The organism is Proteus sp. G2669 (genome assembly GCF_009915245.1).
GTDB lineage: Bacteria > Pseudomonadota > Gammaproteobacteria > Enterobacterales > Enterobacteriaceae > Proteus.
Genome location: NZ_JAABLX010000051.1, coordinates 1 through 57,671, shown reverse-complemented (window position 1 = coordinate 57,671; position 57,671 = coordinate 1). Strand labels below are relative to the sequence as shown.

The 57,671-nt window shown below is 38.6% G+C and carries 52 protein-coding genes and 2 rRNA genes (1 of these 54 running past the window's edge); 43 read left to right on the top strand and 11 right to left on the bottom strand.

Annotation, left to right across the window (positions count from 1 at the left end; translation table 11 throughout):
• The 5 genes from GWI68_RS16260 to GWI68_RS16240 all read left to right on the top strand — a co-directional run.
• A protein-coding gene (locus tag GWI68_RS16260) for a PhoH family protein (RefSeq protein ID WP_036912056.1) crosses the window boundary here: on the top strand, window positions 1-571 show its 3' portion. 491 nt of this gene lie to the left of the window's left edge; only the last 571 of its 1,062 coding nucleotides appear in the window; its start codon lies beyond the left edge, outside the window; its stop codon occupies window positions 569-571.
• Complete coding sequence (gene ybeY / locus GWI68_RS16255; RefSeq protein ID WP_075671597.1) at window positions 564-1,031, top strand: rRNA maturation RNase YbeY; 468 nt, start codon at window positions 564-566, stop codon at window positions 1,029-1,031. Before GWI68_RS16260 ends, ybeY begins: the two co-directional genes overlap by 8 nt.
• 71 nt (window positions 1,032-1,102) lie before the next feature.
• Entirely contained in the window at window positions 1,103-1,984 is an 882-nt protein-coding gene (gene corC, locus GWI68_RS16250) for a CNNM family magnesium/cobalt transport protein CorC (RefSeq protein WP_023581153.1), read from the top strand.
• A 7-nt stretch (window positions 1,985-1,991) separates the two neighbouring features.
• Window positions 1,992-3,515 carry an apolipoprotein N-acyltransferase gene (gene lnt, locus GWI68_RS16245; RefSeq protein WP_166540952.1) on the top strand — a complete coding sequence of 508 codons (1,524 nt, stop codon included), beginning with the start codon at window positions 1,992-1,994 and terminating at the stop codon, window positions 3,513-3,515.
• Between the two features lie 71 nt (window positions 3,516-3,586).
• Window positions 3,587-4,273, top strand: coding sequence for a hypothetical protein (locus GWI68_RS16240; RefSeq protein ID WP_166540951.1), 687 nt, complete (start codon window positions 3,587-3,589; stop codon window positions 4,271-4,273).
• Between the two features lie 8 nt (window positions 4,274-4,281).
• Here the strand turns inward: GWI68_RS16240 and GWI68_RS16235 are convergent, their stop codons facing one another.
• The 4 genes from GWI68_RS16235 to GWI68_RS16220 all read right to left on the bottom strand — a co-directional run bounded on the left by GWI68_RS16235 (window position 4,282) and on the right by GWI68_RS16220 (window position 8,030).
• On the bottom strand, window positions 4,282-4,785 hold the full coding sequence (locus GWI68_RS16235; RefSeq protein WP_166540950.1) for a protein disulfide oxidoreductase: 504 nt from the start codon (window positions 4,783-4,785) through the stop codon (window positions 4,282-4,284).
• Entirely contained in the window at window positions 4,785-5,516 is a 732-nt protein-coding gene (locus GWI68_RS16230; protein WP_109409522.1) for a DsbA family protein, read from the bottom strand. The genes GWI68_RS16235 and GWI68_RS16230 overlap by 1 nt, the downstream gene beginning before the upstream one ends.
• Window positions 5,516-7,555, bottom strand: coding sequence for a protein-disulfide reductase DsbD domain-containing protein (locus GWI68_RS16225; RefSeq protein ID WP_166540949.1), 2,040 nt, complete (start codon window positions 7,553-7,555; stop codon window positions 5,516-5,518). Before GWI68_RS16225 ends, GWI68_RS16230 begins: the two co-directional genes overlap by 1 nt.
• Window positions 7,556-7,640: 85 nt before the next feature.
• Complete coding sequence (locus tag GWI68_RS16220) at window positions 7,641-8,030, bottom strand: metal resistance protein (RefSeq protein ID WP_109409520.1); 390 nt, start codon at window positions 8,028-8,030, stop codon at window positions 7,641-7,643.
• 365 nt (window positions 8,031-8,395) lie between these two features.
• Between GWI68_RS16220 and GWI68_RS16215 the strand changes: the two genes are divergently transcribed.
• The 8 genes from GWI68_RS16215 (at window position 8,396) to nadD (ending at window position 16,710) form a co-directional block, all read left to right on the top strand.
• The gene (locus GWI68_RS16215; RefSeq protein ID WP_109409519.1) at window positions 8,396-9,289 is read left to right on the top strand and encodes an amino acid ABC transporter substrate-binding protein; all 894 of its coding nucleotides are present in this window, start codon (window positions 8,396-8,398) and stop codon (window positions 9,287-9,289) included.
• Between the two features lie 114 nt (window positions 9,290-9,403).
• Window positions 9,404-10,144, top strand: a complete 741-nt coding sequence (locus tag GWI68_RS16210) for an amino acid ABC transporter permease (RefSeq protein WP_109409518.1) — start codon at window positions 9,404-9,406, stop codon at window positions 10,142-10,144.
• Window positions 10,144-10,818, top strand: a complete 675-nt coding sequence (gltK, locus tag GWI68_RS16205; RefSeq protein WP_072070241.1) for a glutamate/aspartate ABC transporter permease GltK — start codon at window positions 10,144-10,146, stop codon at window positions 10,816-10,818. The genes GWI68_RS16210 and gltK overlap by 1 nt, the downstream gene beginning before the upstream one ends.
• Window positions 10,819-11,544 carry an amino acid ABC transporter ATP-binding protein gene (locus GWI68_RS16200; protein WP_166540948.1) on the top strand — a complete coding sequence of 242 codons (726 nt, stop codon included), beginning with the start codon at window positions 10,819-10,821 and terminating at the stop codon, window positions 11,542-11,544.
• Between the two features lie 327 nt (window positions 11,545-11,871).
• Window positions 11,872-14,454 (top strand): leucine--tRNA ligase, encoded by a 2,583-nt coding sequence (gene leuS, locus GWI68_RS16195; RefSeq protein WP_166540947.1) that lies wholly within the window; start codon window positions 11,872-11,874, stop codon window positions 14,452-14,454.
• A 12-nt stretch (window positions 14,455-14,466) separates the two neighbouring features.
• Entirely contained in the window at window positions 14,467-15,015 is a 549-nt protein-coding gene (gene lptE, locus GWI68_RS16190) for an LPS assembly lipoprotein LptE (RefSeq protein ID WP_109409515.1), read from the top strand.
• A complete protein-coding gene (gene holA, locus GWI68_RS16185; RefSeq protein WP_166540946.1) occupies window positions 15,012-16,046 on the top strand; it encodes a DNA polymerase III subunit delta in 1,035 nt (344 codons plus the stop codon). The genes lptE and holA overlap by 4 nt, the downstream gene beginning before the upstream one ends.
• Complete coding sequence (nadD, locus tag GWI68_RS16180) at window positions 16,039-16,710, top strand: nicotinate-nucleotide adenylyltransferase (RefSeq protein ID WP_166540945.1); 672 nt, start codon at window positions 16,039-16,041, stop codon at window positions 16,708-16,710. Before holA ends, nadD begins: the two co-directional genes overlap by 8 nt.
• Before the next feature lie 10 nt (window positions 16,711-16,720).
• Here nadD and GWI68_RS16175 read toward each other — a convergent pair whose 3' ends face one another.
• Complete coding sequence (locus GWI68_RS16175) at window positions 16,721-17,425, bottom strand: DUF1722 domain-containing protein (protein ID WP_243733442.1); 705 nt, start codon at window positions 17,423-17,425, stop codon at window positions 16,721-16,723.
• Between the two features lie 556 nt (window positions 17,426-17,981).
• On the opposite strand from GWI68_RS16175, the gene rsfS reads away from it, so the two are divergent.
• The 10 genes from rsfS to crcB all read left to right on the top strand — a co-directional run bounded on the left by rsfS (window position 17,982) and on the right by crcB (window position 26,917).
• On the top strand, window positions 17,982-18,308 hold the full coding sequence (gene rsfS / locus GWI68_RS16170) for a ribosome silencing factor (RefSeq protein ID WP_006537732.1): 327 nt from the start codon (window positions 17,982-17,984) through the stop codon (window positions 18,306-18,308).
• Between the two features lie 2 nt (window positions 18,309-18,310).
• Window positions 18,311-18,781 carry a 23S rRNA (pseudouridine(1915)-N(3))-methyltransferase RlmH gene (rlmH, locus tag GWI68_RS16165; protein ID WP_004246050.1) on the top strand — a complete coding sequence of 157 codons (471 nt, stop codon included), beginning with the start codon at window positions 18,311-18,313 and terminating at the stop codon, window positions 18,779-18,781.
• Between the two features lie 39 nt (window positions 18,782-18,820).
• Entirely contained in the window at window positions 18,821-20,716 is a 1,896-nt protein-coding gene (mrdA, locus tag GWI68_RS16160) for a peptidoglycan DD-transpeptidase MrdA (protein WP_166540943.1), read from the top strand.
• Between the two features lie 5 nt (window positions 20,717-20,721).
• The gene (gene mrdB, locus GWI68_RS16155) at window positions 20,722-21,834 is read left to right on the top strand and encodes a peptidoglycan glycosyltransferase MrdB (protein ID WP_072070249.1); all 1,113 of its coding nucleotides are present in this window, start codon (window positions 20,722-20,724) and stop codon (window positions 21,832-21,834) included.
• Window positions 21,835-21,844: 10 nt separating this feature from the next.
• The gene (gene rlpA, locus GWI68_RS16150; protein WP_166540942.1) at window positions 21,845-22,858 is read left to right on the top strand and encodes an endolytic peptidoglycan transglycosylase RlpA; all 1,014 of its coding nucleotides are present in this window, start codon (window positions 21,845-21,847) and stop codon (window positions 22,856-22,858) included.
• Window positions 22,859-22,979: 121 nt separating this feature from the next.
• Window positions 22,980-24,191, top strand: coding sequence for a D-alanyl-D-alanine carboxypeptidase DacA (dacA, locus tag GWI68_RS16145; protein ID WP_166540941.1), 1,212 nt, complete (start codon window positions 22,980-22,982; stop codon window positions 24,189-24,191).
• Window positions 24,192-24,391: 200 nt separating this feature from the next.
• Window positions 24,392-24,655 carry a DUF493 family protein YbeD gene (ybeD, locus tag GWI68_RS16140; RefSeq protein ID WP_036912266.1) on the top strand — a complete coding sequence of 88 codons (264 nt, stop codon included), beginning with the start codon at window positions 24,392-24,394 and terminating at the stop codon, window positions 24,653-24,655.
• A 162-nt stretch (window positions 24,656-24,817) separates the two neighbouring features.
• Entirely contained in the window at window positions 24,818-25,459 is a 642-nt protein-coding gene (gene lipB, locus GWI68_RS16135; protein ID WP_109409508.1) for a lipoyl(octanoyl) transferase LipB, read from the top strand.
• 104 nt (window positions 25,460-25,563) lie between these two features.
• On the top strand, window positions 25,564-26,529 hold the full coding sequence (gene lipA, locus GWI68_RS16130) for a lipoyl synthase (RefSeq protein WP_166540940.1): 966 nt from the start codon (window positions 25,564-25,566) through the stop codon (window positions 26,527-26,529).
• Window positions 26,530-26,542: 13 nt separating this feature from the next.
• Complete coding sequence (gene crcB / locus GWI68_RS16125; protein WP_109409507.1) at window positions 26,543-26,917, top strand: fluoride efflux transporter CrcB; 375 nt, start codon at window positions 26,543-26,545, stop codon at window positions 26,915-26,917.
• A gap of 133 nt (window positions 26,918-27,050) precedes the next feature.
• On the opposite strand, the gene cspE is transcribed toward crcB, so the two are convergent.
• Window positions 27,051-27,260 (bottom strand): transcription antiterminator/RNA stability regulator CspE, encoded by a 210-nt coding sequence (cspE, locus tag GWI68_RS16120; RefSeq protein ID WP_023581133.1) that lies wholly within the window; start codon window positions 27,258-27,260, stop codon window positions 27,051-27,053.
• A gap of 197 nt (window positions 27,261-27,457) precedes the next feature.
• Complete coding sequence (locus tag GWI68_RS16115) at window positions 27,458-27,931, bottom strand: methylated-DNA--[protein]-cysteine S-methyltransferase (protein WP_109409506.1); 474 nt, start codon at window positions 27,929-27,931, stop codon at window positions 27,458-27,460.
• Between the two features lie 283 nt (window positions 27,932-28,214).
• On the opposite strand from GWI68_RS16115, the gene GWI68_RS16110 reads away from it, so the two are divergent.
• From GWI68_RS16110 to GWI68_RS16075, 8 genes are all read left to right on the top strand, one after another.
• On the top strand, window positions 28,215-28,439 hold the full coding sequence (locus GWI68_RS16110) for a glutaredoxin family protein (protein WP_072070255.1): 225 nt from the start codon (window positions 28,215-28,217) through the stop codon (window positions 28,437-28,439).
• An 11-nt stretch (window positions 28,440-28,450) separates the two neighbouring features.
• Window positions 28,451-28,870 carry a class Ib ribonucleoside-diphosphate reductase assembly flavoprotein NrdI gene (nrdI, locus tag GWI68_RS16105; RefSeq protein ID WP_166540939.1) on the top strand — a complete coding sequence of 140 codons (420 nt, stop codon included), beginning with the start codon at window positions 28,451-28,453 and terminating at the stop codon, window positions 28,868-28,870.
• A gap of 5 nt (window positions 28,871-28,875) precedes the next feature.
• Window positions 28,876-31,002 carry a class 1b ribonucleoside-diphosphate reductase subunit alpha gene (gene nrdE, locus GWI68_RS16100; RefSeq protein ID WP_166540938.1) on the top strand — a complete coding sequence of 709 codons (2,127 nt, stop codon included), beginning with the start codon at window positions 28,876-28,878 and terminating at the stop codon, window positions 31,000-31,002.
• A gap of 24 nt (window positions 31,003-31,026) precedes the next feature.
• Window positions 31,027-31,995: a class 1b ribonucleoside-diphosphate reductase subunit beta gene (nrdF, locus tag GWI68_RS16095; RefSeq protein WP_109409503.1), complete on the top strand. Its 969-nt coding sequence runs from the start codon at window positions 31,027-31,029 to the stop codon at window positions 31,993-31,995.
• A gap of 620 nt (window positions 31,996-32,615) precedes the next feature.
• A complete protein-coding gene (proV, locus tag GWI68_RS16090) occupies window positions 32,616-33,815 on the top strand; it encodes a glycine betaine/L-proline ABC transporter ATP-binding protein ProV (RefSeq protein ID WP_109409502.1) in 1,200 nt (399 codons plus the stop codon).
• Window positions 33,808-35,007, top strand: a complete 1,200-nt coding sequence (gene proW / locus GWI68_RS16085; protein WP_166540937.1) for a glycine betaine/L-proline ABC transporter permease ProW — start codon at window positions 33,808-33,810, stop codon at window positions 35,005-35,007. Before proV ends, proW begins: the two co-directional genes overlap by 8 nt.
• A gap of 121 nt (window positions 35,008-35,128) precedes the next feature.
• A complete protein-coding gene (proX, locus tag GWI68_RS16080) occupies window positions 35,129-36,124 on the top strand; it encodes a glycine betaine/L-proline ABC transporter substrate-binding protein ProX (RefSeq protein WP_166540936.1) in 996 nt (331 codons plus the stop codon).
• A 288-nt stretch (window positions 36,125-36,412) separates the two neighbouring features.
• Window positions 36,413-36,763 (top strand): ribonuclease G, encoded by a 351-nt coding sequence (locus GWI68_RS16075; RefSeq protein ID WP_109409499.1) that lies wholly within the window; start codon window positions 36,413-36,415, stop codon window positions 36,761-36,763.
• Window positions 36,764-36,846: 83 nt separating this feature from the next.
• Here the strand turns inward: GWI68_RS16075 and GWI68_RS16070 are convergent, their stop codons facing one another.
• Complete coding sequence (locus GWI68_RS16070) at window positions 36,847-39,180, bottom strand: TonB-dependent hemoglobin/transferrin/lactoferrin family receptor (RefSeq protein ID WP_166540935.1); 2,334 nt, start codon at window positions 39,178-39,180, stop codon at window positions 36,847-36,849.
• Between the two features lie 549 nt (window positions 39,181-39,729).
• On the opposite strand from GWI68_RS16070, the gene GWI68_RS16065 reads away from it, so the two are divergent.
• The 8 genes from GWI68_RS16065 to emrB all read left to right on the top strand — a co-directional run bounded on the left by GWI68_RS16065 (window position 39,730) and on the right by emrB (window position 49,295).
• The gene (locus GWI68_RS16065; protein WP_166540934.1) at window positions 39,730-40,365 is read left to right on the top strand and encodes a CDP-alcohol phosphatidyltransferase family protein; all 636 of its coding nucleotides are present in this window, start codon (window positions 39,730-39,732) and stop codon (window positions 40,363-40,365) included.
• Window positions 40,362-42,131: a bifunctional alpha/beta hydrolase/class I SAM-dependent methyltransferase gene (locus GWI68_RS16060; protein WP_166540933.1), complete on the top strand. Its 1,770-nt coding sequence runs from the start codon at window positions 40,362-40,364 to the stop codon at window positions 42,129-42,131. The genes GWI68_RS16065 and GWI68_RS16060 overlap by 4 nt, the downstream gene beginning before the upstream one ends.
• 115 nt (window positions 42,132-42,246) lie before the next feature.
• Window positions 42,247-43,578: a phosphatase PAP2/dual specificity phosphatase family protein gene (locus GWI68_RS16055; protein ID WP_166540932.1), complete on the top strand. Its 1,332-nt coding sequence runs from the start codon at window positions 42,247-42,249 to the stop codon at window positions 43,576-43,578.
• 10 nt (window positions 43,579-43,588) lie between these two features.
• Complete coding sequence (locus tag GWI68_RS16050; protein WP_166540931.1) at window positions 43,589-43,996, top strand: hypothetical protein; 408 nt, start codon at window positions 43,589-43,591, stop codon at window positions 43,994-43,996.
• A 167-nt stretch (window positions 43,997-44,163) separates the two neighbouring features.
• The gene (locus GWI68_RS16045) at window positions 44,164-45,372 is read left to right on the top strand and encodes an MFS transporter (RefSeq protein WP_166540930.1); all 1,209 of its coding nucleotides are present in this window, start codon (window positions 44,164-44,166) and stop codon (window positions 45,370-45,372) included.
• A gap of 491 nt (window positions 45,373-45,863) precedes the next feature.
• Window positions 45,864-46,391, top strand: a complete 528-nt coding sequence (gene mprA, locus GWI68_RS16040; RefSeq protein WP_109409488.1) for a transcriptional repressor MprA — start codon at window positions 45,864-45,866, stop codon at window positions 46,389-46,391.
• A gap of 192 nt (window positions 46,392-46,583) precedes the next feature.
• Window positions 46,584-47,762, top strand: a complete 1,179-nt coding sequence (gene emrA, locus GWI68_RS16035) for a multidrug efflux MFS transporter periplasmic adaptor subunit EmrA (protein ID WP_166540929.1) — start codon at window positions 46,584-46,586, stop codon at window positions 47,760-47,762.
• A gap of 15 nt (window positions 47,763-47,777) precedes the next feature.
• Window positions 47,778-49,295 (top strand): multidrug efflux MFS transporter permease subunit EmrB, encoded by a 1,518-nt coding sequence (gene emrB, locus GWI68_RS16030; protein WP_109409486.1) that lies wholly within the window; start codon window positions 47,778-47,780, stop codon window positions 49,293-49,295.
• 93 nt (window positions 49,296-49,388) lie between these two features.
• Here emrB and GWI68_RS16025 read toward each other — a convergent pair whose 3' ends face one another.
• Entirely contained in the window at window positions 49,389-50,552 is a 1,164-nt protein-coding gene (locus GWI68_RS16025; protein WP_166540928.1) for a tRNA/rRNA methyltransferase, read from the bottom strand.
• 231 nt (window positions 50,553-50,783) lie between these two features.
• Here GWI68_RS16025 and GWI68_RS16020 point away from each other — a divergent pair, with 231 nt between their 5' ends.
• The 4 genes from GWI68_RS16020 to GWI68_RS16005 all read left to right on the top strand — a co-directional run bounded on the left by GWI68_RS16020 (window position 50,784) and on the right by GWI68_RS16005 (window position 56,195).
• A complete protein-coding gene (locus GWI68_RS16020) occupies window positions 50,784-51,467 on the top strand; it encodes a tRNA-uridine aminocarboxypropyltransferase (RefSeq protein ID WP_166540927.1) in 684 nt (227 codons plus the stop codon).
• 46 nt (window positions 51,468-51,513) lie between these two features.
• Window positions 51,514-54,156 carry a bifunctional acetate--CoA ligase family protein/GNAT family N-acetyltransferase gene (locus GWI68_RS16015; RefSeq protein ID WP_166540926.1) on the top strand — a complete coding sequence of 881 codons (2,643 nt, stop codon included), beginning with the start codon at window positions 51,514-51,516 and terminating at the stop codon, window positions 54,154-54,156.
• 205 nt (window positions 54,157-54,361) lie between these two features.
• Entirely contained in the window at window positions 54,362-55,720 is a 1,359-nt protein-coding gene (gene pssA / locus GWI68_RS16010) for a CDP-diacylglycerol--serine O-phosphatidyltransferase (protein WP_166540962.1), read from the top strand.
• 127 nt (window positions 55,721-55,847) lie between these two features.
• The gene (locus tag GWI68_RS16005; protein WP_166540925.1) at window positions 55,848-56,195 is read left to right on the top strand and encodes a YfiM family lipoprotein; all 348 of its coding nucleotides are present in this window, start codon (window positions 55,848-55,850) and stop codon (window positions 56,193-56,195) included.
• Between the two features lie 75 nt (window positions 56,196-56,270).
• Here the strand turns inward: GWI68_RS16005 and rrf are convergent.
• Window positions 56,271-56,386: ribosomal RNA gene (rrf, locus tag GWI68_RS16000) — 5S ribosomal RNA — on the bottom strand.
• Between the two features lie 116 nt (window positions 56,387-56,502).
• Window positions 56,503-57,671, bottom strand: a 23S ribosomal RNA gene (locus tag GWI68_RS15995); the annotation flags it as partial.

The window sequence follows — 57,671 nt, the reverse complement described above, 5'->3', positions numbered from 1 at the left end:
TGCTCTTGAACGTCAAGAAGTGCGTCGTATTTTATTAACACGCCCTGCGGTTGAAGCCGGTGAAAAACTGGGCTTTTTACCGGGCGATTTAAGTCAAAAAGTCGATCCCTATTTACGACCACTTTATGATGCGTTATTTGAGATGTTAGGTTTTGAAAAAGTTGAGAAACTAATAGAGCGTAATGTCATTGAAGTCGCTCCTCTCGCTTATATGCGTGGGCGTACACTCAATGATGCCTTTATTATTCTTGATGAAAGCCAAAACACCACCATCGAACAGATGAAAATGTTCTTAACGCGTATTGGCTTTAATTCTAAAGCGGTTGTTACTGGGGATATTACCCAAATTGACCTGCCAAGAGGCAATAAATCAGGCTTACGTCATGCCATCGAAGTTTTATCCGATGTGAATGACTTAAGTTTTAACTTTTTCCACAGTGAAGACGTTGTTCGCCACCCTGTGGTTGCCAAAATTGTTATCGCCTATGAAGCTTGGGAAACGGAAGATCAAAAACGTCGCCAAGCTATCAAAGCAGAAAAAGAGAAGCTTCAGAGAGAAAATCATGAGTGAAGTTATCCTTGATTTACAAGTAGCTAGTGAAAATACACAAGGGCTTCCTACTGAAGCCCAGTTTATGACATGGTTGGAAGCGGTATTACCGCAGTTTCAACCTGTAAGTGAAGTGACTATTCGCATTGTGGATGAAGCAGAAAGTCATGAACTGAATCTCACTTATCGCGGTAAAGATAGACCCACTAACGTGCTTTCTTTTCCTTTTGAAGCACCACCTGAAATTGAACTGCCTCTATTAGGTGATTTGATTATTTGCCGACAAGTGGTAGAAAAAGAAGCCGTTGAACAGAGTAAGACCGTCGAAGAACATTGGGCACACATGGTTATTCATGGTTGTCTGCATCTTTTAGGTTATGATCATATTGAAGATGATGAAGCCGAAGAAATGGAAGGTTTAGAGACAGAAATCTTACAAAATTTAGGTTATGCAGATCCCTATTTAATTGAAAAAGAGTAACAGTTCTCTTATTTTTATGATAAATACTATATCTAATTAACCATTCAATGAGGAAAAATAGTTAAAACGCCATGAGCGACGACCAATCTTCGAGTAACGATAACCCTGGTCCTAAGAAAGGGTTTCTCACACTGCTTAATCAGTGGTTCCACGGTGAACCTAAAAACCGTGATGATCTGATGGAGCTTATCCGCGATTCTGAACAGAAAGAATTAATTGATCCTGATACCCGCGACATGCTTGAAGGGGTAATGGATATTGCTGAACAGCGTGTTCGGGATATTATGATCCCACGCTCCCAAATCGTTACACTAAAACGTAATCAAACTCTTGATGAATGTTTAGATGTAATTATTGATTCAGCACATTCCCGTTTCCCAGTCATCAGCGAAGACAAAGATCATATTGAAGGCTTATTAATGGCAAAAGATTTACTGCCATTTATGCGTACTGACGCAGAGCCATTTAGTATGGATAAAGTCTTACGTTCAGCGGTTGTTGTACCTGAAAGTAAACGGGTCGATCGCCTATTAAAAGAATTCCGCTCACAACGCTATCATATGGCAATTGTGATTGATGAATTTGGAGGTGTATCAGGGCTTGTCACAATTGAAGATATTCTAGAACTTATCGTAGGCGAAATTGAAGATGAGTATGACGATGAGGATGATATTGATATTCGTCCACTGAGTCGCCATGCTTACTCAGTTCGAGCTTTAACCCAGATAGAAGATTTCAATGAAGCGTTCGGTACACATTTCAGCGATGAAGAAGTTGATACTATTGGCGGTTTAGTTATGCAAGCCTTTGGTCATCTTCCTGCTCGTGGTGAAACTATTACCATTGATAATTACCAATTTAAAGTTGTTATGGCAGATAGCCGTAAGATCATTCAGGTTTATGTGCATATCCCAGATGATGCGCCCATTCCTGAACTAGGTAATGATGCATAGGATCTAAATGAATAATACCTCTTTCTTAAACCGCCAGTGGGTTCGCGCCCTTCTGGCGGTTTTTTTCGGTGCTATCGGCACCTTCGCGTTTTCGCCTTTTAACTTTTGGCCTGCGGCCTTAATTTCACTGCTGGGCCTATTACTGATAATCACGCAACGTACAACCCGACAAGGTGCATTTCTTGGCTTTGCTTGGGGCTTTGGATTATTCGGCACCGGTGTAAATTGGGTTTATGTCAGCATTGCTGATTTTGGCGGTATGCCATTTGCAATAAATATCTTTTTAGTGATTTTATTAGCACTTTATTTATCACTCTATACCCTACTTTTTGCCGGCTTATTAAATAAGTTTTTCCCAAACCCGACTCTATGGCGATTTGTTTTTGCTGCACCCGCACTATGGCAAATTACAGAATTCTTAAGAGGTTGGGTATTATCGGGTTTCCCATGGTTACAATTTGGTTATAGCCAAATTGACGGCCCATTAAAAGGTATTGCACCTATTTTTGGTGTCACAATGATAACGTTGCTACTGACTGTTATCAGTGGCCTTATCGCATTTGCTCTCTTTCGAAAATCAATTTATAGCCTTGTTGCAGCACTCCTATTATTGGTGCTGCCTATCAGCTTTAAATCTTATCAGTGGTATCAACCATTACCTGATGAAACACAAGAGATAGCACTTGTTCAGGGGAATATTGCGCAATCATTAAAATGGGAACCCGGTACATTAGAAAGTACACTAAAAACCTATCTCACTTTAAGCCGTCCTTTTATTGGTAATGCAAATCTTATTATTTGGCCTGAATCGGCGATCCCTGATATTGAAATTCAACAGCAAGGCTTTTTAGCTGAGCTTGATAAGCAATTGAGAGAGCAAGATACTCATTTAATGACAGGAATTATTGATGCTCGGCCGACATTAGAAGGTTATCGTTTCTATAATAGTGTCATCACATTAGGTGAACACTATGCTTATCAATATCCAGCCACAGATCGCTATAATAAACATCACCTTGTTCCTTTTGGTGAATATGTACCATTAGAATCACTATTACGCCCACTGGCACCTTTCTTTAATTTACCGATGTCATCATTAAGCCAAGGCGAATATGTACAACCTCAACTGACTATCAATGATGCCAAAATTACCGCGGCTATCTGCTATGAAATTATTTTAGGTGAGCAAGTTCGTGCTAATTTCAAACCTGATACACGATTCTTATTAACGATTTCTAATGATGCGTGGTTTGGCAATTCAATCGGCCCTTGGCAGCATTTTCAAATGGCGAGAATGCGCTCTCTTGAGTTAGGAAGACCATTATTACGTTCGACAAATAATGGTATTACAGCCTTTATTGCCGCCAACGGTGATGTAATTTCTCAACTTCCTCAATTTGAAAAAGGTGCTTTAGCGGAAAAAATGACACCAACAACAGGATTAACCCCTTATTATAAATGGGGTAATACACCATTGTGGATACTGGTTGGATTATTTTTTATTATCGCCTTTATTAAACGCCGTAATTAAAATGAATAAAGCCCAACCTTATTAAGTTAATATTAATTAGGTTGGGCTTTCTCTAATAAAAGGGCTTTATCATGGAACATTACCCTGAACATATTCTCGATATTATTTGGCAAAGAGCTAAAAAAATATCAACAGATAATGAAACAAAGGGTTTCCGTACAGATAAAGAAAATAAATGGATCCAACGCCAAATGTTCAATCGGCAACAACATGAATTTGGCTGGGTATTATCAAAACACCCAGAGTCAATTAATCAACTTATTGAAGATAAAACCATTGTACCTGTGCATTGGAAAACTGCGATTAATATTCAACAAAAACAAGAGGTTGAATCTAAACGCCTTAATGTCTCCTTACTTGAACCACCAGCACTATCTCAATTAATTCATTCATCAGCCGATATTCAATCTTATTGGCAATATGCTCATAAGATTTCCAGTGATAACGAAGAAAAAGGTTTTCGTAAAGATTATTACGGTTATGTTATTGAGCAAAATGCGTTCGGAAATAAACAACATCAATATGGTTGGACATTAGCCCAATTAACACCTGTAAATAAAAATAATCAAACCGCTATCCCTATTAATATTGTGCCGATACATATTAATACTTCAAAACGTATTGCCAATGAAAAAGTGTTAATAGCTCAAAACACTCAAGAAGCAAAAATTGAGCGTAGACGTAAAAATGTTTTTTATGAGGTGATCTACTTTATTGCCAGCTTACCCGGTATCATTTTTTCTTTACTAAAATTCTGATAACTGATTTAAAAAGAAGCCCACCATAAACGTAGTTTCAATCCCCATGAGGATGACCAACCACTCGTAAAGCCCACCATCTCCCCTTTATAAACAATAACAAATGAAGGTGTTGCACTAATTTCCCACTGCTGAGAAATATCGCCTCGATTATCATTTATTACAGGAAAGACCAATTCTTTAGACTGAATACCACGTGCGAGTTTTGCATTATCACCAGAACGGATCGCAACTGATGTCACGTTATACCCATCTTGCGCTAACGAATTTACTGCGGGTGTTGTTAGTTTACAAACACCACACCATGTTGCCCAAAAATAGATTAATAAGGGTTTTTCAGCACTCAATTCTGTTAATGAAACAACTTTATTATCAACAGTATAAAGTTCAGGTAAATTCGTTAAAGAAGGTGGCGTAGGTTGTCGCCACCAATCCATCGCGAAAGAGGCTATACCGAAAATGACCACCAGAACAATAAGTTCTTTACTCCACTTTCGTAAGCGACTACGCATTATTTTTTCACTTTAGCCAGTTGCTCTTTCACAATCACTTCTAGCTGAGCATAATCAACGGCGCCTGGGATAACCATATCGCCAACAACAGTTGCAGGTGTACCTTGAATACCTAATTTACGAGAAAGATCTAGGTTATTTTGTAACGCTTTTAAGCTGTCATCCGTTAATTTTACTTTGCTTGTATTGGTAGTTTTCATTGCATCATCAATACTTGCATTATCTAGCATTGTTTTCTTCTGCATTAAACGTTGATGTAACGCTAAGAACGCTTTTGGATCTTCTTTCCATACAGAAAGCACAGCTTGGGAAGCTTTGGCCGAACTTTCGCCTTTAAATGGTAATGGTTTAATTACCACAGCTACTTCTGGATAATCTTTTGTGATTTGTTCTAATAATGGATCGAAACGTTTGCAGTATGGGCAGTTATAATCAGTAAAAGAAACTAACACTAACTTCGCGTCTTTTGCACCAATACGAGGGCTTGCTGCATCGTTATATAATGCGTCGTGTTCTGCCTTTAATGCAGTACGAAATTGTGCTTGTTGCTCATCGGCTTTTTGTGCTTGTAATGCAGTGATTGCTTCTTCCAGAATTTCTGGATTTTTGATTAATGTATCACGAACCAGCGCGCGAACTTCTTTTTCCTGATCAGCACTTAATGCCGCGGCTTGCACATTTGCACCAAAAAGTAATGACGAAATAACCAGTGCAGAAAGTGTTTTTTTCATTATTGGGCTCCTTTAGCCTCTGAAAGAACAGTCAATGTTGAATCTTTATTTAAAAGAGGGGGTAAAACCACGCCATCTTTATGGCAAGGTCCATAAACTTGGTTAAAAGGTACAGCAACTTGACCACGTTGTTTTAAAAACTGAGTGATCTTATCAGAGGGTTTAGTCCAATCCCCTCTTAATGCAACAACATCAGGTGCTGACAGTGCAGCCTGAATATCTTCTCGCAATAATACATTGTATTTGTTTGCTTTGCAGGTCACACACCAATCTGCCGTGACATCAACAAACACACGTTTATTATCAGCCAAGGCTTGATGTATTGCTTCTTCAGATAAAGGTTTCCAATTTACCGAGTCTTGACCTGCAAGTGTATGGCTTTCTGGTTGAGCAACAAATAAATAAGTACTTCCCGCCAAAAATAAGGCAATTACAGTAGAAATAAGAGCCGTTTTTTTGTCATAGTGCCGTGTAATTGCGAGTAATAAAAGCAAAGTAATAACAATAAAAATGCCAGCAACAATTGCCATCCCAAAATGAGGAATTAAAAGTGTAATAAGCCAAATGCTAGACAACAGCATCATAAAACCTAAAACAACTCTTAGGCGATTCATCCATTTACCGGGTTTTGGTAGCACTTTTGCAACAGATGGAAATATTGCCACTAAGATCCAAGGCAAACTCATTCCTATCCCTAATGCAGTAAAAATAAGCCATAACTCACTTAACGGAGCAATCAAAGCATAAGCGACTGCGGTACCTAAAAATGGTGCAGAACAAGGGGTAGCAAGTAAAGTAGCAAAAGCACCTTCCCAAAAATGACGACCATATCCCTGCCCACCAGCCGTTGCCATTTTAGTATTCATATTGCTACTTAAACGTAACTCAAATAGACCAAATAAATTAGCGGTAAAAATAGCCGTCACTAACACCATAAATCCAATAAACCAGGGGCTTTGAAACTGTATTCCCCAACCTAAGGCTTCTTGGCTATAGCGTAAACCCGTCATAAATAGAGCTAATGCCCAAAAAGAAACTAAAATACCTAAAACAGACACCGAAAATTGCTTACGAATAACCCCTTTATCTCGATTTTCAAGGTGTAAAATCGAACCCAACTTCATCGCGAGTACAGGTAATACGCAAGGCATTAAATTTAAGATCAATCCACCTAATAGCGCAAAAGCTAGAATACTCCATAATCCAACACTTGAATGAGATGGAGGAGCAATACCTGTTTTCCCCAGTCCTATTGTGTCATTAACTTGACGAGAGAAATCTTGGTCAGTAATAACAAATGAGAGTGCTTTACCCGAAATATCACCCGCAGCATCACCCCAGTCATCAGTTACATCAACAGTGACAAATAAATTATTATCTTTATGATTTAAATGCGGAATACCATAAAGCATACCTTCGGGAGGATCGAGATAAATATTAGGTTTAACCCACGAACCTTGCTCTTTTTGTAAAGAGATAGTGAGCTGGCTATCGTTATAATCAGAAGAAACCGAGGAGATAAGTCCTGTGCCAACTGGGATTTTTGCCATCGCCTGACTATATTGCCATTCAAAATCAGCAGGTGCTGGCTCTGTAAGATCCAAGTCTAAAGTGTAGTCAGTCAAAATACAGACATTACTGCATGTTGATAACGTTAAAACGCCTGTTAAACGATCCGCATCAACAGAGGTTAATTCAATCGGAAAAACAACTTGCTTGTCATAGCCTTGAGTGTGAATACCTGCGACATCGAAAGCAGAAGGTGACGGCCAATGCCATACCATTGTACTCACATCTTGTGACCAATTAATTTCAGGTGCAACACCACCTTCTCCTGGTGAGCGCCAGTAAGTTTTCCATCCAGACTCAAGTTGCACTTCAAGTAACATTTTCACATCGCCTGTTGGTGACTTTTGTGCTGTCGCCCTAACTTGTGCGTGAGAATTATCAGGCATGGTTAACCAACCTGTATCTGCTGCTTGAGATGTAGATAACGTAAATAGCGTTAATACCAACGCCATAACAAAAGAACGAAACATAACAACTCCCTAAAAATTCCTACAACGCTACACACAAAGCTACGCCCAAAGATAGACGTGCAAATTTTTAGCTAAAAGGAAATTTCTAATCCCTCAAAATACAATAATGAAGGTGAAGTCTTATCGGAGGAGGTGGATGATGGTGTTTTTTCTGGCTACGCTGACGCGAAACATAGATAGCGGCCATACTTAACAGTAATAGTACAGCCCACGAATGGAAAAAAGGCTCTATTGTTAGTGGAGGAACAGATAATAATGATTTAGCACTTAATTCACAGGTAGAGAGTGAATAAGTATGTTCTGTTGCGCTATTCTCATCAGTAATCGGTGTTGATAGTGGATATTGAGTTTGAGAAACAGCCGTCGCTAAGCGCTCACTAATGACGTGGGCACCTAATGAACGCTGAACAATGCAACACAAGATCAGCAAAACTGTTATCACCACTAGCCAGCGACCTGACCGCCAATTACTCATAGATGTTCCTCATCAATATGACCCGCTATCTTAACGGTAATCCACAGACAAACAACTCCTTAAGACAAACTTTACAAATCCCTACTTATTTTATTTTTGCTATTATCTCAATTTTTCATCTTTAACCTTTATTTCCGTAAGGTTTCTACTACAATAATTTTAAATATTGAAAACAACTTCCAAAAAAATAATCAACCACATTTGATTTCATTCTTTTATTGAGAGATACCTCTCGTATTTCACAAATTACACTTCCCAACGGTATGTTATTTGTTCTATCTATTAACATTATCAAAACAAATTAAAACAAAAAAGCAACACAAGGCAAATCACAAATATCATTTATCACCACGACAGGAGTTATTATGCGCATGCGTAAACTAGCATTATCATTAATGATTTTAGGGGCTGCAGGAGCTGTGCAGGCAGAAGAACTCACTGGAACCTTAAAAAAAATCAACGACAACGATATTATTATTGTTGGACATCGGGAATCCTCTGTTCCTTTCTCTTACTATGACAACCAACAAAAAGTGGTTGGTTATTCTCAAGACTATTCCAATCTGATTGTACAAGCAGTAAAAGACAAAATAGGCAAACCTAATCTGCAAGTTCGCCTGATCCCTATTACATCTCAGAATCGCATTCCATTATTACAAAATGGTACATTTGATTTTGAATGTGGCTCAACAACCAATAATGAAGCTCGTCAGCAACAAGCTAGTTTCTCTAATACTATTTTTATCGTAGGTACACGTTTACTGGCGAAAAAAGACGGTGGAATAAAAGACTTCTCTGATCTATCCGGTAAAAACGTAGTCGTAACATCAGGAACAACATCTGAAATGTTACTCAACAAACTTAACGATGAGAAAAAAATGAATATGCGCATTATCAGCGCAAAAGATCATGGAGACTCATTCCGTACACTTGAATCAGGTCGTGCTGTCGCTTTTATGATGGATGATGCATTACTTGCTGGTGAACGCGCTAAAGCGAAAAAACCAGGTCAGTGGGAAATTGTAGGAACCCCACAATCTGAAGAAGCCTATGGTTGTATGTTGCGTAAAGACGATGCTCAATTCAAAGCATTAATCGATGAAACTATCGCTAACGCACAAAAATCAGGCGAAGCAGAAAAATCCTTCAATCGCTGGTTCAATGCCCCTATTCCACCTAAAAACCTTAACCTAGAATTCACTATCTCTGATGAAATGAAAGCCTTATTTGCATCACCAAATGATAAAGCATTGAATTAAAAATACATACGAAGTTGATGCAAACAAATAATTATAAAGTATCTGTTGGACAGACAGATCAGTGAAGTTTGGGGCAGTCGTTCCCTGCCCCTATTTTTCACCGGAGGTGAAATCATGTCGATTGATTGGGATTGGGGGATATTCTTCCAAGAAGCTCCTTTCGGAAACACCACATACTTAGGATGGCTGATTTCAGGCTTCCAAGTCACCATTGCCTTATCTTTATGCGCTTGGGTTATTGCCTTTCTTGTTGGTTCTTTATTCGGAATTTTGCGTACTGTACCTAATCGTTGGCTTTCGAGCTTAGGTACAATTTATGTTGAGTTATTCCGAAACGTACCACTTATTGTTCAATTCTTTACATGGTATTTAGTTATTCCTGAACTATTACCTCAATCTATTGGCGACTGGTTTAAAATGGACTTAGCGCCAAATGTACAGTTTTTTGTCTCTTCAGCACTCTGTTTAGGTTTGTTTACTGCAGCACGTATGTGCGAACAAGTCAGAGCTGCAATTAATTCATTACCCCGTGGGCAAAAAGCTGCTGGACTTGCCTTGGGTTTAACTTTACCTCAAACCTATCGTTATGTTTTATTACCCAACGCTTACCGTGTCATTATTCCACCAATGACCTCCGAAATGCTTAATCTCGTAAAAAACTCAGCGATTGCTTCCACTATCGGGTTAATTGATATGGCGGCACAAGCAAACAAGCTACTCGATTATTCAGCGAAAGCGTATGAGTCATTCACAGCAATTACCCTCGCCTATGTTTTTATCAACGTCATCATTATGTTAATCATGAGTTGGCTTGAAAAACGTGTGCGTTTACCAGGCACAACAGGAGGTCAATAATGTACGAATTTGACTGGAGTTCTGTTGTTCCAAGCCTACCATTTTTAGTCGATGGTATGGCAATCACTTTAAAAATCACTATCACCGCTATAGTAGTTGGTATTTTATGGGGAACGGTGCTTGCTGTTATGCGCCTTTCTACGTTTAAACCTATTAGTTGGTTTGCGGCTGCTTACGTTAATACCTTTCGTTCAATCCCATTAGTCATGGTATTACTGTGGTTTTATTTAATTGTGCCTAACATATTACAAAATGTTCTAGGACTTTCACCGAAAAGTGATATCCGTTTAATTTCAGCAATGATAGCGTTCTCATTATTTGAAGCTGCGTACTACTCTGAAATTATAAGAGCAGGTATTCAAAGTGTTAGTAAAGGACAATTCTCTGCCTCACTTGCATTAGGAATGACTAAATCACAAACGATGCGCTTAGTGATTTTACCTCAAGCATTTAGAGCCATGGTTCCACTTTTACTCACTCAAGGAATTGTCTTGTTCCAAGATACGTCCTTAGTTTATGTATTAAGTCTCACTGACTTTTTCAGAACGGCGGCAAATATTGGTGAACGCGATGGCACACAAGTTGAGATGATCCTCTTTGCAGGTTTTGTTTATTTTGTCATTAGCTTCGCAGCTTCAATGTTAGTGAACTTTCTTAAAAAAAGGACTACCTAGATGATTTCCCTAAAAGACGTATCCAAATGGTATGGTCAATTTCAAGTACTGACTGAATGTTCCACTGAAGTTAAAAAGGGGGAAGTTGTTGTTGTCTGTGGGCCTTCTGGTTCAGGTAAATCGACACTGATCAAAACAGTGAATGGTCTAGAACCAATACAGCAAGGTGAGATCCTTGTTAATGAAATCAAAGTAAATGATAAACGTACCGATCTTGCTAAATTACGAGCAAAAGTAGGTATGGTATTCCAACATTTTGAACTTTTCCCTCATCTTTCTATTATTGAAAATCTTACACTCGCACAAGTTAAAGTACTTAATAGAGAGAAAGGCGCAGCAAAAGAAAAAGGCTTAAAGTTATTAGAACGCGTTGGTCTATCCAGTCATGCGAACAAATACCCAGCTCAACTTTCTGGTGGTCAACAACAGCGTGTCGCCATTGCTCGAGCTTTATGTATGGACCCTATCGCAATGTTATTTGATGAACCTACATCCGCACTTGATCCTGAAATGATTAACGAAGTACTCGATGTAATGGTAGAGCTTGCAAATGAAGGCATGACGATGATGGTAGTAACCCATGAAATGGGTTTTGCTAAAAAAGTTGCTGACCGTATTATCTTTATGGATGAAGGTCGAATTGTGGAAGATAGGCCTAAAAATGACTTTTTTGATAATCCAAAATCAGACAGGGCAAAAGATTTCTTAGCTAAAATCTTGCATTAATACTTTATATCTCCTCTGCTGGCGTGCTTTCTTAGCACGTCAGCCTCAAATAATAATTTTGAAAAACCTCGCAACCAAATATCAAGCAATCTTCTTTTCTCGCAATATCACCAACATTTTTCTAGAAAACACGCATTTATTCTCTTTTTGTTTTAACTCGTTCCAAGATATCTCGCAATTGTCTTGAAAAAGTTATGCAAACAGTGGCTTTCATTGAGATCAATAGTTGTGGCTATTAGACAAAATCAGCTATGCTATGCAAGACTTAATTTCATAATAGCGGTTACCCTCCGGTAGCCATTAATTCACCATAGGATTATCGGTGCCATGCAAGAACAATATCGTCCCGAAGATATAGAGCAAACTATCCAGGAACACTGGGAAAAGAACAATACATTTAAAGTGACAGAAGATAATAACAAAGAAAAATATTACTGCCTGTCAATGCTACCTTATCCTTCTGGCCGACTACACATGGGACACGTCCGCAACTACACCATTGGTGACGTGATTTCCCGTTATCAACGTATGCTGGGTAAAAACGTCTTACAACCTATCGGTTGGGATGCGTTCGGTTTACCAGCAGAAGGTGCCGCAGTAAAAAATAAAACCGCTCCAGCACCATGGACTTACGAAAACATCGATTACATGAAAAACCAGTTAAAAAAACTGGGTTTTGGTTACGATTGGGATCGTGAAGTCACTACTTGTACACCTGAATATTATCGCTGGGAACAGTGGTTCTTTACTAAATTATATGAGAAAGGCTTAGTTTATAAAAAGACCTCTGCTGTTAACTGGTGTCCACATGATTTAACCGTATTAGCTAACGAACAAGTTATTGACGGCTGTTGCTGGCGTTGTGATACCCCAGTAGAACGTAAAGAAATTCCACAGTGGTTTATCAAAATTACCGATTACGCAGAAGAGCTGTTAAACGATTTAGATACGTTAGATGAATGGCCTGAACAAGTTAAAACCATGCAACGTAACTGGATCGGTCGTTCAGAAGGCGTCGAAATCACATTTGATGTTGCGGATAGCGACGACAAAATGACGGTTTATACAACACGTCCTGATACCTTTATGGGTGTTACTTATGTGGCCGTTGCAGCTGGTCATCCATTAGCGCAAAAAGCAGCTCAAAACAATCCTGAAATTCAACACTTCGTTGATGAATGCCGTAACATGAAAATGGCAGAAGCCGATATGGCAACAATGGAGAAAAAAGGGATTGCTACTGGTCTTTATGCCATTCATCCATTAACTAAAGAAAAAGTAGCTATTTGGGTCGCTAACTTTGTCTTAATGGAATACGGTACAGGTGCCGTGATGGCGGTTCCTGGTCATGATGAGCGTGACTGGGAATTTGCAACCAAATATAACTTACCTATTAAAGCTGTTATTGCTGATGCTGAAGGTAACCAACCTGACTTATCTGAAGGTGCATTAACCGAGAAAAATAGCCTGATCAATTCTGGTGAATTTTCAGGTTTAGATAACCAAGCTGGCTTTAATGCTATTGCAGATAAACTTGCACAAATGGGTGTTGGTGAACGCAAAGTTAATTACCGTTTACGTGACTGGGGTGTTTCTCGTCAACGTTACTGGGGTGCACCAATTCCAATGGCAACCTTAGAAGACGGTACTGTTGTTCCTGTTCCTGAAGATCAACTGCCTGTTATTCTGCCAGAAGATGTAAAAATGGATGGGATCACCAGTCCAATTAAAGCCGATCCTGAGTGGGCAAAAACCACCATTAATGGTCAGCCAGCACTGCGTGAGACAGATACTTTTGACACCTTTATGGAATCATCTTGGTATTACGCTCGTTATACCTGCCCTGATTACGATAAAGGCATGTTAGATCCAAAAGCAGCTAACTATTGGTTACCTGTTGACTGGTATATTGGTGGTATTGAACACGCCATCATGCACTTAATGTATTTCCGCTTCTTCCATAAACTGATGCGTGATTCAGGTTTAGTGAACTCTGATGAACCAGCAAAACGTTTACTGTGCCAAGGAATGGTATTAGCTGATGCGTTCTATCACACAGGCGAAGACGGTGCTCGTCATTGGGTATCTCCTGCTGAAGCTATTGTTGAACGTGATGAGAAAAACCGCATCATTAAAGCGACGGACAGTGCTGGTCATGAACTGACTTATGCTGGCATGAGCAAAATGTCTAAATCTAAAAATAACGGTATCGACCCACAAACAATGGTTGAACGTTATGGTGCAGATACCGTCCGTTTATTTATGATGTTTGCAGCTCCACCAGAATTAACACTTGAATGGCAAGAGTCTAGTGTTGAAGGTGCTAACCGTTTCTTACGTCGTTTATGGCGTTTAGTTCATGAGCACACTCAAAAAGGATCGGCACAATCACTTGATCTGTCTGCATTAACAGAAGAACAAAAAGATTTACGCCGTGACTTACATAAAACTATCGCAAAAGTGTCTGATGACGTAGGTCGCCGTTTAGCTTTCAATACCGCGATTGCAGCTATCATGGAGTTAATGAATAAATTAACTCGTGCAAGTCAAGAAACAGAACAAGATCGTGCATTAATGCAAGAAGCATTAGAAGCCATCGTTCGTATGCTTTCTCCAATCATTCCTCACGCTTGTTTTGTAATGTGGCAGGCATTAGGTGGAAAAGAAGACGTTGATGTTGCGCCATGGCCTGTTGCTGATGAAGAAGCTATGATTGATGACACTAAACTGATTATTGTTCAAGTGAATGGTAAAGTCCGTGGTCGTGTCACTGTTCCGGCTAATTCAGAAAAAGAATATGTTCAGGAAATGGCGACAAAAGAGTACAGTGTTGCTAAATACTTGGAAGATGTGACTATTCGTAAAGTCATTTATGTTCCAGGAAAATTACTGAACATCGTTGTTGGCTGATAAGGAGGCCTAGTGCGATATCTATTTTCGCTATTTTTCGGTTTAGCGGTGTTAATCACCGCTGGCTGCGGTTTTCACTTACAAGGGAAAACTCAGGTTCCAGCAGAATTAAAAACGCTTTATCTTAGCTCTGGTGACCCTTATGGCCCATTATCTCGTGTAATGCGCCAACAACTCAGACTTAGTGGTGTTCAGCTTGTTGAAAATCCAACAGCAGATATCCCTATTCTCAAAATTGTGGGCTCGTCAGAGAGTAAAGAGACCGTTTCTGTGTATCAAGACGGTAAATCAGCAGAACGTCAGCTAACATTTGTGCTAGATGCGCAAGTGATTATGCCAGATGGAACGATTTATCCTATTTCATCACAGGTTTCACGACCATTCTTCGATAACCCATTAGAAGCATTAGCAAAAGATGCTGAAAATGACATTATCAAACAAGAAATGCGTGAACAAGCGACAGCAATATTAGTGCGTAAATTATTGGTTGTTCACAATGCTGAACGCCAAAAAGCCGCACAAGCTGAGCAAGCAAAACAGATAATCTCTCCGGCCAAATGATCCGCTTATATCCAGAACAACTGAATGCGCAGCTCCAAGAGGGGTTGCGCCAAAGTTATCTACTCTGGGGCAATGAACCTCTATTGCTCCAAGAGTCTCAAGATGCCATCCAATCTGTTGCTAAAGCCCAAGGGTTTATTGAACACTATCAATTTACTCTTGATAATAATACGGACTGGAATGAAATTTACTCACTTTGTCAATCGCTAAGCCTTTTTTCTCAAAGACAATCTCTTTTACTGCATTTGCCTGAAAATGGCCCTAATGCAGCCATGTCAGAGAAACTCACAAGGTTATCTCAAGAGTTACATCAAGATTTATTGTTGGTTTTACGTGGCAATAAACTCACCAAGGCTCAAGAAAACAGTGAATGGTTTAAAACATTAAGCCAGAATGGAACGTATGTTTCTTGTCTCACACCTGAACTTGATAAATTGCCTAATTGGGTTGCTCGTCGAGCAAAACAAAAAGGATTAGCGCTGGATGAACAAGGTAACCAACTACTTTGCTACTGCTATGAAGGTAATTTGCTCGCATTGGCACAAGCGATAGAGCGTCTTTCCCTACTTTACCCTGATGGTAAATTGACATTACCTAGAGTAGAAGCAGCCGTTAATGACGCTTCTCATTTTACCCCTTATCACTGGGTTGATGCATTGCTTGCAGGTAAAACACAACGCGCATGGCATATTTTGCAACAACTCAAAAGAGAAGATAGTGAACCTGTTATTTTACTCAGAACGTTGCAACGTGAATTAATGCAATTAATTACGCTACACCGAGAGTCTAAAACAGCCGCTTTAAAAACGATTTTTGATAAACATCGAATTTGGCAAAACCGACGTCCAATTTTTACAGCAGCATTACAACGTTTATCCGAGCATCAACTGCTAACTGCAATACGGTTATTAGCCAGTATCGAAATGACCATTAAACAAGATTATGGTCAAACTGTTTGGCCATCTCTTAGCGCGTTAGGCTTATTGCTTTGTGGGAAAGCATTACCAGAAGGATTTGTAAGTCATGCCTAAAAATAATGATCCTACACCTTTAATTAATCAAGCTATCGCCTTATACGGTGGCACATTTGATCCAATTCATTATGGGCATTTACGTCCAGTTGAAGCACTTTCAGGATTAATTGGCTTAAAAGAAGTGGTATGGCTACCCAATAATATTCCCCCTCATCGCCCACAGCCTGAAGCATCTTCTCAGCAACGTCTGGATATGGTACGTCTTGCTCTTAAGCCATATTCTTCATTTAAAGTGGATACTCGTGAGCTTGAAAAGCCGACACCTTCTTATACTATTGAGACATTAAGAGACTTCAGACAAGAAATTGGTAATAAACAACCTTTAGCATTTATTATTGGTCAGGATTCATTACTTTCAATTAATACGTGGCACCAATGGGAAAAACTATTAGATATATGCCATTTGTTAGTTTGTGCTCGCCCTGGTTATCAAACTCATTTCGAGTCACCTCAAATGCAGGAATGGCTAAAAAAACACCAAACCAATCAACAAGAAGATATTCATTACCTACCTTCTGGCAAAATTTTTCTGGCTGATACACCTCTTTATAATATTTCAGCAACAGATATTCGTGCTCGCCATAAAGCAGGAATTGATTGTCATGATTTGCTACCCAGTTCTGTTGAAGACTATATTCGCCAGCAACAACTCTATAAATAATGAATTAAGGCTAAAGTTGCTCTCTTAAATAATTAAAAGTGAACGGATAAGGCGAAAAATAGCGTTGATGACTCAAATACTCATCAGGATAAACAGTTAACCAATATTTGAGTAAATCATAAGGTTTAGATAAAGGCACAATACCTTGACGATATTGTAAAATTGTCTGTGCCATTTCTTGTTTTTGTTGTGAGTTTAGATTTCGCTTAAAATACCCAGCCATATGCATTAACGCATTAGTTTGTCCTTCTCTATTTGCTGCAACACTGAATGCCTTCATTAGCTTTTCCTGATATTTCGATGCAACTTCTCCAAGGGGAATAGCATCAGAAAAATTAGCAATATCACGCCCCAACTCTCGATAAGCCACAAGTGAATAAGCCATAATTAAATATTTGTATCGGCTATGAAATTTAACTAAAGCCCCTTTAGTTAATGATTGATAAACCTGTTGTTGATAATCAAACAGTGTGAAAAATTGGGTAAGAAAATGGTCAAGAACAATAGGCTGTAAAAGTTGATCAATACTTAATTGAGGTAAAGCAAAATTCAAGGGTGAGGTAAGGCGGTCTCCTTTTTTTCCAACATAACCATAAAGTGGTAACAGGTTATCTCTATTTTGAGCCTCTATCTGCATAATACCTATCTTTTCCGCCTGAACAGTATCGCAAAGCAATGCTAACTTTTCTTGTAATTGGTGATTAGTGTTACTCATAATTTCTGAAGATATCCCGAGATAATTCACTTTTCTTTCCATTCTTTTTTTCTCCAATTAAAAAGTCTAAGCATTACACGGTATAATCTGACGCTAACAAAGTAAAAACACACCTAATTAGGTGTTTGATGAGCATTGACAGACGATGTTTAGCTGTTATTCTCACCCTCTGTTCCCTTAAGGGAACTGTAAGGTAAAACTGTCGTCTAACTGAAAAGTTCTTATGCGCCTTCTTTTTATTATTGATTATGACGCAGTTAATGGGCATATATGAATTTTTCTAAATCAAACGTCGAAAAACAAAAGAATGAGGTTTATGTTCTTGTTATCGCTAACTGGAATTACTCATCGAGTAAAATAGATTTATTGGTGTAAATTCCTTTAAAATAGCGTTCATGCTCTAAATAAATCGAGATGCAGTAAAACGACAAGTAAATTGGTCACTAAAAGCAGACAAAAGTCTGTAACTAGTACAAATAAACATAGTTAACAATACTGCAAACTGACGTATAACGAGTATAGTATTTTTCGATTGAATTAACTCATTAGATTAAAGGTGATCCTTTTGCAAGGTTCTGAATTACAACAATTTATTATTGATAAACTTGAAGATTCTAAAGCTCAAGACATCATTGCATTAGATGTCCGTGGAAAATCAAGTGTAACGGATTACATGATTATTTGCACAGGTACATCCAGCAGACATCTTATGTCTGTGGCAGATAATCTCGTTGATGATTGCCGCGAAGCGGGATTACAACCTTTAGGTGTGGAAGGACAAGGTGTTTCTGATTGGATTGTCGTCGATCTTGGTGAAGCCATGGTACACGTAATGCAAGAAGATAGCCGTCGCATGTACGAACTTGAAAAACTCTGGAGCTGAGTTTGAAATTACAGCTCATTGCCGTTGGTACAAAAATGCCGGACTGGATACAGACCGGCTTTATGGATTATCTTAATCGATTTCCCAAAGACATGCCTTTAGAACTTATTGAGATACCCGCAGGTAAACGCGGAAAGAATGCCGATATTAAACGAATTCTCGAAAAAGAAGGCGAACAAATGTTAGCGGCTGTTGGTAAAGGGAATCGTATTGTTACTCTTGATATTCCTGGCGCTCGCTGGGATACGCCAAAACTTGCAGAACAACTTGATCGATGGAAGCTTGATGGTAGAAATGTCAGCTTATTAATTGGTGGCCCTGAAGGGTTAGCGCCTGCTTGTAAAGCTGCAGCTGAACAAAGCTGGTCTTTATCTCCTTTAACAATGCCACACCCCCTTGTTCGTGTCGTAGTTGCAGAAAGTCTTTATCGAGCATGGAGTATTACGACAAACCATCCTTATCATCGTGAATAATCAATAAAATTGGCGGGTCAGTAAGTGAAGTCAAATGGGATGAAGAGAAAAAAACGTACCCCGTTTCGAGATTATACTGCGGAATCAAAATTGTTTATCCGCCGTGTGATCGTCGCATTTTCAGTAATTATTATATTAAGTGGTGTTTTGGTTTTTAACCTCAATCACTTACAAATCGCTCGCCATGACGATTATCAAACACGTTCAAATGATAACCGAATTAAACTCGTCCCAATTGCACCTAGTCGTGGCATTATTTACGATCGCAAAGGGATCCCTCTTGCGCTCAATCGTACTATCTACCAGTTAGAAGTCGTACCTGAAAAGGTAACAAACTTACAAGAAACGCTTGAAAGTTTGAGAGAAGTTGTTGACTTAACTGATGAAGATATCGCAGCTTTTGAAAAAGAGCGTAAGCGCTCTCGTCGATTTAGCTCTATTCCCTTAAAAACTACACTTAGCCAAGTGCAAGTTGCGCGTTTTGCTATCAATCAATATCGTTATCCGGGCTTAGAAATCAAAGGTTATCAACGCCGTTATTATCCTTATGGCTCAGCATTAACACATGTAATTGGTTATGTTGCAAAAATTAACGATAAAGATGTTGAACGCCTTGATAAAGAAGGTTTATCACCTAATTACGCCGCTACTCATGATATCGGTAAATTAGGTATTGAACGTTATTATGAGTCTGTATTACACGGAACAACTGGCTATGAAGAAGTTGAAGTCAATAGCCGTGGTCGCGTTATTCGCCAATTACATGAACAACCGCCACAAGCAGGTAAAGATATTTACCTTACCGTTGATCTTGAATTACAGACCTATATTGAAACATTACTCACCACAAGCCGAGCTGCTGTTGTAGTGACTGATCCTCGTAATGGTGAAATTTTAGCCCTTGTCTCAAATCCAAGTTACGATCCGAACTTATTTGTGGGCGGTATTTCTAATACTGATTATCAAGGATTGCTAAATAACCCTGATAGACCGCTAATAAATCGAACAACACAAGGCCTTTATCCACCAGCCTCAACGGTTAAACCCTTTATGTCTGTTGCTGCATTAAGTGAAGGGGTTATTACTGCGAATACGACTATCCACGATCCTGGCTGGTGGCAACTTCCAGGCTCTGAAAAACGCTATCGTGACTGGAAACGCTGGGGGCATGGTAAACTCAACGTTACCAAGTCCATTGTTGAGTCTGCGGATACATTTTTCTACCAAGTTGCTTATGATATGGGAATCGATCGTATATCAACTTGGATGGGGCGCTTTGGCTATGGCGAATACACAGGAATTGATCTATCCGAAGAACGTAATGGCATCATGCCAACGCGCGAGTGGAAGCAGCAACGTTATAAAAAACCTTGGTATCAAGGTGATACGATCCCAGTCGGAATTGGTCAAGGTTATTGGACAGCAACGCCAATTCAAATGGCAAAAGCGTTAATGACATTGATTAATGATGGTCAAGTTAAAACCCCTCACCTACTTTACGGTACGAAACTAGGTAATGAAATGTTGCCTTATGTTGATACTGAAACCCGTCAAATTGGTGATATTAACTCTGGCTATTGGGAATTAGCAAAACATGGTATGTATGGTGTGGCTAACTTCCCTAATGGCACAGGTCGTCGAAGTTTTGCTGATGCTCCTTATAAAGTGGCAGCTAAATCAGGAACTGCACAGGTGTTTAGTTATGAAACATACAACGCAAGCCAATTAGCTGAACATCTTCGTGACCACAAACTGATGATTGCCTTTGCGCCTTATGATAAGCCGACTGTTGCTATAGCAATTATTTTAGAAAATGGTGGTGCTGGCCCTTCTGTCGGTGATATTACAAGACAAATTCTTGACCACATTCTCCTAGGTGATAACAACACAGTGTTACCTGATTCGCCAGCTGCTCCACGCGGTTCAGAGGAATAATCATTATGACTGAAAATAATAAGAAAAAATCCTTCTGGACCCGAGTCCATATAGACCCTCTATTCTTGCTCTGTATTATTGCTTTATTGGGATACAGCGCATTTATTATGTGGAGTGCAAGTGGCCAAGATCCAGAAATGATGCAACGCAAATTAGGCCAGATTGGTATGGGGTTTATGATCATGATAGTCATGGCTCAAATCCCACCACGAGTCTATGAGAGTTGGGCTCCACATCTCTATTTCTTTTGCGTTATCTTGCTTATTCTTGTTGATGTCTTTGGTCAAATAAGTAAAGGTGCTCAACGCTGGTTAGATTTAGGTATTGTACGTTTCCAACCTTCAGAAATTGCTAAAATTGCGGTGCCATTAATGGTAGCACGATTTATGAACCGCGATATCTGCCCGCCTACGTTGCGTAATACTGCTATTGCTTTGGTACTTATTTTTGTACCAACGTTATTAGTTGCGGCACAGCCCGATTTAGGAACATCTATTCTTGTTGCCGCATCGGGTTTATTTGTTCTTTTTCTTGCAGGAATGAGTTGGCGCCTTATCACTGTAGCCATAGTTCTTGTTGCTGCTTTTATCCCCATACTCTGGTTTTTCCTTATGCATGATTACCAACAAGCTAGGGTAATGATGTTGCTTGACCCTGAATCTGATCCGCTCGGTGCCGGATATCATATCATCCAATCTAAAATTGCCATTGGTTCTGGCGGATTACATGGAAAAGGATGGTTACAAGGCACACAATCTCAATTAGAATTCTTACCAGAGCGCCATACAGACTTTATTTTTGCTGTATTGGCTGAAGAACTCGGATTAATTGGTGTTTTGATACTGCTAGCTCTTTATATACTCTTAATTGCGCGAGGCCTTTACCTTGCAACGAAAGCACAAAATACATTTGGTAGAGTAATGATTGGCGGATTAATGCTAATCTTCTTTGTCTATGTCTTTGTCAACATAGGAATGGTGAGTGGTATTCTTCCTGTTGTCGGTGTTCCGTTACCGCTAATGAGTTATGGAGGCTCTGCCCTAATTGTCTTAATGGCAGGATTTGGCATTGTTATGTCTATTCATACACACCGAAAACTATTATCGAAAAGTTTATAATGAGGTTTCTATGCGTCTGCAATGGGTTTTGATAGGTATCAGTGCATTGCTACTTTCAGGGTGTGTTGTTGATAAACCGAACACTAATAAACAGCCAGCACCATTACCCAATGTGCCTGTTCAACGTGTTCTCGGTGCTGAACCTCGTTACGAGCCTTATCACCCAACGGCAAATCAAGATTACCGAAAAAATGGTGTGGTCTATCGTATTGTGACTGATCCCGCAAACTTTAGTGAGCGAGGAGAGGCTATTGTTTATGATAGCTTAGCTATGAGTCGTTTAACGACTATTGGTGAACGTGTCAATCCCTATGAATTTGCAGCTGCACATCCCACATTACCCATTCCAAGTTATGTAAAAATTACAAACTTACTCAATGGGCGCACAATGGTTGTCAGGATCAATGACCGTGGCCCTTACGTCAACGGTAAACAAATCCAAGTCACTCCCGCCGTTTCTGATAGTTTGCGTTTAATGCCAACAACACCATTGCAAATTGAAGGGATCGTCGTCGATCAAAATGGCCATATGAGTGGTATTGGTACACACGGGGCTCAAATTGAGAAGAAAACAACAGCCTTACCCGAGCGCCCTAATTTTAATGCTCAATCAACAACATCTACGCCATTAACAACATCTGCACCTGTTAATATGCCTATTGAGCCACCAGCACAACCGGAAGCCAAAGTTTCAGCTCCAACTTCAGTTCCAACTTCAGTTCCAGCTCCAGCTCCAGCTCCAGCTCCAGCTCCAGCTCCAGCTCCAGCTCCAGCTCCAGTATTACTATCAAACTCCATAGCACAAGGCTTTTATGTACAAGTTGGCGCACTCAGTAACGAAAATAATGCTCAGTTTTGGCTCAATGATTTATCGTCATCATTTGGTACTCAAGGCGTGATTAATAAAACAGATGGACTATATAAGGTACAACTCGGCCCTTATTCCTCTAAAGATCAAGCCGAAGCAATAAAAAACAAACTGAAACAAGTTAAAGATATCTCTGGGTTTATTATTACCCAATAAAGGTAAGATGACGTAAAATCCTTTTTATATCAGCAAATTCAAGCGTAGAATCGCCTGGTTTTGCTGATATTTTATTTATCAGCCCCTATTTTTCCCTGAATTTTCGGATTAAACAAACAGAATGAAACAGACACTCCCAGCTAAATTTCTAAGAACGAGCCTATTAAGTGCCACTTTTGCTTTATTGACAGTAACGCATCAAAGCTTGGCTGATGATTCACTAAAAACAATGATACCCGCTGTTCCTAATATCGAAGCCGAATCTTATATTCTTATTGATTATAATTCTGGGAAAGTGCTGGCTGAAATGAATGCTGATGTTCGTCGCGATCCTGCAAGTTTAACCAAAATGATGACCAGTTATGTTATTGGACAATCTATTCGCGCAGGCAAAATTACTAATAACGATATCGTGCCAATTGGTGAAGAGGCATGGGCAACGGGTAACCCTGTTTTTCGTGGCTCCTCTTTAATGTTCTTAAAACCTGGCGACCAAGTTACTGTCGCACAATTAACCCGTGGTATTAATTTGCAATCAGGTAATGATGCTTGTGTTGCAATGGCCTCTTATGTCGCAGGTAGCCAAGATACATTTGTCACCATGATGAACGATTACGTTAAACGTCTCGGCTTAAAAAACACCCAATTTCAAACAGTTCATGGACTTGATGCTCCAGGGCAATATAGCTCTGCTCGTGATATGGCGTTAATTGGAGCCGCATTAATTCGTGATGTACCTGACGAATATGCCATCTACAAAGAGAAAGAGTATACCTATAACAATATCCGCCAAACGAATCGAAATGGATTGTTATGGGATAGCAGTTTAAATGTGGATGGTATTAAAACTGGCCACACTGCCTCAGCAGGTTATAACTTAGTTGCCTCAGCAACCGAAGGCAATATGCGCTTAATTTCAGCAGTAATGGGTGGCCATTCATCTAAAGGTCGTGATGCTGAAAGTAAAAAATTGCTGACTTGGGGTTTTCGCTTCTTTGAAACAGTAAAACCACTCCAAGTAGGTAAAGAGTTTGCAGCTGAACCAATTTGGTATGGTGAAACAGATAAAGTACAATTAGGCGTAGATAAAGATGTTTATTTAACTATCCCTCGTGGTCGATTAAAAGACTTAAAAGCAAGCTATGTACTTGATAATGTAGAATTACATGCCCCAGTGACTAAAAACCAAGTTGTCGGAACCATTAATTTCCAACTTGATGGGCAAATTATTGAACAACGTCCACTCGTGGTGATGAATGAAGTAAAAGAAGGTGGCTTCTTTAGCCGCATTATCGATTACATCAAATTATTATTCTCACACTGGTTTGGCTAAGACTTGAAAAAGGTAAATGTGACCACATATAACTTACATATAGATATTGGCATAAACACATTTACCATTCCCCTATTTACCCTAATTACCAGTATCGCATTCCTTAATAATTAAGGAATGCGCTTTTTATTTGTCAAGATTAGGTGTAGATATAGATAATTAAAACAACAGTGTCTGTTGTCTTAAGGAATTACATTATGATGAAAACAAAATTAAATGAACTGTTAGAGTTCCCATGTTCTTTCACTTATAAAGTGATGGGTCATGCAAAACCAGAATTAGTGGATCAAGTCGTTGAAGTTATTCAACGCCACGCACCTGGTGATTATACTCCTTCTGTAAAACCAAGCAGCAAAGGCAATTACCATTCAGTTTCTATTACGATCAATGCAACCCATATCGATCAAGTAGAAACACTGTATAAAGAGTTAGGTGAGCTTGAACTAGTTCGTATGGTTCTGTAATCCCTTCATTTAAAATGATGAATTTTTCAAAAGCGCCTTTTACTCAGGCGCTTTTTCTTATCTTAATATCTTTCATTTTTCTCTCCTCTTCGGAAAAAAAACATCTCAATCTGGTAGTTCATTTACTGGGGCGTTATACTGCTCTTCACAATTACGCTACAAATGAAGATTTTCACGGTGCAAGACAAAACAATCATTATTCGCCAATTAGGTGTGAAACCCTACTTACCGGTTTCTGATTCTATGCATCAGTTTACGGAAAAACGGGAAAGTCACACTCCTGATGAAATATGGCTCGTTCAACATGAACAAGTTTTTACTCAAGGCCAAGCAGGTAAAGCTGAACATTTATTAAACACAGGAACTATTCCTGTTATTCAATCTGATCGTGGCGGTCAGGTGACCTATCATGGCCCAGGCCAACAAGTCATGTATGTTTTAGTGGATTTAAAACGTAACCATATTGGTGTTCGCCAATTAGTCACTGCACTTGAAAATACCGTTATTGATACACTAGCGGAATTTAATGTAGAAGCTTATGCTCGCGCTGATGCACCGGGCGTATATGTGAAAGGCGATAAAATCTGTTCATTAGGGCTACGTATTCGTAAAGGTTGCTCTTTTCATGGTTTAGCCCTCAATATCGATATGGATTTATCCCCTTTTTCACGAATAAATCCTTGTGGTTATTCTGATCTGAAAATGACACAGTTAATTGATTTTGCTCCTAATACGACAACGACACAGGTAGCACCATTATTAGTTAAGCATTTTTGTACACAACTAGGATTCCAACCACAGTAATAAAAATGCTATAATTTTTTTAACATTTGTCATTTTTTTTTAAAACCCTGATTACCTCAGTCACATCGTGTTAATCACTCTAGATAACTGGAACTGGCACAATTATGAGTAAACCTATTCAGATGGAACGCGGAGTTAAATATCGCGACGCCGATAAAATGGCACTTATTCCTGTTAAAACAGTCGCTACAGAACGTGAACAACTGCTACGCAAACCTGATTGGATGAAAATAAAGCTGCCCGCTGATTCAAGTAAAATTCAGGGCATCAAAGCAGCAATGCGTAAAAATGGCCTTCATTCTGTCTGTGAAGAGGCATCTTGTCCTAACCTTGCAGAGTGCTTCAATCACGGAACGGCAACCTTTATGATCTTGGGCGCAATCTGTACACGTCGTTGCCCATTTTGTGATGTCGCTCATGGCCGACCAAATACTCCCGATCCACAAGAGCCAGAGAAGCTCGCACAAACCATTAAAGATATGGGATTACGCTATGTTGTTATCACCTCAGTAGACCGTGATGACTTACGTGATGGCGGTGCCCAACATTTTGCCGATTGTATCGCCGCTATTCGTACAAAGAATCCTACTATTCGTATTGAAACACTAGTGCCAGATTTCCGTGGTCGTATGGATAAAGCACTTGAGATCCTGACAGACACTCCACCAGATGTCTTTAACCATAACTTAGAGAATGTACCTCGCGTTTATCGTCAAGTACGCCCAGGTGCTAACTATCAATGGTCATTGACACTATTAGAACGCTTTAAACAAGCACACCCTGATATTCCAACAAAATCAGGCCTGATGGTAGGTCTTGGGGAAACCAACGAAGAAATTATTGACGTTATGCGTGATCTGCGTAAACATGGGGTAACGATGCTGACATTAGGGCAATATTTACAGCCAAGTCGCCACCATCTTCCTGTTCAACGCTACGTCAGTCCTGACGAGTTTGAATATATGAAAGAACAAGCACTTGCAATGGGCTTTACTCACGCAGCTTGTGGGCCTTTTGTTCGCTCATCTTATCATGCCGACCTTCAAGCTCAGGGGATTGAGGTTAAATAACGATTAATCTCTCATGCTTAACATTGCAATTGCTGTATTTATAGGTGGTGGTTTAGGTAGCGTATTACGCTGGCTAATTAGCTACCGCCTAAATTCTATTTTTCCTCATTTTGCCACAGGCACCTTTGTTGCTAACTGTATTGGTGCATTTATTATTGCCTTTGGTATCGCTTGGTTTAGCAAAGCACCACATATTGATCCTATTTGGAAAATTATGCTGACAACGGGCTTTTGTGGCGGTCTGACAACTTTTTCAACCTTTTCGGTTGAAGTGGTTTCTCTCTTAACAGAAGGGAAAATTGGATGGGCATTAAGCACCATGGGGGCTAATTTAGCGGGCTCATTTTTAATGACAGCATTTGCATTTTGGTTATTACGTGAAATGTAATATTAGAGACATAATAGCCTATTCAATAATAGGTTTAACTCTAGAAACATTAAAACCCGTTAAAAACGGATTTGCTATATAAATATAAAAACCCGTTAAAAACGGGTTTTTACTGTCTCAAAGAAGTCGTTAATTAGATAGCGACAACGTTTGCAGCAGATGGCCCTTTCGCGCCGTCAGTAACTTCAAACTCTACTTTTTGACCTTCAGCAAGGGTTTTAAAGCCTTCTGATGTAATAGCGGAAAAGTGTACAAATACATCTTTGCTGCCATCTTCTGGAGTGATAAAACCAAAACCTTTAGTTTCGTTAAACCACTTAACGTTACCTTTTAATTTAGACATCAAGTTTACCTTTAAAATAGAAAATAAACGCAAGCGTTTTGCGTTGGCTATAGTAAAACAAAAATGATGATTCCCTGTCCACAGCCTAGATCACGAAACTCACATTTTTTTTCTGCTAAATGATTAATATTCAGACAAATCCCATGCCTTAACGCATAGTTCACTTAAGAAACAATACTTAATACTTACAATCTGAACTATTCATCAACTTCTACTTTTTCATATTGAAGTAGCCAACGCTTAATATCTAACCCGCCGGTATAGCCAACTAACTTGCCGTTATGACCAATAACTCGATGACAAGGAATAATTAAAGAAATTGGATTGCGTGAATTTGCCATTCCGACCGCCCTGCAATAATTGACCGAACCTAATGTAAGTGCCAATTTTTTATAACTCCAAATTTCACCATAAGGGATTGTCTGTAATGTCTTCCAAACACGGCTTTGAAACTCCGTTCCTTCTGGTGCCAGTGGCACAGAAAAGGCGGTACGTTTACCCGCAAAATACTCTTTTAATTGTTTTATACATTGATTAATTACGGGGCTTGAATTCACAGCAACATCTTTGTCATTTACAAAATAGAGGCTGGTGATCCCTTTTTCATTGGCTGTAATAGAGATATAAGGTTTTGGGAAGCCAACAGGTGCATCGAGATAGTCTTGGTACATAATATTTTCTCTGCTGATTTGTCTGTAGCACTAAGAGTAAATCATGCGTGATTGATAATGCAATCATCTAATTACTTGTATATCTAATAAAAATGGATCAATAGCGAGATCGAAAAATAAAATTAGTGCGCTAACTGTTTAATTTTAATGATAATCATTATCAAAATAGAAAAGCACCATATATTGTGTGGTTGAAAATAAATAACTCTATATATAGTATTTAAGTACTTCTCATTATGGATGTGAAAACAGACGCATCCATATTTTTATAAGGGTTATTTTTATGTCTGTTATCCTCTATACCAAACCGAATTGCGTTCAATGTAGTGCCACAGAACGCGCATTAAAACAGAAAAATATTCCGTTTGTTGCTGTTGATCTCACCCAAGATACACAAGCCTTAGCTCAAATAGTCTCTATGGGATATCGCCAAGTTCCCGTTGTTGTTCATGGTGATCAACATTGGTCGGGTTTCTGCCCTGATAAGATAAGACAGATTACGCTCTAAAGGAGCCTTTCATGCAAACTGCACCTTTGATCTATTTTTCAAGTCGTTCGGAAAACTGCCATCGCTTTGTACAAAAGCTTCATTTACAGGCGACTAGAATTATTGAAGATGAAATATTACTTGCAACACAGCCATTTGTGTTGCTTTGCCCTACTTACGGTGGTGGCGGTACTAAAGGTGCAGTTCCTAAAGCGGTTATTCAGTTTTTAAATATTCGTGAAAACCGCCAACTAATACGCGGTGTTATTGCTTCTGGAAATACAAATTTTGGTACAGCTTATGGGTTGGCTGGAGACATCATTGCACAAAAATGCCAAATCCCTTTTTTATATCGATTTGAGCTATTAGGCACACCAGAAGATGTAAAACGTGTAAAGACTGGTTTAAGTACGTTTTGGTCAAACCTAGCAGACCACTGCGTCACGAGATAATTAACATGACACAATCAATAGAACAACTTGATTACCATGCCTTAAACGCCATGCTAAATCTGTATGATGAGCAAGGTAATATTCAGTTTGATAAAGACAAATTAGCGACACATCATTTTTTTCGTCAACATGTAAATCAAAACACAGTGTTTTTTCATGATTTAAAAGAAAAACTCGAGTTTTTAGTACAACAACACTATTACGAAGCTCAAGTATTAGAACAATATGAATTTGCCTTTATCAAACAGCTATTCAAACATGCTTATAGCAAAAAATTTCGCTTTCAATCTTTTTTAGGTGCTTTTAAATACTATACCAGTTACACCTTAAAAACCTTTGATGGTGAGCGTTATCTTGAACGCTATGAAGATCGCGTCTGTATGGTAGCGCTTACTCTTGCACAAGGTGATACCAACCTTGCCATTCATCTCGTTGATGAAATTATTAGTGGTCGTTTCCAGCCCGCAACACCAACTTTCCTAAATTGTGGAAAACAACAACGTGGTGAATTGGTTTCCTGCTTTCTATTGCGTATTGAAGATAATATGGAATCTATCGGTCGATCGGTCAATTCTGCATTACAGCTTTCTAAACGTGGCGGCGGCGTTGCATTTTTGCTTACTAATTTACGTGAAGCCGGTGCCCCTATTAAGCGTATAGAAAATCAATCTTCTGGCGTAGTTCCCGTCATGAAAATGCTTGAAGATGCTTTTTCCTATGCAAACCAATTAGGTGCAAGACAAGGCGCTGGCGCTGTTTATCTTCATGCTCACCATCCTGATATCTATCATTTTCTTGATACCAAAAGAGAGAATGCAGATGAAAAAATCCGAATAAAAACTCTCTCTTTAGGCGTTGTTATCCCTGATATCACGTTTGAATTAGCAAAACGTAATGAAGATATGTATCTCTTCTCGCCTTATGATGTAGAACGTGTTTATGGCGTACCAATGTCAGAAATCAGTGTTAGCGAAAAATACAGTGAGATGGTGAATAACGCACAAATACGTAAAAAGAAAATTAAAGCGAGAGAGTTCTTTCAAACATTAGCCGAAATTCAATTTGAGTCTGGCTATCCTTATATCATGTTTGAAGATGCGGTAAATCGCGCAAATCCTATCGCAGGTAGAATTAACATGAGCAATCTCTGCTCTGAAATTTTACAAGTCAACAGCGCAAGTGAGTATCACCCAGACTTAAGCTATCGCCATATCGGTCATGATATCAGTTGTAACTTAGGTTCTATGAATATTGCTATGGCAATGGATTCTCCTAACTTTGCACATACCGTCAGCACTGCAATTAGGGCATTAAGCAATGTCTCTGAAATGACGAAAATTGAGTCGGTTCCTTCTATTGAAAAAGGTAATCTCGCTTCTCATGCGATTGGTTTAGGACAAATGAATTTACATGGCTATTTAGCGCGTGAAAGAATTTATTACGGCTCTGAAGAAGCATTAGATTTCACCAATATCTATTTTTATACTGTCACTTATTATGCGTTATTAGCTTCAAACCAATTAGCCATTGAAAAAAAACAACACTTTAAAGGTTTTGAAAACTCAAAATACGCAACAGGTGAATACTTTAATAAGTATGTATCACAACAATGGCTGCCAAAAACACAGAAAGTCCACCAGTTGTTTAGTCAATCGAATATCCATATTCCTACACAAGAAGATTGGCAAACACTCAAGCACTCTATTATGACGCATGGGATCTACAACCAAAACTTACAAGCGATACCACCTACTGGGTCTATTTCCTATATAAATCATTCCACATCAAGCATTCACCCTATTGCAGCACCAATAGAAATTAGAAAAGAAGGCAAGATTGGACGTGTTTATTACCCAGCCCCATTTATGACTAATGAAAATCGCCAATATTATCAAGATGCGTATGAAATTGGGGCAGAAAAGATTATCGATACCTATGCAGAAGCGTCACAACATATCGATCAAGGCTTATCACTGACATTATTCTTTTCAGATGAAGCCACAACTAGAGATATTAACAAAGCACAAATTTATGCTTGGCGTAAAGGAATTAAAACCTTGTATTACATTCGTATCCGACAATCCGCATTAGCAGGCACTGAAATAAAAGGCTGTGTTTCGTGCGCACTTTAATAATTACAATAAGGAGAACATAGCATGTCATCACCTTTATTAAGTCATGTTAATGCGATTAACTGGAATCGTATTGAAGACGAAAAAGATTTAGAGGTTTGGAACCGTTTAACCATGAATTTTTGGTTACCTGAAAAAATTCCACTCTCTAATGACATTCCTTCATGGAACACATTAACTCAAGCCGAAAAGCAGCTCACTATTCGTGTTTTTACTGGGTTAACGTTACTGGACACAATCCAAAATACAGTAGGCGCGCCAACATTGATGCCCGATGCATTGACGCCACATGAAGAGGCGGTGTTATCCAACATCTGTTTTATGGAAGCTGTTCATGCTCGCTCTTACAGTTCGATATTTTCCACACTCTGCTTAACAACAGATGTTGATGAGGCATATCGTTGGAGTGAGGAAAACCCTTACCTGCAAAAGAAAGCAGATATTATTCTGCGCTATTATCAAGACAGCGATCCTTTAAAGAAAAAAATTGCCAGTGTATTTTTAGAATCTTTTTTATTTTATTCTGGATTCTATTTACCTATGTATTGGTCAAGCAGAGGAAAATTAACCAATACAGCCGATTTAATTCGTCTCATTATTCGTGATGAAGCCGTTCATGGTTATTATATTGGCTATAAATTTCAAAATCAGTTATTAAATAAATCTGAATTAGAGAAACAAGATATTAAAGATTTTGCATTCTCATTATTATTGGATTTATATGACAATGAAGTTAAATATACTGAAGATCTTTATGATACTGTTGGTTGGACAGAGGATGTAAAAAAATTCCTTCATTATAATGCAAATAAAGCATTAATGAATTTAGGTTATGAAGCATTATTCCCTGATGAAATAACAGATGTCAGTGCAGCGATCCTTTCATCATTGTCGCCTGATGCTAATGAAAATCACGATTTCTTTTCTGGCTCAGGTTCATCTTATGTTATTGGAAAAACCATTAATACTGAAGACGATGATTGGGATTTTTAATACAAAATAATACAACTAAGTGTATTAGAGACAATAAAATACATTCAATTTAATTATATATTTCGATTTTAACGTAACGCACTGAAAAATAGATATTATTTTTTTGTGCGTTTTTTTCCGTTCAATAAACCACCTAATTGTATGATTTTTACCGTTTGATTTATTCAAATAATCAATTTTTTACGAATGGTTTTAGCTTATTTAAAATATTCAAACCGATAACAAGCTAAAAATCATTACATTTACTAATGTATATGGATTTTTTTTCATTTATTTTTTCCTTATTTTTTCCTCAATTTAGTTATTTAATGCCTGTTTTTATTGAGATCCTAATCAAAATAATAATATCTTTAAAAACAACTGTATTTCAGTAAGTTAAAAGAAATATCATCTTTTAATAAAAAAGTTTTATTTCACTTTATTTAATTGTTAATCATTATAAAAATAAAGAAAAAACATCCCGATTTTTTAATTAATTATAATTAACATAGGGTTGTCAGATGCAATCATTGTGGTAGGGTATTTCCCTTACTAAAAATCTTATTTAGGAAAACAACAATACTGATTTAATTAAATTTAATTTATTCCTTTCATTATTTAAATAGGAAATAATATATTGCATGGCAATTAAACTCGAAGTGAAAAATCTCTATAAAGTATTTGGCGAGCACCCCAAACGAGCCTTTGAATTATTAAAATCGGGTATGAATAAAGATCAGATTTTTGATAAAACAGGTTTAACCGTTGGTGTTCAAAATGCAAATCTGGCAATTGAAGAAGGCGAAATATTTGTCATCATGGGATTATCTGGCTCAGGTAAATCCACCCTAGTCCGCCTTCTCAATCGTCTGATCTCTCCTACAAAGGGAGAGGTGCTTATTGATGGTGAAAATATTGCCACCATGTCTGATAAAGAATTACGACAAGTTCGACGTAAAAAAATCAGTATGGTGTTTCAATCATTCGCCTTAATGCCACATATGAATGTGCTTGATAACACAGCTTTCGGAATGGATCTTGCTGGATTAAGCAAAGACGAACGTTATAAAAAAGCAATGGATGCGTTAGAGCAAGTCAATCTTGGTAGCTACGCAAACTCTTGGCCTGATGAGCTTTCTGGTGGGATGCGTCAACGTATTGGTCTAGCTCGTGCACTTGCCAATGATCCCGATATCTTGTTAATGGACGAGGCCTTTTCAGCACTTGACCCATTAATTAGAACTGAAATGCAAGATGAGTTATTGAGCTTACAAGGCGATAAACAGCGTACTATTGTGTTTATTTCTCATGATCTTGATGAAGCCATGCGTATTGGTGATCGTATTGCCATTATGCAAGGTGGGGTCGTCGTCCAAATCGGCACACCTGATGAAATACTAAATAATCCAGCTAATGATTATGTACGCACATTCTTCCGTGGGGTTGATATTAGCCATGTATTTAGTGCAAAAGATATTGCCAAACGTCGCCCTGAAACCTTATTACATGTTGCTCCCGGTTTCGGCCCTCGCTCAGCATTAAAAGTGCTTGAAGATGAAGATAGAAATTTTGGTTATCTCATTGAACGAGGTAGGAAGTTTATTGGTATTGTTTCTGTGAACTCTCTTGAAGAGGCTCTAAAAAATAAACAACCTATTGAATCAGCCATTTTATCCGAACCTTGCGCTATAAATGGTGATACACCATTAAATGAGCTGATTTCAACTGTTGCACAATCTCCCTGTGCTATTCCTGTTATTGATGAAAAAAACCGCTATATCGGTTTAATTTCTAAAGGAATGTTACTACAAGCACTGGATAAGGAGACGCCAAATGAGTAATACAACAAATCAAGATACGGTTTTAGATACAAATATCCAAGAAACCGCAACAAGCGAGACAGCTCAGGAGACAACCCATAGCGTAAATGATGATCCTTGGGCTACAACCGATGCCAGTACAACAGAAAGTGATCCTTGGAGCAGTGCTGACAGTTCATCGGCAGATGCCGATCCATGGGGAGCTGGCAGTGGTAGCGACACTATTGATACATCATCCGCAGGGAGTGATTGGCTAGATGCAACACCTACTGATGTTGCGCCAGACTCTTTTAATCTTATGGACCCCTTTCATAATACACTGATCCCTTTGGATTCGTGGGTTACCGACGCAATTGATTGGATAGTATTGCACTTTCGTCCTGTGTTCCAAGGTATTCGAGTCCCCGTTGATTTTGTCTTAAGTGGCTTTGAGAATTTCTTAACCTCAATGCCAGCACCTGTTGCCATTATTCTATTTTCACTGATTGCATGGCAACTCTCAGGCAAAGTGATGGGCATCACCTCGTTTATTTCATTGATATTGATTGGTGCAATTGGCGCTTGGTCTGAAGCAATGGTTACGCTTGCTTTAGTACTAACTTCGTTACTGTTCTGTCTGATAATTGGACTTCCCTTGGGGATATGGCTTGCCAATAGTGATAGGGCATCAAAAATTGTTCGGCCTTTACTTGACGCAATGCAAACTACCCCTGCATTCGTTTACTTAGTGCCTATTGTAATGCTATTTGGGATTGGTAATGTGCCAGGTGTTGTAGTCACTATTATTTTTGCTTTGCCGCCTATTGTGAGACTGACCATTTTAGGGATCAAACAAGTTCCTGAAGATTTAATTGAAGCAGCTCAATCATTTGGGGCAAATCCACGACAAATGTTGTTTAAAGTGCAGTTACCACTCGCCATGCCAACAATTATGGCTGGTGTAAACCAAACCTTGATGTTAGCGCTTTCAATGGTTGTTATTGCGTCAATGATAGCCGTTGGTGGATTAGGTCAAATGGTATTACGTGGTATTGGTCGCCTTGATATGGGACTTGCTGCTGTAGGGGGTGCCGGTATTGTTATTCTCGCGATTATTCTTGACCGATTAACGCAATCCTTGGGGCAGAATAGTCGTCATAAAGGCAATCGATGCTGGTATATGACAGGCCCTATTGGCTTAATTTGCCGACTATTTGGCAAAAAAGCATCGTAATAAATATTTTCACTATTAATTAAAAACCTATAAAGAACATAACGTTCAATCAATATAAGAAATAGAGGCGACAGTTCGCTGTCGCTATTTATCTCTTACTATCACAACAGAAGGAAAAACTATGCGTAATCCAGTTATCTGGGCAACCGTATTGTCCGCCACACTGATAAGCACCCAGTTATCCGCTGCTGATTTACCCGGAAAAGGGATTTCGGTTCAACCTGTGCAAAGTACAATTTCGGAAGAAACCTTTCAAACCTTAATCGTCAACAAAGCACTCGAACAATTAGGCTACACAGTTCAACCGATCAAAGAAGTCGATTACAACGTTGCTTATTCCTCTATCGCCAACGGTGATGCCACTTTTATGGCGGTAAGTTGGGTTCCACTTCATAACTCGCAATATGAAGCAGCGGGCGGTGATAACACTTTTTATCGTAAAGGCGATTATGTCGTTAATGCAGCTCAAGGCTACTTAATTGACAAGAAAACAGCTGAAAAATACAACATCACCAATATTGAGCAATTTAAAGATCCTAAAATTGCCAAACTCTTTGATGCCAATGGTGACGGTAAAGCCGATTTAACAGGTTGTAACCCAGGCTGGGGATGTGAAGAAGCCATCAATAATCACTTAAAAGCCTATGATTTAGAAAAATCAGTTACACATAATCAAGGTAATTACGCGGCTATGATGGCAGATACCATTACTCGCTACAAAGAAGGTAAACCTATTTTTTATTACACATGGACACCATATTGGATAAGTGATGTATTAAAACCGGGTAAAGATGTTGTTTGGTTACAAGTGCCATTTTCATCTTTACCAGGTGATGACAAAACAGACACCACATTAGCAAATGGTAAAAACTATGGCTTCCCACCAAGTACCATGCATATTGCAGCAAATAAAAAGTGGGCTGAAGAAAACCCTGCTGCGGCAAAACTCTTTGAAGTCATGAAAGTGTCTGTTGCCGATATCAATGCGCAAAACTTACGTATGCATAATGGTCAAAAATCACAGGCTGATATTGAACGTCATGCAAATGCGTGGATCAAAGCTCATCAAAAAACATTTGATGGTTGGGTTGAACAAGCTCGAAGTGCCGCGCAATAACATCATAAAATAACAAAGACTCTAAAATAGAAATTATTATTAAACAGGCTACAATATTGTGGCCTGTTTTTATTTATAAAATAACTAGAATGATCGGTAATTAAACAAAATACGTTTATACAATAAAAAATCTTACTCCTACTCTATTATTAAGATTATTCTTCTTATTAATCACTTAAATACCCCTTCCTTTCATTCATTGAATTCTTCAATTATGATTATCTTTTTCTCCAGTTGCCATTTTGGCATTCTCATTTTTATATTGAAGATTTAGATAAGGAATAAATTGTGTCTTACACTAACAAACCTGTACCTGAAGAAATTAAACGTTGGAACTGGGGTGCTTTCATGTTTAATATTATTTGGGGTTTTGGTAATAAATCCTATCTTCCATTATTAGCACTCGTTCCTTTACTTAACCTTATCTGGATTTTTGTTTGTGGTATTAAAGGTAATGAATGGGCTTGGAAAAGTGGTGATTACGATTCTGTTGAAACCTTTATGAAAGTACAAGAAACATGGAATAGAGCTGGCTTTGTTTATTTTATTATCAGTATCGTTATGGCTGTTCTTTTCTTTATTTTCTTCTTCACTACCATGATGGCAATGATTGCAACATCTGCATCATACGGTTATTAATTCAATACTTTGAATATTGAACGCTTAATGACAATAAACCCCATAATATCTATGGGGTTTATCTTTTTTTATTTTTAGTAATATTAGAAACGTTTTACCACAGTAAATCGATAATCACGTCCTACACCTGAAACTGATTCACCTAAATAAGGATAGTAATCACGGTTAAATAAATTTGCGACAGTAAAACGAACCTCAGTATTATTTATAAAAGAAGGTTCCCAATTTGCAAATAAACCGTGGATTGCATAACCTTTACTTTTTGGTAATGACCAATAGCCAGCATCAGGATCGGCATCCATTGGTGAACGGCGTTGAGCACCAATAAAATCCCCCGTCCATCCCATATTGACATTAATACTTGGTACTTTTACACCAAGAGTGGCATGTAAAGCATCAGGTTGAATTTCGGCAATCCATGTTTTCTGACCAAACCATGGGTCACGCGGTGATTGATCGCGCTTTCCTTTCATTGTGGAATACGCTAATCGACCAAATACATTAGGGCTATTATAAAAGGCTTCGATTTCCAACCCTTGAATATGGTATCCCGGTAAATTACGGTAGTTACCAATTGATGGAGGGCAATTTCCATTATGTCCATCCACCTTTTGACTTTCACAATAGACACCACGACGACGGAAAATTTCGTCTTTACCACGAGTATCAAACAGTGTTGTTCTTAACTGCAGTTGGTCTTCTTGTTGAATAACACTTTCAAAGTCTGCAATTGCGCCAATTCGTGCGGCTCTTACCGTTTCTTTATCTAGATGACGGCTCGTGCCAGTTAAGCTAGAAATACTTCCTTGTACTTCATATTGCTCATCAATCAATGGTGCTCGCCATGTATAGGTTAAATCACCAAAGAATCTGAAATTCTTGTTCATTTTCCATAATAAACCTAAATGAGGTGTTGCTCCGCTATAAGTTACATCAGAGTAATCATGACCATAATAGGGATCAGGATCTTGATAGGTAATAGCTCGACTTCCCTTACCTTGGTTTTTAACGATATCGTAACGAACACCCGGTGTTATCGTCAGATTTCTATAACTCATCGAGTCTTGAAGATAGAAACTGGTTGTCGTTTGCGTACCTTCAGGCATATAAGGAGGTGCATAATATCCATAGTTATAATTCGGATTCTTAGCTTTATCGCGTGTAAACATTAAGACATCACGATCATTACGATGCCAACGTGTTCCTACTAATACCTTATGCTCTAAAGCACCTTGCATAACCGTGCTTTCATTTTTAATTTCAATTTGATGATTACGATAATCGACCCAACTTTGATTGCCCATGCTGCCACTAAAATAGGAGCTAGCTGTCTCTGGGCGACTATCGTTTTGTTTGGTTTTTGAATAACCGTAAGTCAGTGTTAAATTAATTAAATCTGAATCAACTGGCTGAATATTCCATTTCACACTGAAGGTGTCATCTTTTTGATCACGATAAACTAATTTACGTTTCATCGCTGCATCAAAGCCATATTTATCTACGTCAGCTTGGCTAGGTTTAGCTAATTCATCCCGTTTAGCAGCCCAAGGTGTCCAGCCGTCACTTTCTGATCGTGATGCTGATAACGTTAATGTTTGTGCTTCGGTTAGATAGATATTGGTTTTAATTAAAAAAGAATCTTGATCGGATTGTGAATAGCCAAATTTAGTTCCATCAGGACGTCGCAGATCATCACTTTCACGACGGTTAAAATAGAATAATCCATCTGCTTGCCCATCGAGTAATTTACCGTATACCGCACCACTATAACGATTTTGTCTATCATTCGTATGGTGACCATATTTTAAAAACATCCCAATATTCTGATCAGGTAATAATAAATCATCAGGATCTTTGGTTTCAATTCTCACCGAACCACCAAATCCACCATTACCTTGAGTAATATTATGAGGGCCTTTATCAACATCAAGACGGCGTATTAATTCGGGATCAATAAAAATTGAACCTTGGCGATATTTTTCAAAGGTTTTGGGTGTGCCATCAAGTGTGATTTTAATATCTTCAGGATTACCCATTCCCCAGATATTTAATGTTTGACCGCCAGGTCTTGGTGAGCCAGATGATGAAATTCCCGGTAACTTATCCACCAGCTCTGCAATATTATTAGGCTGAATTCGGTCGATATCTTTTAATGTCAGAACCGTACTCCCTGCATCAACACTTGAATTGAGTTCACCTGATACGTAAATAGGTTCAATAATAATCTTTTCACGCGATTTAGGTTGCGCAGGACTTTCTGATTTTGTGGATGCCGTTATTTCTGGTTTAACACTTTCAGCCGCATAGCTATTTAACGAAGTGAGTGAAGTCAATAATAATGCTATCGCTGATGATGAAAATGAAAATATCCCAATTCCCTGACGATAAGCATCATTTTTTGCTAAGAAATGGATCATAATAGTAGTATCTTTTTGTATGGTTATTAGTTTGATAGATGATTAATGCTGTAACTAACAGCGCTAATCATGATAATGATAATAATTATCATTATCTAGTTTTTTTGCACTTATCACTCAATACAGATAACTACACTATCGATACACTCTTGTTAGATTTAAATTTCACCTAAAATAATATTTATAATAAATTAAACTAATTTCATTAGTTATTATAAGGTATTTAATATCTCTTATTTTCATTTTCCTCATTTAATTCACTAATTATAATTACGTACATATTACTAAAGAAAATTTAATCATTTTTAAAATAAAAAGAATAGAGCAGACACAGAACAGTCTGATAATTACAGTTTTGCGGATCTTATTTTCTCTTTATTTTGAGAGCTAAATAATTATTAACTCAAGTAAATTTTAAGTCTTAGTTTTATGTTTAAATCGTAAATAAATTAAAGCATTGAAATAAAGATATTCAATGAGATAAAAATCAGCTAATAATAAAATTATGATTATGAGGTATATACGCACTTTTGAACACAAGGATGCGTCATGACAATTTATGACCTAAAACCCAAATTCCAAGCTCTATTACGCCCTTATGTAGAATGGTTATTCGCAAAAGAGATCACTGCAAATCAGGTCACGCTTTCTGCCTTACTATTATCCATTGTCGTTGGTGGATTGCTTTTGCTTTATCCTTATCCTCGTTTATTTTTATTACTCCCTGTTGTCCTTTTTTTCCGTATGGCACTTAATGCCATCGATGGCATGCTTGCACGAGAACATAATCAAAAAAGTGCACTTGGGGCGATATTAAATGAAGCCAGTGATGTTATTTCAGACATTGCACTTTATCTCCCTTTTGCCTTTATTTTTCCACAAGCCTACTGGTGGATCATGCTGGCACTTTTTTTAATGATAATGACTGAGTTCTTAGGGGTTCTTGCCCAAACAATTAATGCCACTCGTCGTTATGATGGCCCGATGGGAAAAAGTGATAGAGCCTTTATTTTCGGCACTATTGCCTTTTTTATCGGATTATTCCCCTCGCTGACATCATCAGAAAACACGCATTATCTTTTTATTATTATTAATTTATTACTTTTGTTGACTTGTTATCACCGAATTCATCGCGCACTAAAAGAAGCAACGATGACAGATAAAGATAAGGATACATCGTTATGAATCAACAACCACAATATCAAACTCAAAGGAATATGATTGAGTCTGAATTTACCACCAGCGATAAAACACCGTTGTATTATCGCCATTGGCCAGCTCAAATTACCACTGAGCCAAAAGCAATTATTTTATTTCATCGGGGGCACGAACACTCAGGCAGAGTTTCTCATCTAGTTGATGAGTTAGATCTTCCTGATTTCTCAATGTTTGCTTGGGATGCTCGTGGGCATGGTAAAAATGAAGGTGCTCGTGGTTATAGCCCATCAATGGGAACGTCAATAAAAGATATCGATGAGTTCGTCCATTATGTTGCATCTAACTATAATATTCCGATGGAGAATATTCTTGTTGTTGGCCAAAGTGTAGGCGCTGTTTTAGTCTCAGGTTGGGTACATGATTACTCACCAAAAATTCGCGGTATGGTATTAGCGTCCCCTGCATTTAAAGTAAAATTATATGTTCCTTTTGCACGCACTGGCCTTGCCTTGATGCAAAAAATTCGTGGACTTTTTTATGTTAATTCCTATGTAAAAGCTAAATATTTAACCCATGATCAAAGTCGTATAGACTCTTTTAATCAAGACTCGCTAATCACTCGCCCTATTGCCGTTAATATTTTATTAGAACTTTATAAAACGGCCGATCGCGTGGTTGAAGACGCAAATGCGATTACCTTACCAACACAATTATTTATTTCGGGTAATGATCATGTTGTTCACGCAAAACCTCAGCATCTTTTCTATGAGCGTTTAAATACCTCAATTAAAGAAAAACATGTTTTACCCGGTTTTTACCACGACACTTTGGGCGAGAAAGACAGGGCAATCCCCATCAATAAAATGCGTCACTTTATTGAAACCTTGTTTGCACAACCGCTTTATCAACATGATTACCAAAATGAAGATATATGGAGCCATAGTGCTGATGTTTATCGTTCATTACAGACACCACTTCCTCAATTTTGCCCCAAAAGACTCTATTACAAAGTGCTTAGTCGTTCGATGAGCACGTTAGGTAAAGCATCTGAAGGTGTGGCACTAGGTTACGATAAAGGTTTTGATTCTGGATCGACACTTGATTATGTCTATCGCAATCAGCCACAAGGAAAAGGCTTATTTGGCCGTATCGTTGATAAACAATATTTGAACAGTATTGGTTGGCAAGGTATTCGCCAACGTAAAATCAATATTGAAAATACTATCCGATACGCTATTCGCCAATTAACACAAAATAATATGCCAGTACATATTATGGATATTGCTGCTGGGCAAGGCCGCTACCTTTTTGATGCGGTTAATGACTATGGTAAGGTCGATTCAATTTTAATGCGTGACTATAGCCCGATTAATGTTGAACAAGGCCGAATTGCCATTAAAGAACGTCACTTAGAAGACAAAGTGCGTTTTGAAGAAGGTAACGCCTTTGATGCAGAAAGTTTGAGTACCGTTTCACCATCACCAACTTTAGGTATTGTCAGCGGACTCTATGAATTATTCCCTGAAAATTATTTGCTAAGAGAGTCTTTAAAAGGACTATCGCAAGCCATTCCAAGTGGCGGTTTATTAATTTATACCTGCCAACCTTGGCACCCTCAGCTTGAAATGATTGCCCGTGTATTACCCAGCCACCAAGATGGTCAACCGTGGATCATGCGTTGTCGCAGTCAAGGTGAAATGGATGCACTAGTAGATGAAGCTGGTTTTGAAAAGCTCGATCAACAAATTGATCACTGGGGTATTTTTAGTGTATCGATAGCAAAACGTCGCTAATAAAATACACTATGGCTAAATTAATTATCGCTATATGGCAACATCAACATATAGCGATAATTTTAAGCAAACTGCAAAAATAGAAAAAACGATAAACAAAAAAAGGAAATTTAGTATGGAGGGAACTCAACACTCTCAAATAACATCATCAAGAAAAAGTATCTGGCTTGCTGGGATTGTATGGCTGTTATTTCTAGCCCCTTTTTTCTATTTAACTTATATGCAAGTCAATGCTTATACTTCTACTTTATCTGATGTTCCTTCTTTTGTTTATTCGTGGGAAAACGCTATTCCCTTTTTACCGTGGACAATCATTCCTTATTGGAGTGTGAATATTGCCTATGGTATTTCACTGATTATTTGTACAACGTTAAGAGAACAATTTATACATGGACTACGTTTAATTGTTGCCTCTCTTATTGCTTGTGCTGGTTTTTTATTATTTCCTTTAAAATTTAGCTTTATTCGCCCAACAACAGAGGGATTTTCTGGTTGGTTATTTACCCAATTAGAAGGTTTCGATTTACCTTATAACCAAGCCCCTTCTTTACACATTATTTTATTGTGGATTATTTGGTTACGTTTTCGCGCACATACTCCAAAATCATGGCAATGGTTTTTAAATTTATGGTCATTGCTTATTGCTGTTTCTGTACTGACAACGTGGCAACATCACTTTATCGATATTATTACGGGTTTTGGTGTCGGCGTGTTTATTTGTTATTTATTACCAATAAACTCTCGTTGGAAATGGCATTTTACTGGCAGTAAACGCAGTTTACGTATTGGTAAAAACTATGCGTTATCAGCAATGGTGTTTTATCTGTTATCTTTTGGCTTACAAGGATTCTTTTGGATCTTTCTATGGCCAGCAATCACATTAACTTTTGTGACTTTGGGCTATTTAGGCGCTGGTGCTTCTATTTTTCAAAAAAATACACAAGGTGAAATTCCACTTTCTGCACAGATAATCCTATTACCTTATCGCTTCTTTGCATGGTGTACTTATCGTTATTATTTAAAACAATGCCAAACACCGAGTTTAGTCACTGAAGGCATTTTATTAGGTGGGCGCCCTCTTTATGATCTCAACGCCAATGCGGTATTTGATTTAACTTGTGAGTGGCCAAGAAATAAGTTTAGTCAAAATAAGCTTTATTTAGCACAGCCTCAAATCGATTTATTACCTTTATCTCCAGATGATATTAACAGAGCAATGTTATCAATGGAGCAACTCAATCAAACGGGTACTGTTTATATTCATTGCAAACTAGGCTATTCGCGTAGTGCAACCATTGTCGTTGCTTGGTTGGTTTACAATGGCACAGTAGCAACGTTAGAAGATGCGATAAAAAAAGTCTCTCAAGTTCGTCCTCAAGTGATTTTAAATCCAGAAACACGAGAGGCACTACAAATTTGGTATTCACATTTTCAGCACATTAAATAACGAGACAACCATGTTAACAACTAAAACCAGCGGTAAAGTGATTGTATCTTTAACACAAAGTTGGCGCTATTTACTGTTTTTATCACTTTTTCCTTATTTGAGTACATGGCCCGTATTTAGTCTACACTTTCATCATCAACTGACTTTTTTTGTTGCTTCTTTTTTATTTTTATTTACCCAATATTTTCTTTTTCGTTTATGGCTTGATAGTCATTTTTTTCAGGCTCTTTATCGTTATCAAGATGATATTAGCTTTGATGAAAGTCTCTCTATATTATTTCCTAAACGCCCCCAAAAACAGACAATGGAAGCTCGCTGGCTAGGGACTAAACGTCTATTTTCTTTTGCAATAATTGGCGTTTCAGTTCAATGGATATGGTGTTTGACGATGCTCTTTTTTACGCTTTTTAGTTATTAAAAGGCTCAGTTAATAACCTTATTTAGCATATAAAACAATATGTTATAACAATTTAATATAAAGATTTATATCAAATTAATTGAACATTTCTATCACAGTAATTCTTTTCTCAAAAAAATGACTCATGTTACTATCATTTACCTTACAAATGATTTTTTATGAGTATTATGGAAAACACCGCACCACAAACATCACTTAGCAAAGGTCTTATTCTGCTAATGGCCGTTGCTACAGGCATGGTTGTCGCCAGTAACTACTACGCACAACCTCTACTTGATTCTATCGCAAATTATTTTCATATATCAGCGACTTTAGCCGGATTTATTGTCACCACGGCACAACTCAGCTATGCCGTAGGACTGATGCTATTAGTGCCTTTGGGCGATATTTTTGAACGCCGTTCACTCATTATTACCATGACATTAATTTCTGCCAGTGGGCTATTAATTACTGCGATGGCAACGAATATTTGGGTGATGTTAATAGGTACCGCACTCTCTGGTATGTTCTCTGTTGTCGCTCAAATTCTAGTTCCTTTTGCAGCCACTCTCGCCGCACCACACCAACGAGGAAAAGCCGTTGGCACAATTATGAGTGGCCTTTTGTTGGGTATTTTACTGGCTAGAACAGTATCTGGGCTGATGGCGTCATTTACAAATTGGCAAGGTATTTTCTGGGTTGCGAGTGTTTTTCTAACAATCTTAGCTATTACGTTATGGCGTTGTTTACCCACTTATAAAAGTCAAACAAACTTAAATTACTTTCAGTTATTAGGTTCTATCTTCAAATTATTTGTTACAACCCCAGTACTTCGAACTCGTTCAGTAATTGGTGCGCTGATTTTTGCCCACTTTGGCTTATTGTGGACATCAATGGCCTTTTTGCTGGCGGCAGATCCATTTAACTACTCTGATGCAGTTATTGGATTGTTTGGTCTTGTGGGCGCTGCGGGCGCATTGATGGCAGGAAAAGCAGGCGTATTAGTCGATAAAGGGAAAGGCAAGAAAACCACCACTATCGGATTAATTATCCTCCTTTTGTCTTGGGGTTTTATTATCATTGCACCTTATTATCACTGGGTTGGACTCATCAGCTTTATTATTGGTGTTGTCCTGCTAGACTTAGCTGTTCAGGGTGTACATGTCACAAATCAAAGCACCATTTATCGTATTTTACCTGATGCTAGAAATCGCCTAACCGCAGCTTATATGACAAGCTATTTTATTGGTGGGGCATTAGGCTCTTTATTATCAGGTTATGCCTATCATCAATATGGATGGATGGGGGTTTCTATTGCTGGACTGGTTATTGGCATTATCGGTCTTATTGTTTGGTTATTAGGTTATAAAAATGATCCAATAATCCATGCTGAATAATTTTTAGACCCAAGGATGGGCTATATTATTCCTACAATCCCACTCTAATCAGAATAAAATGTGAATGTTTTAACAGCGTGATTACTATTGATGTATATCATCATCCCATTCTTTATTAAGAAAATTATATCAATCTTATCAATAAAGCACTGTATAAATAATTTCAATTCGGCATTATCCACATGGTAAGCATTGGTGATTAAAATAAATTTATTACGTGTTTTATCGTAAAAAACGATCCATTTTTTCGCAAATAGACTACTATTCATTGTCAGATAAGTGATAAATTGATTTTATTAACTTATTGCAAAGAGATAAGTACCTATCCTTTTTTTGTGTTATCATTCATAAAATTTATGAATCAGGTAACATAATCAAAAAAACATAGTGACTATAAATAATAAAAATTGCTAAATTGTGTGTTTAACATACCATTTAACATGTTGATAACAGCATTATCCTAATTTTCGAAACTAACAAGGTGTCTAAAAATGGAAAGCTCATTTACGCCAACAGAAGAATTACTAAACACTCGCGCTACACAACAGAAATCGCTTAACAAAGATATTCCTTATCAAGAAATTTTGTTAACTCGCCTTTCTATGCATGTTCAAAGCAAACTTCTTGAAAGTCGTAATAATATGTTGAAGTCTCAGGGTATTAACGAGACGTTATTTATGGCACTAATGATTTTAGATACGACAGAAAATCGTAGTATTCAACCTTCAGAGCTAAGTGCTGCACTGGGCTCTTCAAGAACAAATGCAACACGCATTGCTGATGAACTTGAAAAACAAGGTTGGATTGAGCGTCGTGAAAGCCATAATGACCGCCGTTGTTTGCATCTCCACTTAACGGATGCCGGTGAAGAATTTTTAAATAGCTTATTACCTCCACAGCATCAATGTTTAAAACAAATCTGGTCAGTGTTAGATCAACAGGAACAAAAACAGCTTGAAACGCTAATGCGTAAGTTGTTATTACAACTGGATACTTTGGCTGAAAAAGAGTGTGAATAAGCCATATAATAAATAGTTTTATTGATCTAATCCTATTTACGCCATAAATCGGCAAACATACTTACCCATTAGCATTTATAATTTACCTTCACGCTAATAATTATTCTAAGATTGACTTTATAATTATGTTTCCAGTTTCAATACTGGAAACATATCTAATGATGTTTTTCTGGTTTTATGGAGATCTTCTAAATGAGTGTTAATGAGGAAAATACCCCCCCTCAGGCTCCCATTCGCAATAAAAAACGAACTCGCCGAAATGTTCTACTGCTGCTGACTATTCTATTTATTTTAGCTGGGGTGGCTTACACCGCTTATTGGTTTATGGTGTTAAGACATCATGAAACAACTGATAATGCTTATGTCACAGGCAATCAAATCATGATTATGCCGCAGATTTCTGGTTCTGTTACCACCGTTTATGTTGATAACACCGATTTTGTAAAAGCGGGTGACCCTTTAGTTTTATTAGATTCAAGTGATGAAAAACTGGCTTTAGAAAAAGCAAAAACAGCATTAGCGAATAGTGTTCGTCAAATGCATCAACAAATCATTAATGGTCGCCAATTAAAAGCAAACATCGTTTTACGCGAAACAGAACTAACTAAATTACAAAATGACCTTCGTCGCCGTGAAGTTTTAGGCGAACGCAATGTGATTGGTAAAGAAGAACTTCAACACGCCAGAGAAGCTGTTTCCACTGCAAGGGCGGCTTTAGAAGTTGCTAAAGAGCAATACAATGCTAATCAAGCGATTATCTTAAATACACCAATTGCACAACAACCTTCCGTTCTACAAGCATCAACCGATGTTCGTAATGCATGGCTTGCCTTAGAACGTACTAAAATTTTAAGTCCAACAGATGGCTATGTTTCACGTCGTAGCGTTCAAGTAGGTGCTCAAGTCGCACCAGGCAAACCTTTAATGGCTATTGTTCCCGTAACAGGTATGTGGATTGATGCCAATTTTAAAGAAACTCAGCTCGCTAATATGCGTATCGGCCAACCAGCAAAAATTACAACTGACTTTTATGGTAAAAAAGTAATTTATCATGGCACTGTATTAGGTTTAGATATGGGAACTGGAAGTGCTTTCTCATTATTACCAGCTCAAAATGCTAGTGGTAACTGGATAAAAGTTGTTCAGCGATTACCTGTTCGTATTTCATTAGATGAAAAAGAATTAGCAGAAAAACCACTGCGTATTGGCCTTTCTTCAGAAGTTACCGTTGATACGATTAACCTCGATGGAAAAGTATTATCACACAGTGAACGCCAAGTACCTGCTTATCATACTGATGCATTAACTATTGATATGTCAGCGATTAATAAACTGATCAATGAAATTATTGAACAGAATGCGGGACAATAAAGGCGAGGTGTAAAGGTGATTAAAGAGCCATTACAAGGAGGAAGACTTGCCTTAATGACCATCGCCCTTGCGTTGGCTACCTTTATGCAAGTTCTCGATTCTACAATCGCTAACGTCGCTATTCCAACAATTGCAGGAAACTTAGGTGCCTCTAATTCACAGGGTACTTGGGTTATTACCTCTTTTGGTGTAGCAAATGCTATTTCTATTCCAATTACAGGTTGGTTGGCAAAACGCATTGGTGAAGTTCGACTCTTTATGTGGTCAACGGCACTTTTTGCATTAACGTCCTGGCTTTGCGGTATTTCACAAAGCCTTGAAATGCTGATTTTCTTTCGTGTGCTTCAAGGGTTGGTCGCTGGGCCACTAATTCCTTTATCACAAAGTTTATTATTGAATAACTATCCACCAGCTAAGCGAAATATGGCACTTGCACTCTGGTCAGTAACCATTGTTGTCGCGCCAATTTTAGGCCCCATTTTAGGGGGCTATATTAGTGATAACTATCATTGGGGATGGATATTCTTTATTAACGTTCCATTTGGTGTGTTGATTATTATGTGTATATCAAACACCTTAGCTGGGCGAGAAACAAAAACCGAAATTAAACCAATTGATACCATTGGTCTTGTTTTACTTGTTGTTGGTATAGGTGCTTTACAAATCATGCTCGATCAGGGTAAAGAGCTTGATTGGTTTAACTCAACAGAAATCATTGTACTCACCATCGTGGCAGTTGTTGCCCTTAGCTTCTTAATTGTCTGGGAGCTTACAGACGATCATCCAGTGATAGATCTTTCACTCTTTAAAAGTCGAAACTTTACCATTGGGTGTGTCACACTTAGCCTCGCCTATATGATCTATTTCGGTACCATCGTTTTACTGCCACTGCTTTTACAAGAAGTCTTTGGCTATACAGCAACATGGGCGGGATTAGCATCAGCATCGGTAGGTTTATTACCTTTAATTATCACACCGATTATAGGTAAGTTTGGTGGTAAAGTGGATTTACGCTATATCATCAGCTTCAGCTTTATTATGTTTTCTGTGTGTTTTTATTGGCGAGCTTATACCTTCGAACCAGGAATGGATTTTGCCACTGTGGCATGGCCCCAATTTTGGCAAGGTTTAGCGGTTGCGTGTTTCTTTATGCCATTAACGACAATGACATTATCTGGATTACCCCCAGAAAAAATGGCATCAGCGTCAAGTCTTTCGAATTTCTTAAGAACATTGGCTGGGGCAATTGGTGCATCGTTAACGACGACAATTTGGACACAAAGAGAATCACTTCACCATGAAACCTTTGTAGAAAAAATTAATCCACTTGATCCTGATTCACAAATGGCATTCCAACAAATGAATGATCTTGGTCTTTCAAATGAACAGGCATCTGCCTATTTAGCGAAAACCATTACAGAACAAGGATTAATTATTTCAGCCAATGAGATTTTCTGGTTAGCAGCGGGTATTTTCCTTATCATGATGATTGTGGTTTGGTTTGCTAAACCGCCATTCTCTCCAGGAAAATAACGCAATTCACATAGATCTTATACATAAAAAAACCGCTTAAATCACAATGACTAAGCGGTTTTTTATCATTCTTTCTTTAAAACTATAAAGCAATTAGCCTTGGTGCTGACGCCACCATTCAGCTAATAATACACCTGAAGCAACAGAAACGTTTAAGCTCTCTACGTGCCCTGTTCCGCCGATGTAAATGCTCATATCACCTTGATTTAAAGTGCTTTCACTTAAGCCATCTTTCTCTTGACCTAAGATAAGTACCATTTTTGCAGGTAATTGTGCTTTTGATAATGGCACACTGCCTTTATGGCTTGATGTTGCCACTAGCGTATAACCCGCTTTTTTAAATTTATCTAAAGTTTGAGCAAAGTTATCAGCATCAATACCTTGGATATATTCAGCACCACCTTCTGCGGTACGAACAGCCGCACCAGATTCTAATACAGCAGAATCAGGAGAGATAACCCCTTTTACGCCAAAATGCGCACAACTACGCATAATTGCACCTACGTTATGTGGATTACCTACATCTTCCAGAGCTAATACACAATCACTCTCAGGAGCATCTTTCAGATAAGTTTCTGCATCATGACCAACACGCTTTTTAATTAAGAAGCATACCCCACCATGGTGATCGGTGCGGGCGGCTTTGACCATCTCTTCTTCTTCAACAACGTGATAGGCTTTACGATTTGCAGCCATCCATTTTAATGCGTCACGAAAACGTGGCGTAACGTCTTGTAAAAACCAAGCACGAACAATCGCATCAGGACGGTTTTTAAACATTGCCTGACAGGCATTTTCACCATAAATACGTGTTTCTTCTAAGCGCTGACGACGAAGTTGTTCAGGATCGATTTGACTCTTACCCGTAATGCCATCGTGCTCTTTTATTGCCTCTTCACCAGCAGGGCGAGAAACAGTTTTCCATGGAGAAAAACTTCCGCCTTCGCTATCGCGAGAAGGTTTTGATTCATTACGTGATGCGCCACGCCCTGAAGGCTTACCTGCACCGCGGTCATCATGACGAGAAAATTTGTTATCACCACGTCTGTTATCGCGATTTTTATCATCACGGCTATCACCGCGTCTGTTATCACGATTTTTGTCGTCACGGTTATCACCGCGTCTGTTGTCACGGCTATCACCACGACCATTTTCAGGACGACGGGATGGTTTTTTAGGTTTATTATCGGCATTGTCCTCACTACGGACATACATCACTTTTACTTTGCCGTTTTTACCTTCATAAGAATCGTTCATTTGTCTCTCCAACTGCAATAGGGGCGCAGATTACATGATAGTTTAGCAACTGTCACCGAGAGAATCACGCATAGGAATCGATAAACTAATCAGGATCAATTGATAATTAAATTCAGCATAGATATAAGCAATATATCAATATGATTTTTATGAAAAAAAAGTGCTGAATAGTTTGTTTGTTTTTAACATGATAAAATCCGTTTCTTTTTTATTAGTGTTGGTTTATTTGCTATGCATGACAATGCAGTCTCTCGACTTCGTCAATATCGACTTTCAGTTTCAACCCGTCCTTTTAAAGCCAGAGGATTTCGGATAAAACGCTGTAGCTTCTGCTTATTACCTGAAAAGCAGTGCCTTTGTGACACAATTGTCAGCCAACCTGCAAAAAGCCAATTTTGTTTATTGATGTATGATACTGAAGTAATGAAACCAAGTAATACAGGGAAATTAATTGCCGATGTATTACCAGACACGCAGGCATTTTTATGGTCCCGTACTACTCCTGAACAGGCCTTGCTTGACCTAATCAATACACCAGATAAGCAAGCTTATGTTGTTTTCCCTGAAAGCTATGCTTCGAGTGGACGTGTTGTATACAACCAGCTCCCAGTTAATAGCAAACCCCCTCTGTTTATCCTTTTAGATGGTACATGGAGTGAAGCGCGTAAAATGTTTCGTAAAAGCCCTTACCTCGATTCATTACCTATCTTTTCACTTAATGAAGCCAGTAAATGTGATTACGTGCTTCGCCAAGCCGCAAGAGAAGATCAACATTGTACTGCTGAAGTAGCTGCGTCTATTTTAGAAAATGTGGGTGATATAAGGGCATCACAACAACTCTTTTCCCATTTTAGTTACTTTCGTCAACAATATTTAATCGGAAAACCAGACCGCCGTCAGGCAAAAGAAGAGTAAATCAGCTACATTGAATAAAAGTTGATAAGCAAACTCTGGAGTGGATATGAGCCAACGAGGTCTTGAAGCACTATTGCGTCCTAAATCTATTGCGGTAATTGGTGCCTCTGAAAAATTAGGTCGTGCAGGAACCACTATGATGAAAAATCTACTCAGTGGTGGATTTAACGGACCTGTGTTTCCAATTAATCCCTCTCGTGGCTCTGTCTCAGGGGTTTTTACTTATCCGTCTATTGATAAATTACCCCAAGTTCCTGATCTAGCAATTATCTGTACCCATCATCACCGTAACCTTGAATTACTAAAGCAATTAGGTGGATCAGGTTGTAAGGCTGTTATTGTCCTTTCAGCACAGCCTGAACAGTTTCAACCAATAAAGTTGCTCTGCCAGCAATATCATATCCGTTTGCTAGGCCCTAATAGTTTGGGTCTTTTAGCACCTTGGCAGGGACTAAATGCCAGTTTTTCACCTCTCCCTGTTAAAAAAGGAAAACTTGCTTTTATTTCACAATCGGCGGCTGTCGCCAATACTATTTTAGATTGGGCTTATTATCGCAATATTGGGTTTTCTTACTTTATTGCCTTAGGAGATAACCAAGATATACAAGTCGATGACTTACTGGATTTTCTAGCAAGAGACAGCAAAACTAGCGCTATTTTATTGCATTTAGAGCATATTAAAGATGCTCGCCGTTTTATGTCTGCCTCTCGAAGTGCTTCACGCAACAAACCTATTTTGGTCATAAAAAGTGGTCGTACCCAAAAAGCGCAGCTGTTATTGGGTGATACGCCAAGTTATGACATCGCTTATGATGCCGCATTTCAACGCGCAGGGTTATTACGCGTACAAGATACCCATGAAATGTTTTCTGCCGTAGAAACTCTTAGCTATATGACGCCCCTAAAAGGCGAAAGATTGATGATTATGAGCAATGGCTCTGCACCTGCGGCCATGGCAATAGATGAGCTATTCTTGCATTCAGGCAAGCTGGCGAAACTGACAGATGAAACAACGCAAAAACTACAAAGTGTTATTCAAGAAAAAAACACCATCCGTAATCCATTAAACTTGGGTGATGATACAACCGTTGATCGCTATGTTGCAACGCTCAATTGCTTATTAGATAGTCATGATCATGACGCTTTATTACTTATTCATACCCCAAGTGCTATTGCACCTAGTATTGAAACAGCACAACGCGTCATAGAAGCCATCAATAAACACCCTCGACGTAAATGGCTTACCGTTTTTACTAACTGGGGCGGAGAATATTCATCTCAACAATCACGAAAATTATTTAGTGAAGCGGGTATTCCTACTTATCGCACCCCTGAAGGTGCTGTTACTGCATTTATGCATATGGTGGAATATCGTCGGAACCAAAAACAATTAAAAGAAACACCTGCATTGCCTTTAGATGTCAAAATGAATACGCAACAAGCGCACCGTTGTATTGAAGAGGCATTACAGAATAAGCAATATCGATTAGATACACACCAAGTTCAGCCAATTATGGAAGCTTATGGTTTCAATACACTTCCTACTTGGATTGCTCATAATGCACAAGAAGCGGTAAGTATAGCGGAAAAAATTGGCTATCCCGTTGCACTAAAATTACGTTCTCCGGATATTCCTCATAAATCTGAAGTTCAAGGTGTCATGCTTTACCTACGTGACAGCACTGAAGTTTCATCAGCGGCTCATGCCATTATTGAACGAGTAACAGAACTCTACCCTCAGGCTCAAATTCAGGGTTTATTAGTGCAAAGTATGGCAAATCGAGCAGGCTCTCAAGAGCTGCGAGTGGCAATTGAGCAAGATCCTATTTTTGGCCCATTAATTCTATTGGGTGAAGGGGGAGTTGAGTGGCAAATTGAAACTAAGGCCGCCGTTGCATTACCGCCTCTGAACATGGCACTTGCCCGTTATTTGGTAATTAACGCCATTAAAAGTGGAAAAATACAGCCAAGAAGTGCTTTACAGCCTCTAAATATCTTAAGCTTAAGTCATTTTTTGGTACAGGTTTCTCATCTACTTTTAGATTGCCCACAAATAGTTAGGCTAGATATTCACCCATTACTGGCTTCTGGCAATGATTTTACACTATTAGATGTTGCAATGGAGTTAGCACCACTGCAAGGCGATCCCCACCAAAGACTTTCTATCCGCCCTTATCCTAATGAATTAGAAGAAACATTTTATCTAAGAGATAGCAATCCTTGTTTTATTCGTCCTATTTTACCTGAGGACGAACCTCTACTAAAAACGTTTATTAACCAAGTGACAAAAGAAGATCTTTACTATCGTTATTTTAGTGAAATAAGTGAATTTACTCATGACGATCTCGCGAATATGACTCAAATTGATTATGATCGAGAAATGGCATTTGTCGCCATTCGAAATCCAGATGATCAACCTGAAATCATTGGTGTAGCCCGTGCAATGGCAGATCCGGATAATCAACATGCTGAATTTGCTATCCTTGTACGATCTGATTTAAAAGGAAATACTCTAGGTCATCAACTTATGACTAAACTTATCAACTATACTAGAGTACATGGCATTAAACGTTTAACCGCAATAACCATGCCTGAAAATCGCAACATGATAAGTTTAGCGAAAAAATTAGGTTTTTCGGTTGAAGTACAGTTTGATGAAGGAATAGTGAATCTTGACTTGCTTCTTTGATCCTCAAAAGAGCTGTAAGTGCGATAATCATAAGTGAAAGTTTTGTTATGTGATTATTCACGCATCCTTTGATAAATTAGCTATATATGATGATTTTATGCGTACATCCCATATAACTAATGTTATGATCAGAAGATCGGTTAAAGAAAATCTACATGGACGATGGCTCCATCTGCCATCATAAACAAGAGAACTAAGCACTGTGATGTTGTCTAAACTAAAACTTGCTAAGCATCAACAACACCTTGCACAACTGCCTAAATTAGCTCAGTCAGTTGCTGATGTTGAAACGCTTTATCAGACGTCCGCGTTTCGCAGCACCTTATTGAAATATATTGCTCAAGCCAAAAAAGAGATCTTTATTACAGCTCTTTATTTAGAGCACGATGAGGCTGGTGAAGAGATCCTTGATGCACTTTACACCGCAAAACAACAACGTCCTGAATTATCCATTACCGTTATTGTTGACTGGCACCGTGCTCAACGTGGGCGAATTGGTGTCTCTGCTGATGCGACAAATGCAGATTGGTATTATCATGTTGCACAGCAACATCCTGATATAGAGCTCCCTATCTATGGGATCCCTGTTAATACTCGTGAAGCACTAGGTGTATTACACCTTAAAGGCTTTATCTTTGATGATACGGTTATTTATAGTGGTGCAAGCATTAATAATGTGTATTTGCATAAGCTAGATAAATATCGCTATGACCGATATCATATTATTCAAAATAGTGAATTAGCGACCACAATGAAACAGTTTATTGTGAATGATCTTCTGCAATCTGAAGCTATTCAACGTCTTGATATTAAAGATAGAGTTCGTTGTGCTGAAATAAAAAATTGCATACGTCAATTTCGTTTTAATTTACGCACACGTGATGGCTATGATATTAAAGCCAATGCTTCTAATCATGAATTAGCAGTAACGCCTTTAGTAGGTTTAGGTAAGAAAAATATCTTAAATAAGACCATTTCTCACCTAATGGCTTCTACAGAAGAAAAATTAGTTATTTGCACTCCTTATTTTAATTTACCAGCGATCCTTGTTCGTCAAATCAGCCATTTATTAAGAAATGGCAAACAAGTCGAAATTATTATTGGTGATAAAACAGCAAATGATTTTTATATTCCACCTGAAGAGCCGTTTAAAATTATTGGTGCCCTGCCTTATCTCTATGAAATCAATCTGCGTAAATTTACCCAGCGTTTCCAACGGTTTATTGATAATGACCAATTAACACTAAGGCTCTGGAAAGACAGTGATAATACCTATCACTTAAAAGGTATGTGGGTTGATGATAATTGGCAATTAATTACAGGTAATAATCTTAACCCACGAGCATGGGGATTAGATTTAGAAAATGCGATATTAATTCATGATCCTAAACATGAATTACATGAGCAACGGCATAAAGAGCTAGCCTGTATTCGCCAAAAAACACGTATTGTAAAACATTACCAAGAGCTAGAAAGTATTAAGCTTTACCCACTTAAAGTGAAAAAATTAATCAAGCGATTACGACGTATTCGTGTTGATAGATTAATTAGCCGTATACTTTAACGCTAGCACTTCCTGCTTCGAAGCCTTACTTAATATCAGTAAGGCTTTTTTGTATTAACAATCATCTTTTATACTCTACATATCTTATTTATGATCATAAATTCTCTGTGAGAAGGCTTTTATTTTTATGAAACTAAAGCTCAAATATGGTTCTGTGATAATTTTATTTTCAATAATGACTTTAACAGGTTGCCAGTCATTTCATTTTGCCAATGATAATTGGCGAGGAAAAGATAAAGCTCAACATTTCTTGTTTTCTATGGTGGCATCAGCGGGTGCGAATGCTTATGCAGATCATCAACATTATGGCCATAGAGAGGGATTATTAATTGGGCTCTCGTTTTCGATTAGTTTAGGGGCTGTAAAAGAGCTTTATGATAGTCGTCCAGAAGGTACTGGCTGGAGTTGGCATGATTTTGCTTACGATGTTGCAGGGGCAGCGGCAGGTTCATTACTTTATCAGCAATTAAAATAGTTTTTTATTCAGAGTATCTAAGCTCCAAACGCAAAAAAGCCAACCCAATGGGTTGGCTTTTTCGTCTTATTTAATGCCTGGCAGTTCCCTACTCTCACATGGGGAGACCCCACACTACCATCGGCGCTACAACGTTTCACTTCTGAGTTCGGCATGGGATCAGGTGGGACCGCTGCGCTATGGCCGCCAAGCAAATTCTGTTTTATTACCCGCGCTTTCCCTTTCGGTTAGTCGCCAGCAATTTCAATCTTAAACAAGCTTACTTCATCTACTTTTTGTCTCTCAGACAAAACACCTTCGGTGTTGTCAGGTTAAGCCTCACGGTTCATTAGTACTGGTTAGCTCAACGTATCGCTACGCTTACACACCCAGCCTATCAACGTCTTAGTCTTAAACGTTCCTTTAGGTCACTCAAGGTGACAGGGAAGACTCATCTCGAGGCAAGTTTCCCGCTTAGATGCTTTCAGCGGTTATCTCTTCCGCACTTAGCTACCGGGCAATGCCATTGGCATGACAACCCGAACACCAGTGGTGCGTTCACTCCGGTCCTCTCGTACTAGGAGCAACCCCTCTCAATCTTCCAACGCCCACGGCAGATAGGGACCGAACTGTCTCACGACGTTCTAAACCCAGCTCGCGTACCACTTTAAATGGCGAACAGCCATACCCTTGGGACCTACTTCAGCCCCAGGATGTGATGAGCCGACATCGAGGTGCCAAACACCGCCGTCGATATGAACTCTTGGGCGGTATCAGCCTGTTATCCCCGGAGTACCTTTTATCCGTTGAGCGATGGCCCTTCCATTCAGAACCACCGGATCACTAAGACCTACTTTCGTACCTGCTCGAGCCGTCACTCTCACAGTCAAGCTGGCTTATGCCTTTGCACTAACCGCATGATGTCCGACCATGCTTAGCCAACCTTCGTGCTCCTCCGTTACTCTTTAGGAGGAGACCGCCCCAGTCAAACTACCCACCAGACACGGTCCCCGATCCAGATTATGGACCTAGGTTAGAACATCAAACGTTAAAGGGTGGTATTTCAAGGTTGACTCCATGCAGACTGGCGTCCACATTTCATAGTCTCCCACCTATCCTACACATCAAGGCTCAATGTTCAGTGTCAAGCTATAGTAAAGGTTCACGGGGTCTTTCCGTCTTGCCGCGGGTACACTGCATCTTCACAGCGAGTTCAATTTCACTGAGTCTCGGGTGGAGACAGCCTGGCCATCATTACGCCATTCGTGCAGGTCGGAACTTACCCGACAAGGAATTTCGCTACCTTAGGACCGTTATAGTTACGGCCGCCGTTTACTGGGGCTTCGATCAAGAGCTTCTCCCTAAGGATAACCCCATCAATTAACCTTCCAGCACCGGGCAGGCGTCACACCGTATACGTCCACTTTCGTGTTTGCACAGTGCTGTGTTTTTAATAAACAGTTGCAGCCAGCTGGTATCTTCGACTGGCTTCGGCTC

Bases quoted from the DNA above. Each gene is read 5' to 3' on its own strand.
- lnt (WP_166540952.1), top strand. From the start codon at position 1,992: ATGAATAATACCTCTTTCTTAAACCGCCAGTGGGTTCGCGCCCTTCTG.
- emrA (WP_166540929.1), top strand. From the start codon at position 46,584: ATGAGTGTTAATGAGGAAAATACCCCCCCTCAGGCTCCCATTCGCAAT.
- mprA (WP_109409488.1), top strand. From the start codon at position 45,864: ATGGAAAGCTCATTTACGCCAACAGAAGAATTACTAAACACTCGCGCT.
- proV (WP_109409502.1), top strand. From the start codon at position 32,616: ATGGCAATTAAACTCGAAGTGAAAAATCTCTATAAAGTATTTGGCGAG.
- nrdE (WP_166540938.1), top strand. From the start codon at position 28,876: ATGACACAATCAATAGAACAACTTGATTACCATGCCTTAAACGCCATG.
- holA (WP_166540946.1), top strand. From the start codon at position 15,012: ATGATCCGCTTATATCCAGAACAACTGAATGCGCAGCTCCAAGAGGGG.
- proW (WP_166540937.1), top strand. From the start codon at position 33,808: ATGAGTAATACAACAAATCAAGATACGGTTTTAGATACAAATATCCAA.
- GWI68_RS16060 (WP_166540933.1), top strand. From the start codon at position 40,362: ATGAATCAACAACCACAATATCAAACTCAAAGGAATATGATTGAGTCT.
- GWI68_RS16200 (WP_166540948.1), top strand. From the start codon at position 10,819: ATGATTTCCCTAAAAGACGTATCCAAATGGTATGGTCAATTTCAAGTA.
- GWI68_RS16110 (WP_072070255.1), top strand. From the start codon at position 28,215: ATGTCTGTTATCCTCTATACCAAACCGAATTGCGTTCAATGTAGTGCC.
- GWI68_RS16215 (WP_109409519.1), top strand. From the start codon at position 8,396: ATGCGCATGCGTAAACTAGCATTATCATTAATGATTTTAGGGGCTGCA.
- nrdI (WP_166540939.1), top strand. From the start codon at position 28,451: ATGCAAACTGCACCTTTGATCTATTTTTCAAGTCGTTCGGAAAACTGC.
- GWI68_RS16015 (WP_166540926.1), top strand. From the start codon at position 51,514: ATGAGCCAACGAGGTCTTGAAGCACTATTGCGTCCTAAATCTATTGCG.
- GWI68_RS16115 (WP_109409506.1), bottom strand. From the start codon at position 27,931: ATGTACCAAGACTATCTCGATGCACCTGTTGGCTTCCCAAAACCTTAT.
- GWI68_RS16005 (WP_166540925.1), top strand. From the start codon at position 55,848: ATGAAACTAAAGCTCAAATATGGTTCTGTGATAATTTTATTTTCAATA.
- leuS (WP_166540947.1), top strand. From the start codon at position 11,872: ATGCAAGAACAATATCGTCCCGAAGATATAGAGCAAACTATCCAGGAA.
- proX (WP_166540936.1), top strand. From the start codon at position 35,129: ATGCGTAATCCAGTTATCTGGGCAACCGTATTGTCCGCCACACTGATA.
- GWI68_RS16225 (WP_166540949.1), bottom strand. From the start codon at position 7,555: ATGTTTCGTTCTTTTGTTATGGCGTTGGTATTAACGCTATTTACGTTA.
- ybeY (WP_075671597.1), top strand. From the start codon at position 564: ATGAGTGAAGTTATCCTTGATTTACAAGTAGCTAGTGAAAATACACAA.
- GWI68_RS16230 (WP_109409522.1), bottom strand. From the start codon at position 5,516: ATGAAAAAAACACTTTCTGCACTGGTTATTTCGTCATTACTTTTTGGT.
- GWI68_RS16070 (WP_166540935.1), bottom strand. From the start codon at position 39,180: ATGATCCATTTCTTAGCAAAAAATGATGCTTATCGTCAGGGAATTGGG.
- GWI68_RS16235 (WP_166540950.1), bottom strand. From the start codon at position 4,785: ATGCGTAGTCGCTTACGAAAGTGGAGTAAAGAACTTATTGTTCTGGTG.
- cspE (WP_023581133.1), bottom strand. From the start codon at position 27,260: ATGTCTAAATTAAAAGGTAACGTTAAGTGGTTTAACGAAACTAAAGGT.
- GWI68_RS16210 (WP_109409518.1), top strand. From the start codon at position 9,404: ATGTCGATTGATTGGGATTGGGGGATATTCTTCCAAGAAGCTCCTTTC.
- mrdB (WP_072070249.1), top strand. From the start codon at position 20,722: ATGACTGAAAATAATAAGAAAAAATCCTTCTGGACCCGAGTCCATATA.
- corC (WP_023581153.1), top strand. From the start codon at position 1,103: ATGAGCGACGACCAATCTTCGAGTAACGATAACCCTGGTCCTAAGAAA.
- crcB (WP_109409507.1), top strand. From the start codon at position 26,543: ATGCTTAACATTGCAATTGCTGTATTTATAGGTGGTGGTTTAGGTAGC.
- pssA (WP_166540962.1), top strand. From the start codon at position 54,362: ATGTTGTCTAAACTAAAACTTGCTAAGCATCAACAACACCTTGCACAA.
- lipB (WP_109409508.1), top strand. From the start codon at position 24,818: ATGAAGATTTTCACGGTGCAAGACAAAACAATCATTATTCGCCAATTA.
- ybeD (WP_036912266.1), top strand. From the start codon at position 24,392: ATGAAAACAAAATTAAATGAACTGTTAGAGTTCCCATGTTCTTTCACT.
- nadD (WP_166540945.1), top strand. From the start codon at position 16,039: ATGCCTAAAAATAATGATCCTACACCTTTAATTAATCAAGCTATCGCC.
- lipA (WP_166540940.1), top strand. From the start codon at position 25,564: ATGAGTAAACCTATTCAGATGGAACGCGGAGTTAAATATCGCGACGCC.
- GWI68_RS16050 (WP_166540931.1), top strand. From the start codon at position 43,589: ATGTTAACAACTAAAACCAGCGGTAAAGTGATTGTATCTTTAACACAA.
- mrdA (WP_166540943.1), top strand. From the start codon at position 18,821: ATGAAGAGAAAAAAACGTACCCCGTTTCGAGATTATACTGCGGAATCA.
- GWI68_RS16020 (WP_166540927.1), top strand. From the start codon at position 50,784: ATGCATGACAATGCAGTCTCTCGACTTCGTCAATATCGACTTTCAGTT.
- GWI68_RS16220 (WP_109409520.1), bottom strand. From the start codon at position 8,030: ATGAGTAATTGGCGGTCAGGTCGCTGGCTAGTGGTGATAACAGTTTTG.
- GWI68_RS16240 (WP_166540951.1), top strand. From the start codon at position 3,587: ATGGAACATTACCCTGAACATATTCTCGATATTATTTGGCAAAGAGCT.
- nrdF (WP_109409503.1), top strand. From the start codon at position 31,027: ATGTCATCACCTTTATTAAGTCATGTTAATGCGATTAACTGGAATCGT.
- GWI68_RS16175 (WP_243733442.1), bottom strand. From the start codon at position 17,425: ATGAGTAACACTAATCACCAATTACAAGAAAAGTTAGCATTGCTTTGC.
- GWI68_RS16055 (WP_166540932.1), top strand. From the start codon at position 42,247: ATGGAGGGAACTCAACACTCTCAAATAACATCATCAAGAAAAAGTATC.
- GWI68_RS16045 (WP_166540930.1), top strand. From the start codon at position 44,164: ATGGAAAACACCGCACCACAAACATCACTTAGCAAAGGTCTTATTCTG.
- dacA (WP_166540941.1), top strand. From the start codon at position 22,980: ATGAAACAGACACTCCCAGCTAAATTTCTAAGAACGAGCCTATTAAGT.
- rlpA (WP_166540942.1), top strand. From the start codon at position 21,845: ATGCGTCTGCAATGGGTTTTGATAGGTATCAGTGCATTGCTACTTTCA.
- gltK (WP_072070241.1), top strand. From the start codon at position 10,144: ATGTACGAATTTGACTGGAGTTCTGTTGTTCCAAGCCTACCATTTTTA.
- GWI68_RS16065 (WP_166540934.1), top strand. From the start codon at position 39,730: ATGACAATTTATGACCTAAAACCCAAATTCCAAGCTCTATTACGCCCT.
- GWI68_RS16025 (WP_166540928.1), bottom strand. From the start codon at position 50,552: ATGAACGATTCTTATGAAGGTAAAAACGGCAAAGTAAAAGTGATGTAT.